49 protein-coding genes (2 of these 49 cut by a window edge) are annotated in these 57,318 nt (G+C 69.7%); 33 read left to right on the top strand and 16 right to left on the bottom strand.

The window, feature by feature from the left end; all coding sequences use genetic code 11:
- A protein-coding gene (locus tag ABZ833_RS02155; RefSeq protein ID WP_361041299.1) for an oxidoreductase crosses the window boundary here: on the bottom strand, positions 1-928 show its 5' portion. Its footprint begins 11 nt before the window's first position; only the first 928 of its 939 coding nucleotides appear in the window; it begins with the start codon at positions 926-928; its stop codon lies beyond the left edge, outside the window.
- A 105-nt stretch (positions 929-1,033) separates the two neighbouring features.
- Here ABZ833_RS02155 and ABZ833_RS02150 point away from each other — a divergent pair, with 105 nt between their 5' ends.
- Both ABZ833_RS02150 and ABZ833_RS02145 read left to right on the top strand, forming a co-directional pair.
- Positions 1,034-1,618 (top strand): TetR family transcriptional regulator, encoded by a 585-nt coding sequence (locus ABZ833_RS02150; RefSeq protein ID WP_249592672.1) that lies wholly within the window; start codon positions 1,034-1,036, stop codon positions 1,616-1,618.
- A 67-nt stretch (positions 1,619-1,685) separates the two neighbouring features.
- Positions 1,686-2,381 (top strand): ribonuclease H, encoded by a 696-nt coding sequence (locus tag ABZ833_RS02145; protein WP_361039801.1) that lies wholly within the window; start codon positions 1,686-1,688, stop codon positions 2,379-2,381.
- Positions 2,382-2,452: 71 nt separating this feature from the next.
- Here the strand turns inward: ABZ833_RS02145 and ABZ833_RS02140 are convergent, their stop codons facing one another.
- Together ABZ833_RS02140 and bla are read right to left on the bottom strand one after the other, a co-directional pair.
- Positions 2,453-4,081 carry a penicillin-binding transpeptidase domain-containing protein gene (locus tag ABZ833_RS02140; protein ID WP_361039799.1) on the bottom strand — a complete coding sequence of 543 codons (1,629 nt, stop codon included), beginning with the start codon at positions 4,079-4,081 and terminating at the stop codon, positions 2,453-2,455.
- Positions 4,082-4,229: 148 nt separating this feature from the next.
- On the bottom strand, positions 4,230-5,174 hold the full coding sequence (bla, locus tag ABZ833_RS02135) for a class A beta-lactamase (RefSeq protein ID WP_361039796.1): 945 nt from the start codon (positions 5,172-5,174) through the stop codon (positions 4,230-4,232).
- Positions 5,175-5,341: 167 nt separating this feature from the next.
- Between bla and ABZ833_RS02130 the strand changes: the two genes are divergently transcribed.
- From ABZ833_RS02130 to ABZ833_RS02120, 3 genes are all read left to right on the top strand, one after another.
- On the top strand, positions 5,342-6,241 hold the full coding sequence (locus ABZ833_RS02130) for a LysR family transcriptional regulator (RefSeq protein WP_361039793.1): 900 nt from the start codon (positions 5,342-5,344) through the stop codon (positions 6,239-6,241).
- Between the two features lie 98 nt (positions 6,242-6,339).
- Positions 6,340-7,242, top strand: coding sequence for a serine hydrolase (locus ABZ833_RS02125; RefSeq protein ID WP_361041297.1), 903 nt, complete (start codon positions 6,340-6,342; stop codon positions 7,240-7,242).
- Positions 7,243-7,405: 163 nt separating this feature from the next.
- Positions 7,406-8,191 (top strand): SAM-dependent methyltransferase, encoded by a 786-nt coding sequence (locus ABZ833_RS02120; protein WP_361039791.1) that lies wholly within the window; start codon positions 7,406-7,408, stop codon positions 8,189-8,191.
- A gap of 58 nt (positions 8,192-8,249) precedes the next feature.
- Here the strand turns inward: ABZ833_RS02120 and ABZ833_RS02115 are convergent, their stop codons facing one another.
- Positions 8,250-8,597, bottom strand: coding sequence for a hypothetical protein (locus ABZ833_RS02115; protein WP_361039788.1), 348 nt, complete (start codon positions 8,595-8,597; stop codon positions 8,250-8,252).
- Between the two features lie 216 nt (positions 8,598-8,813).
- On the opposite strand from ABZ833_RS02115, the gene ABZ833_RS02110 reads away from it, so the two are divergent.
- The 6 genes from ABZ833_RS02110 to ABZ833_RS02085 all read left to right on the top strand — a co-directional run bounded on the left by ABZ833_RS02110 (position 8,814) and on the right by ABZ833_RS02085 (position 17,367).
- A complete protein-coding gene (locus ABZ833_RS02110) occupies positions 8,814-9,824 on the top strand; it encodes a LacI family DNA-binding transcriptional regulator (protein ID WP_361039786.1) in 1,011 nt (336 codons plus the stop codon).
- A 233-nt stretch (positions 9,825-10,057) separates the two neighbouring features.
- Positions 10,058-11,560, top strand: coding sequence for an extracellular solute-binding protein (locus ABZ833_RS02105; protein WP_361039784.1), 1,503 nt, complete (start codon positions 10,058-10,060; stop codon positions 11,558-11,560).
- Positions 11,560-12,516, top strand: coding sequence for a sugar ABC transporter permease (locus ABZ833_RS02100; protein WP_361039781.1), 957 nt, complete (start codon positions 11,560-11,562; stop codon positions 12,514-12,516). The genes ABZ833_RS02105 and ABZ833_RS02100 overlap by 1 nt, the downstream gene beginning before the upstream one ends.
- Before the next feature lie 18 nt (positions 12,517-12,534).
- Positions 12,535-13,410 (top strand): carbohydrate ABC transporter permease, encoded by an 876-nt coding sequence (locus ABZ833_RS02095; RefSeq protein ID WP_361039779.1) that lies wholly within the window; start codon positions 12,535-12,537, stop codon positions 13,408-13,410.
- 79 nt (positions 13,411-13,489) lie between these two features.
- Positions 13,490-15,097 (top strand): glycoside hydrolase family 13 protein, encoded by a 1,608-nt coding sequence (locus ABZ833_RS02090; protein WP_361039777.1) that lies wholly within the window; start codon positions 13,490-13,492, stop codon positions 15,095-15,097.
- 122 nt (positions 15,098-15,219) lie between these two features.
- Complete coding sequence (locus tag ABZ833_RS02085; protein WP_361039775.1) at positions 15,220-17,367, top strand: discoidin domain-containing protein; 2,148 nt, start codon at positions 15,220-15,222, stop codon at positions 17,365-17,367.
- A 65-nt stretch (positions 17,368-17,432) separates the two neighbouring features.
- Here ABZ833_RS02085 and ABZ833_RS02080 read toward each other — a convergent pair whose 3' ends face one another.
- On the bottom strand, positions 17,433-19,658 hold the full coding sequence (locus ABZ833_RS02080) for an MMPL family transporter (RefSeq protein WP_361039772.1): 2,226 nt from the start codon (positions 19,656-19,658) through the stop codon (positions 17,433-17,435).
- A gap of 241 nt (positions 19,659-19,899) precedes the next feature.
- On the opposite strand from ABZ833_RS02080, the gene ABZ833_RS02075 reads away from it, so the two are divergent.
- Positions 19,900-20,631: a TetR/AcrR family transcriptional regulator gene (locus ABZ833_RS02075; RefSeq protein ID WP_361039770.1), complete on the top strand. Its 732-nt coding sequence runs from the start codon at positions 19,900-19,902 to the stop codon at positions 20,629-20,631.
- 31 nt (positions 20,632-20,662) lie between these two features.
- Here ABZ833_RS02075 and ABZ833_RS02070 read toward each other — a convergent pair whose 3' ends face one another.
- Complete coding sequence (locus ABZ833_RS02070) at positions 20,663-21,862, bottom strand: MFS transporter (protein WP_361039767.1); 1,200 nt, start codon at positions 21,860-21,862, stop codon at positions 20,663-20,665.
- 73 nt (positions 21,863-21,935) lie between these two features.
- Between ABZ833_RS02070 and ABZ833_RS02065 the strand changes: the two genes are divergently transcribed.
- From ABZ833_RS02065 to ABZ833_RS02040, 6 genes are all read left to right on the top strand, one after another.
- The gene (locus ABZ833_RS02065; protein ID WP_361039765.1) at positions 21,936-22,697 is read left to right on the top strand and encodes a DeoR/GlpR family DNA-binding transcription regulator; all 762 of its coding nucleotides are present in this window, start codon (positions 21,936-21,938) and stop codon (positions 22,695-22,697) included.
- A gap of 4 nt (positions 22,698-22,701) precedes the next feature.
- Positions 22,702-23,343: an HAD family phosphatase gene (locus tag ABZ833_RS02060; RefSeq protein WP_361039762.1), complete on the top strand. Its 642-nt coding sequence runs from the start codon at positions 22,702-22,704 to the stop codon at positions 23,341-23,343.
- Positions 23,344-23,679: 336 nt separating this feature from the next.
- Entirely contained in the window at positions 23,680-25,092 is a 1,413-nt protein-coding gene (locus ABZ833_RS02055; RefSeq protein ID WP_361039760.1) for a family 2B encapsulin nanocompartment shell protein, read from the top strand.
- 97 nt (positions 25,093-25,189) lie between these two features.
- Positions 25,190-26,449 carry a family 2 encapsulin nanocompartment cargo protein terpene cyclase gene (locus tag ABZ833_RS02050; protein WP_361039757.1) on the top strand — a complete coding sequence of 420 codons (1,260 nt, stop codon included), beginning with the start codon at positions 25,190-25,192 and terminating at the stop codon, positions 26,447-26,449.
- 14 nt (positions 26,450-26,463) lie between these two features.
- Complete coding sequence (locus ABZ833_RS02045; protein WP_361039754.1) at positions 26,464-27,348, top strand: geranyl diphosphate 2-C-methyltransferase; 885 nt, start codon at positions 26,464-26,466, stop codon at positions 27,346-27,348.
- Positions 27,349-27,502: 154 nt separating this feature from the next.
- Entirely contained in the window at positions 27,503-28,834 is a 1,332-nt protein-coding gene (locus ABZ833_RS02040) for a cytochrome P450 (protein ID WP_361039752.1), read from the top strand.
- On the opposite strand, the gene ABZ833_RS02035 is transcribed toward ABZ833_RS02040, so the two are convergent.
- Positions 28,822-29,211 carry a hypothetical protein gene (locus ABZ833_RS02035; RefSeq protein WP_361039749.1) on the bottom strand — a complete coding sequence of 130 codons (390 nt, stop codon included), beginning with the start codon at positions 29,209-29,211 and terminating at the stop codon, positions 28,822-28,824. The two genes, ABZ833_RS02040 and ABZ833_RS02035, sit on opposite strands and share 13 nt — an antisense overlap.
- A gap of 118 nt (positions 29,212-29,329) precedes the next feature.
- On the opposite strand from ABZ833_RS02035, the gene ABZ833_RS02030 reads away from it, so the two are divergent.
- Positions 29,330-30,220 (top strand): LysR family transcriptional regulator, encoded by an 891-nt coding sequence (locus ABZ833_RS02030; protein WP_361039746.1) that lies wholly within the window; start codon positions 29,330-29,332, stop codon positions 30,218-30,220.
- Here the strand turns inward: ABZ833_RS02030 and ABZ833_RS02025 are convergent.
- Positions 30,186-30,815 carry an alpha-ketoglutarate-dependent dioxygenase AlkB gene (locus ABZ833_RS02025; RefSeq protein ID WP_361039743.1) on the bottom strand — a complete coding sequence of 210 codons (630 nt, stop codon included), beginning with the start codon at positions 30,813-30,815 and terminating at the stop codon, positions 30,186-30,188. The two genes, ABZ833_RS02030 and ABZ833_RS02025, sit on opposite strands and share 35 nt — an antisense overlap.
- A gap of 145 nt (positions 30,816-30,960) precedes the next feature.
- Here ABZ833_RS02025 and ABZ833_RS02020 point away from each other — a divergent pair, with 145 nt between their 5' ends.
- Positions 30,961-32,151, top strand: a complete 1,191-nt coding sequence (locus tag ABZ833_RS02020) for an FAD-dependent oxidoreductase (RefSeq protein ID WP_361039740.1) — start codon at positions 30,961-30,963, stop codon at positions 32,149-32,151.
- A gap of 30 nt (positions 32,152-32,181) precedes the next feature.
- On the top strand, positions 32,182-33,120 hold the full coding sequence (locus ABZ833_RS02015; protein ID WP_361039737.1) for a sigma-70 family RNA polymerase sigma factor: 939 nt from the start codon (positions 32,182-32,184) through the stop codon (positions 33,118-33,120).
- 10 nt (positions 33,121-33,130) lie between these two features.
- Here the strand turns inward: ABZ833_RS02015 and ABZ833_RS02010 are convergent, their stop codons facing one another.
- Entirely contained in the window at positions 33,131-33,502 is a 372-nt protein-coding gene (locus tag ABZ833_RS02010; protein WP_361039734.1) for a MauE/DoxX family redox-associated membrane protein, read from the bottom strand.
- Between the two features lie 6 nt (positions 33,503-33,508).
- Between ABZ833_RS02010 and ABZ833_RS02005 the strand changes: the two genes are divergently transcribed.
- The 3 genes from ABZ833_RS02005 to ABZ833_RS01995 all read left to right on the top strand — a co-directional run bounded on the left by ABZ833_RS02005 (position 33,509) and on the right by ABZ833_RS01995 (position 38,845).
- On the top strand, positions 33,509-34,306 hold the full coding sequence (locus ABZ833_RS02005) for a helix-turn-helix domain-containing protein (protein ID WP_361039732.1): 798 nt from the start codon (positions 33,509-33,511) through the stop codon (positions 34,304-34,306).
- A 321-nt stretch (positions 34,307-34,627) separates the two neighbouring features.
- Positions 34,628-36,661 carry a DNA topoisomerase (ATP-hydrolyzing) subunit B gene (gene gyrB, locus ABZ833_RS02000; RefSeq protein WP_361039729.1) on the top strand — a complete coding sequence of 678 codons (2,034 nt, stop codon included), beginning with the start codon at positions 34,628-34,630 and terminating at the stop codon, positions 36,659-36,661.
- Between the two features lie 108 nt (positions 36,662-36,769).
- The gene (locus ABZ833_RS01995; RefSeq protein ID WP_361039727.1) at positions 36,770-38,845 is read left to right on the top strand and encodes a DNA topoisomerase IV subunit B; all 2,076 of its coding nucleotides are present in this window, start codon (positions 36,770-36,772) and stop codon (positions 38,843-38,845) included.
- A 617-nt stretch (positions 38,846-39,462) separates the two neighbouring features.
- On the opposite strand, the gene ABZ833_RS01990 is transcribed toward ABZ833_RS01995, so the two are convergent.
- Complete coding sequence (locus ABZ833_RS01990; protein ID WP_361039724.1) at positions 39,463-39,885, bottom strand: SRPBCC family protein; 423 nt, start codon at positions 39,883-39,885, stop codon at positions 39,463-39,465.
- A 147-nt stretch (positions 39,886-40,032) separates the two neighbouring features.
- Positions 40,033-40,785 (bottom strand): hypothetical protein, encoded by a 753-nt coding sequence (locus tag ABZ833_RS01985; protein ID WP_361039722.1) that lies wholly within the window; start codon positions 40,783-40,785, stop codon positions 40,033-40,035.
- 244 nt (positions 40,786-41,029) lie between these two features.
- On the opposite strand from ABZ833_RS01985, the gene ABZ833_RS01980 reads away from it, so the two are divergent.
- Positions 41,030-43,075 carry a SpoIIE family protein phosphatase gene (locus ABZ833_RS01980; RefSeq protein WP_361039719.1) on the top strand — a complete coding sequence of 682 codons (2,046 nt, stop codon included), beginning with the start codon at positions 41,030-41,032 and terminating at the stop codon, positions 43,073-43,075.
- 105 nt (positions 43,076-43,180) lie between these two features.
- On the opposite strand, the gene ABZ833_RS01975 is transcribed toward ABZ833_RS01980, so the two are convergent.
- The 3 genes from ABZ833_RS01975 to ABZ833_RS01965 all read right to left on the bottom strand — a co-directional run bounded on the left by ABZ833_RS01975 (position 43,181) and on the right by ABZ833_RS01965 (position 47,485).
- Positions 43,181-44,701: a catalase gene (locus ABZ833_RS01975; protein WP_249585557.1), complete on the bottom strand. Its 1,521-nt coding sequence runs from the start codon at positions 44,699-44,701 to the stop codon at positions 43,181-43,183.
- A 300-nt stretch (positions 44,702-45,001) separates the two neighbouring features.
- Positions 45,002-46,585, bottom strand: a complete 1,584-nt coding sequence (locus ABZ833_RS01970; RefSeq protein WP_361039715.1) for an FMN-binding glutamate synthase family protein — start codon at positions 46,583-46,585, stop codon at positions 45,002-45,004.
- Between the two features lie 72 nt (positions 46,586-46,657).
- Entirely contained in the window at positions 46,658-47,485 is an 828-nt protein-coding gene (locus ABZ833_RS01965) for an alpha/beta hydrolase (RefSeq protein WP_361039713.1), read from the bottom strand.
- A 90-nt stretch (positions 47,486-47,575) separates the two neighbouring features.
- Here ABZ833_RS01965 and ABZ833_RS01960 point away from each other — a divergent pair, with 90 nt between their 5' ends.
- From ABZ833_RS01960 to ABZ833_RS01935, 6 genes are all read left to right on the top strand, one after another.
- Positions 47,576-48,181, top strand: a complete 606-nt coding sequence (locus ABZ833_RS01960; RefSeq protein ID WP_361039710.1) for a sigma-70 family RNA polymerase sigma factor — start codon at positions 47,576-47,578, stop codon at positions 48,179-48,181.
- 157 nt (positions 48,182-48,338) lie between these two features.
- On the top strand, positions 48,339-48,836 hold the full coding sequence (locus ABZ833_RS01955; RefSeq protein WP_361039708.1) for a cupin domain-containing protein: 498 nt from the start codon (positions 48,339-48,341) through the stop codon (positions 48,834-48,836).
- Between the two features lie 556 nt (positions 48,837-49,392).
- The gene (locus ABZ833_RS01950) at positions 49,393-51,330 is read left to right on the top strand and encodes an RICIN domain-containing protein (protein ID WP_361039705.1); all 1,938 of its coding nucleotides are present in this window, start codon (positions 49,393-49,395) and stop codon (positions 51,328-51,330) included.
- A gap of 105 nt (positions 51,331-51,435) precedes the next feature.
- On the top strand, positions 51,436-51,894 hold the full coding sequence (locus tag ABZ833_RS01945) for an SRPBCC family protein (protein WP_361039702.1): 459 nt from the start codon (positions 51,436-51,438) through the stop codon (positions 51,892-51,894).
- 343 nt (positions 51,895-52,237) lie between these two features.
- A complete protein-coding gene (locus ABZ833_RS01940; RefSeq protein ID WP_361039699.1) occupies positions 52,238-53,443 on the top strand; it encodes an MFS transporter in 1,206 nt (401 codons plus the stop codon).
- A 192-nt stretch (positions 53,444-53,635) separates the two neighbouring features.
- On the top strand, positions 53,636-54,661 hold the full coding sequence (locus ABZ833_RS01935) for a hypothetical protein (RefSeq protein WP_361039696.1): 1,026 nt from the start codon (positions 53,636-53,638) through the stop codon (positions 54,659-54,661).
- A 335-nt stretch (positions 54,662-54,996) separates the two neighbouring features.
- Here the strand turns inward: ABZ833_RS01935 and ABZ833_RS01930 are convergent, their stop codons facing one another.
- Both ABZ833_RS01930 and ABZ833_RS01925 read right to left on the bottom strand, forming a co-directional pair.
- Entirely contained in the window at positions 54,997-55,431 is a 435-nt protein-coding gene (locus tag ABZ833_RS01930; RefSeq protein ID WP_361039693.1) for an SMI1/KNR4 family protein, read from the bottom strand.
- Positions 55,432-55,468: 37 nt separating this feature from the next.
- On the bottom strand, positions 55,469-55,846 hold the full coding sequence (locus ABZ833_RS01925) for a hypothetical protein (RefSeq protein ID WP_361039691.1): 378 nt from the start codon (positions 55,844-55,846) through the stop codon (positions 55,469-55,471).
- Positions 55,847-56,135: 289 nt separating this feature from the next.
- Here ABZ833_RS01925 and ABZ833_RS01920 point away from each other — a divergent pair, with 289 nt between their 5' ends.
- Both ABZ833_RS01920 and dgoD read left to right on the top strand, forming a co-directional pair.
- Positions 56,136-56,864: an SDR family NAD(P)-dependent oxidoreductase gene (locus ABZ833_RS01920; protein WP_361039689.1), complete on the top strand. Its 729-nt coding sequence runs from the start codon at positions 56,136-56,138 to the stop codon at positions 56,862-56,864.
- A gap of 75 nt (positions 56,865-56,939) precedes the next feature.
- Positions 56,940-57,318, top strand: the 5' end (the start) of a protein-coding gene (dgoD, locus tag ABZ833_RS01915; protein ID WP_361039687.1) for a galactonate dehydratase. Its footprint extends 767 nt past the window's final position; 379 of the gene's 1,146 nt are visible here — the first part of the coding sequence; it begins with the start codon at positions 56,940-56,942; the stop codon falls past the right edge of the window.

Here is a 57,318-nt window from a genome sequence, read left to right as displayed (position 1 = left end):
CGGGGAACGCGAACCGTACGTCGGTCGCGTGCTCCGACAGCTCCCACAGGCGGCGGCCCGTCTCTTCGTCCGCCGCCACGGGCGCCAGTTGTACGCGCGTCGGTGCGCCGCGCAGCTCGGCCAGGCCGCCGGGGCCGATGAACTGGCCGCTCTCCACCCCCGGTTCGGTCGCCGCGTACAGCTGGGGCAGTGCGCCGTCGGCCGGGCGCTGTGCGAACAGCGGGTTGCCGATGCGGCCGAGTGCCACCCGCCACAGGCCGATCGGTGTGTCCTTCTGGAGGTTGGTGGCGGTGTAGCCGGGGTGGGCGAGCACGCTGCGCACCGGGCTTGCCGACGCGGTCAGCCGGCGGTGTAGCTCCTGGCCGAAGACGGCGTTGGCGAGCTTCGACTGGTTGTAGTGGCCCATGGGCTTGTAGGCGCGCTCGCCGTGCAGGTCGTCGAAGCGGATGCGTCCCTGCCGGTGGTTGATCGAACTCACCGTCACCACACGGGAGTTGCTCCCGGCCACCAGCAGATCGAGCAGCAGGCCGGTGAGCGCGAAGTGGCCGAGGTGATTGCAGGCGAACTGCAGCTCGTGGCCCTGCGCACTGAGTGTGCGGGGCGGCGCCATCACGCCCGCGTTGTTGATGAGCACGTCGAGGCGTGAATGGTCGGCGTGCAGCTGATCGGCGAAGCCGCGTACCGAGTCGAGGTCGGCCAGGTCCAGGCGGCGTACCTCCAGGCTAGCGGCGGGGTGTTCGGCGGTGATCTCCGCGACTGCCCTGCGGCCCTTCTCCTCGTCGCGCACGGCGAGGATCACGTGCCCGCCCCGCCGGGCGAGCGCCCGTGTGGTCGCCAGGCCGAGGCCGCTGTTGGCTCCGGTGACGACGAACACCCGGTCGGTCTGGTCCGGTATCTGCTCGGCTGTCCAGCGCTGTTGCTGCGTCATGCGGCACATGTTGTCGCTCATGGCACTGAGTGTCAAGAGGATCCTGAGTGTCATGCAGGGCATGGCGTGTACCATGGCCCGGTGAGTTCCCGCCCCGAAGTGAGCATGGCCGAGCGCAAGAGGCAGCTCGTCTCGAACGAGTTGACCGAAGCGGCGCTGCAACTCCTTGCCCGAAAGGGGTTCGACGCGGTCACCATCGACGAGATCGTGACCAGCGCCGGGGTCTCCCGGCGGACGTTCTTCCGGTACTTCGCGTCCAAGGAGGACGTGGTCGTCCAGTTCCTGGCCGACATGGGTGTGGGCATCCACGCGGAGCTGGCGGCCCGACCCGCGAAGGAGCGGCCCTCCGTGGCGCTGCGGCACGCCGTATGGGTTCCGCTCGCCGCCTGTGGCGACCACTCCGAGCGGGTGCTTCCCGTGGTGCAGCTGATTCTGCGTACTCCGGCCCTGCGCGCACGCTTCCTGGAGCGCCAGGCGCAGTGGAGCGACGACCTCACGGGGGAGGTGGCGCGGCGTGCGGGGCGCGACGCGGGCGTGGACCTGTACCCACGCCTTGCCGCCGGGATGGCGCTGACCGCCTTCGACGCCGTGCTGCAGCGGTGGAGCGACAGCGACGGCACCGAGGATCCCGCCGATCTGATCGACCGGGCGTTCGCCGTCATCGCCCCCGCGCTCGACGGCGGAGCATAGGGCCCGGTGGGCCGGTGCCGGAGGGGCGGTGGCCTGCGTGCCGCCCGCGGGCTGGCATCATCGAGGGATGTCTGACTTGATCATCGCCGCCTGTGACGGAGCCGCGAAGAAGAACCCCGGACCCGCGGCCTGGGCCTGGGTCGTCGCCGATGCCGATGAGCGCCCGCAGCGCTGGGAGGCCGGTCCGCTGGGCCACGCCACGAACAACGTGGCGGAACTGACCGCGCTGGCCGAGCTGTTGGAGTCCACGGACCCCGCGGTGCCCCTTGAGGTCCGGATGGACAGCCAGTACGCGATGAACGCGGTCAACAAGTGGATCGCGTCCTGGAAGCGCAACGGATGGCTCACCGCGGCGAAGAAGCCGGTCGCCAACAAGGAGCTCGTCGTACGCATCGACGCGCTGCTGCAGGGCCGCACGGTGACCTTCCGGCACGTCGCCGCCCACCAGGTGGACGGCGACCACCTCAACGCGATCGCCGACGTCGCGGCCAGCGACGCCGCCACCTCGCAGGAGCCCGCAGGGACCGTCCACGGGGCGCTCACGATCCCGGAGCCGCGGCCCGAGCGCATGACGGCTTCACCCGCCGCCCGGCCGCGCAAGAGCGCCACCGCGCGTGCGGGCAAGGGGAGTTCAGGCAGTTCGGGCGCTGTCATCAAGGCCAAGTTCCCCGGCCGCTGCCACTGCCAGAAGCCCTACGCCGCCGGAGAGAAGATCGCGAAGAACGCGCACGGCTGGGGCCACGTGGAGTGCCGCGACTCCTGAGGTCCACGGGCCCACATGCCACGCGCGCTCACGAGCCACGGGTGCGGACAGCGAACAGGGCGGGCCCGCCGTCAGGAGGGATCGTCGGGCACGGCGCCCAGGAGGCTGCGGACCACGGGCCCCGCGGAGGCGCCGCCGGTGACGCCCTTCTCGACGACGCAGGCCACGGCGACGTTGCCGCGGTGTGCGACGAACCAGCCGTTGTTGGGGGCGTCGTCGGAGACCTCGGCGGTGCCGGTCTTCGCCCCCACGTCGCCGGGCAGGTCGGCAAGGACCGATGCCGTGCCGTCGGTGACCGTCGCGCGCATCAACTCGCGCAGCTGCTTGACGACTTCACGCGGCAGCGGGGTGGTCGTCGTCGTGTCCTTGCCGCTGGTGAGGGTGGGCTGGTGGAACGTGCCCGACACCGCTGTCGCGGTGACGGACGCCATGATCAGCGGGTTGGCCTGCACCCTGCCCTGCCCGATCATCGACGCGGCCTTCTCGGTCTGGTCGCGGGGGACCGGGACCGACCCGTCGTACGAGGGAATGCCGACCCTCCACTTCTGCCCGACCCCGAAGTACTTGCCTGCGACATCGCCCAGCTCCTGGTCGCCGACCTTGTCGCGCAGGCTGATGAACGCGGTGTTGCACGAGGCGGTGAAGTCCTTGCGGAAGGTGGCGCCCCGGTACTCGGAGGTCTCGACGTTCTGGAACCGCTTCCCGACGGTGAGGTACTGGGGGCAGTCCACGACATCGCCGGGGGCGACCGCGCCCTTGAGCAGCAGTGCGCTGGTGGTGACGATCTTCCAGGTGGAGCCGGGCGCGTAGGTGCCCGAGACGGCGCGATTGAACCCGGAGGAGGGGGAGTTGGCCACGGCCAGGATCTCCCCGTCGTCGATCCGCAGGGCGACGAGCGCGGCGTCCTTGCCGTCGGCCTCGGCGGCGAGCGCCTTCTCCGCGGCGGACTGCCAGGTGGCGTCGAGGGTGGTGGCCACGGGCCGGTCGGCGGGGCGGTCGGACTTCTTGCCGAAGGAGGCCTCCGTGCCCTTGACGTCACCGGTGGCCCGGTCGACGCGCTGGACCGCGCCGCGCGGACCGGCACCGCTGCCCCCGGCGATCTGCGGGAGGAGCGGGCCGAGGGACGGGTGCGTCTCGGCCGACAGGTCGCTGCCCTCGCGGTCCGTGATCGTGGGCCCCGCCGCGTCCTCCCGCTCCAGGCGGAACTTTTCCGTGCTGCTCAGCTTCGGGTGCACGAGGGACAGCGCCCAGTCCACCTTCCAGGCGCCGTCGTCCTGCTTGCGCAGGGGCAGGGCCGAGTCATAGGTCCAGGTGCCCAGCTCGGTCACGGGCATCTTGGCGGTGAAGGCAACGGTCACGGCACCGTCATCACCGACCGTGGTCGCCCCCGGGGTCAGCGTCGGCTTGCTGATGTCGAGCCCGGCGGTGAAGCTCTGCAGGACACGCTCCGCCTGCTCGGGGCTGGAGGTCAGCGCAGCGGCCCGGTCCATGCGGCCCGCTTCCCAGTCGGCCAGGAAGGCGCGCGCCTGCCTCGTCGCCTCCGGGTCCGGTATCTGGGGTCCGGGGTCGAAGGGGCCAAGCTCCGCGGCGTAGCCGATGCCGGCGGCGAGCGCGAGCGTCAGCCCCACCGCGACCACCACGCGGGGTCCCTTCCTCGCGGGTCTGTGGCCGGGTCCGGTGAGCGGTGCGACATCCGTCATCAAGGGCTCCTTGGAGTGGCTTCGCGCTGCGGGCCCGCCGCGCGCACGATTCGGTGCTCGGCCGCCGGGGCGCGCCCCGGCGGCGTACCGCCTGCTACGACGGCGAACGGAGTACTGCCTGCTACGACAGCCAGCGGCTTACCGCCTGCTACGACAGCGAGTCGACGACCACGGAGGCCGCCTCCGCGATCAGCTTGTCGTCGGGCTCGGCGTCCTTCTTGGAGCGGTTCGACAGGATCGACACGACGATGGGGGCACTGTCGGGCGGCCACACCACGGCGATGTCGTTGCGGGCGCCGTAGTAGGAGCCGGTTCCCGTCTTGTCCCCGACCACCCAGCTCTTGGGCACACCGGCCTTGATGGTGTGGTCCCCGGTGGTGTTGGTCCGCAGCCACTTGGTGAGCTGTGCGCGCTCGCCCTTGCGCAGCGCGTCCCCGAGCACGAACGCGCGCAGGTCCTTGGCCAGCGCCCGCGGCGTGCTGGTGTCCCGCTTCTCGCCGGGGACCCACGTGCTCAGATCGGGCTCGCGGCGATCCATCCGAGTCACGTCGTCGCCCAGCTCTTCGAGTACGGCGTCCAGGCCCTTGGGGCCGCCGAGCGTGTCGAAGAGCAGGTTGGCCGCGGTGTTGTCGCTGTAGCGGACGGCGGCGTCACACAGTTCGCCCACGGTCATTCCGGTCTCGACGTGCTTCTCCGTCACGGGGGAGTTGGCGACCAGATCGTCCTTGGAGTACGTGATCTTCCGGTCGAGGCCGCTCAGGGAGTACTTGCGCAGGACGGCTCCGGCTTCCAGGGCCTTGAACGTGGAGTTGTAGGCGAAGCGCTCACCGGCGTTGTAGGCCACCTCGCGCCCGGTGCCCGTGTCGACGGCGTAGACGCCGAGACGCGCGTCGAACTTGCGCTCAAGTGCCTTGAAATCACGGGCGAACGGCTTCGCCGCCGTCGCGGACCTCGCGGTTCCCGCGGGCTTCGTGGCCGCCTTGGAGGAAGACGACGCGGCCGAGGAGTCGCCGTCCGCGCAGGCCACGAGCGGGACGAGGCAGATCGTGGCGAACGCACCGAGAACGGCGCTACGGGCACGGGTGTACTGCATGGGCCAAACCTCCGGGCGCCCCAGAGGCAGGGCGCATAGGGGACGGGCGGCACGGCTCCGTCCCGGTACGTGGTCGTGAGTGCCAGAACCACCCTCGCGCTCGGGTGCGTATGCGGTCCAATACGCTCATGCGCGGTTCCATGCTGATCTGGCATAGGGTTCCGGGCGTGGATCTGGTGGGAGCGTGTCGCGCGTTCGTGAGCGTGAGCGAGTACGGAAGCTTCACCGACGGAGCCGCCGCGGCGCGGATGTCCCAGTCGGTGGCCAGCCGTCGCGTCGCCGCGCTCGAGGAACGGTTCGGTGAGCCACTGTTCGAGCGCACGTCGCGGCGCGCCGTCCTCACCCCCTTCGGGCGGGACATGCTGCCGACGGCCCGGCAGCTCGTGCAGGCGGCCGACGTGGTCCTCGACGAGGCGGAAGCCGTCAAGCGCAAGCCGTGGCGGCTCGCGGTGCCCGGCATCTGCTCCACGGTCGATCTCGCCCGCCTCGTCGCCGAGGCACGCGGCCACGGCGTCACGCTCGACCTGCGGGTCGCGGGTCCGACACAGCGCAGGGAGCTTCTCCACGCGCAACAGGTGCGCGCCGCCCTGCTCGCGGTGCCCGCGGACGAGGCGACGTGGTCCGTGCCGCTGGGGCTCGCCGGTGCCGGGGATCCCGGTGTGCGGCGCGTCTACCTCGAGACGCTGCGGGTCGGACGTGCCTCTCCCGGTCCTGCCCGCCGCGTCTGGATCCAGCCGGAGGACGACGTGCCGCACATCCGCGATCCGCTGACGCGCCTGCGCGACGCGGTGGGCCTGCGGCCCGCACAACTGGTCGCCGCTGCCGACCTCACGAGCGCCGCGGCCGAAGTCCTCTGCTCGGGCGACCTGTTGCTGTGCTCCCGCGCACAGGCCGACGAACTCGCCCTGACCTGGCGGCCCATCGGCGAGATCACGTTCGGCCGGGGGTTCGCCCTGGCCGCCGCGGCGGACGGCAATCCGCAGCACATCGAAGGGCGCCTCGGCGATGCCATGGCCCGCTGCCTGGGCGCGGATGCCCAGGCAGGGATCAGGGGAGGGGCGGCGTGATGATCGGCGGGGCGAACGGGGGACAGGGCAGCGGCATGGATGGTGACATGGGGGCAGGCATGAGCAGTGGCACGGGCAGCGGCATGGTGGTGGGCGGCGTGAACACCGAGGCGCTGCTGCGCGACATACGCCTGCAACTGCGCGACGGCGGCCTGCGCGGCTGCCTGCTCGTGCGGGACCTGCACACAGGAGACGAGCTGGGGATCGACGCGGACACGCACCTGCCCTCCGCCTCCCTGGTCAAGGTCCCGCTCGCGCTCGCGACGGTCGAACGGATCCGGCGCGGCGAGCTCGACGGAGCGACGCTGCTCGAGGTGCAGCCCGGACGGGTCACCACGCCGGGCCCCACCGGTCTGAGCCGATTCCGCCACCCCGCCCGGATCGCGATCGACGACCTGCTCTATCTGAGCACCTGTCTGAGCGACGGAACGGCCGCGGACGCGCTGTTCGGGCTCACCCCGCCCGCCCAGGTCACCGACATCCTCCACGAGTTCGGCATCCGCGGCATCGCCGTCCGGACCTGCGTGGGCGAGCTGTTCGACACCCCCGTGGAACGCTTCGACGCCGACCAGATCCATCTCGCCCACGCCCTGGCCATCGACGCAGGCACCAGCGGACGCGGACACCGGGTTCCGCAGCTGGACACCACCCGCGCCAACACCGGCAGCGCGCGCACCTACGCCGACCTGCTGCAGGCGCTGTGGACGCCGTCGAAGATCCACCCGGACGTGGCCGAGCGGCTGCGCGACCTCATGGCCCACAACGTGCTGCGGCACCGGCTCACCCCGGACTTCAGCTCCGACGCGAGCACCTGGTCCTCCAAGACCGGCACCCTGCTCAACCTGCGCCACGAGATCGGTGTCGTCGAGCACTCCGACGGCCAGTCCTTCGCGATCGCCGTCCTGACCGAGTCCCTCGTGCCCGCCGGCGCGCAGCCCGGAGCCGACGCCCTCATGGCGCAGGCCGCCCGCACCCTGCGCGACCACCTTCGGCAGCTGTAGGACCTGCCTGCCCGATGCTCTCCGTGTGACCGCGACGAACTGCCTCACCAGGCAGAACAGTTGACGTTCGGGCCTGTAGGGTCGGAAGATCCTTGTCGGCTGGGACGGGACGTACGTCGCCCGCCGCGCACTGAACCCGGTCGGACACGCAGGGGAGCCACGGATGACTGATGACGACACCAACGTCCAGATCGACACCAGCAAGCCGCACCCCGCGCGTGTCTACGACTGGCTTCTGGGCGGCAAGGACAACTACCTCGTCGATCAGGAGATGGGCGAGAAGCTGCCGCCCCAGGCTCGCGCGAACGCGGCACGGAACCGGGCGTTCATGAACCGCGCCGCAGCCTGGCTCGCTGACAACGGTGTCAGGCAGTTCCTCGACATCGGCACCGGCATCCCCACCGCGCCGAACCTCCACCAGATCGTCCAGGCGATCGCTCCCAGCTCCCGGATCGTGTACGCCGACAACGACCCCATCGTGCTGCGGCACGCCGAAGCGCTGCTGGTCAGCAGCCCGGAAGGCGCCACGGACTACGTCCAGGCGGATGTGCGCCGACCCGAGGCGATCCTCGACCACGCCCGCGAACTCCTGGACTTCGACCAGCCCATCGCGCTCTCCCTCATCGCCCTGATGCACTTCATCACCGACCAAGAGGACCCTTACGCCCTCACGCGCACCCTCGTGGACGCACTGCCCTCCGGCAGCTATCTTGTGCTGTCGCACGGCACCACCGACGAGCACCCCGAGCTCGCGGACTCCGTCACCGACACCTACAAGAAGGGCCAGGTGCCGTTGAGGATGCGGCGCCGCGCAGAGGTCGAGCGCTTCTTCGAGGGGCTGGAACTGGTCGAGCCGGGCCTGGTGACGGCGACGCACTGGTACAAGGAATCGCCCGCACCCAAGGCCGAGTTGAGCGGCTTCTACGTCGCGGTGGCGAAGATCCCCTGAGGTGTGACGCGGGCACCTGCCCAGGCCGAGGGCCTGGGCAGGGCGCCACTGCGCCGGATCAGGAGAACAGGACCGACCGGAGCTTCAACCGCTCGCTCGCGCCGCCCGTGTAGGGGCGCAGCGTGAAGTCGTCGCCGGTGCAGTCGGCGTTCGTGAAGACGATCGCGTAGGAGTCGGTGCGGTTCTTGGGGGAGTGGGCCGGCGGCTGGCTGTACTCCTCGGCCGCCTCGGCAAGCGTGATGCACTCCCCGCTGGCCGGGTCGTGCAGCGTGACCTGCTCCTCCTCCCCGCTGCTGTCGATGTACGTGTACCTGAAGTCGCCCTCGGCCGCGTACGCGGAGCCGGGCACGGTCAGGATCAGCACAGCGGCACCGGCCGCGGCGGCCAGTGAGTGACGAAGACGCATGGATCGTTTTCCTTTGTTGGGTACGGCACGTGAACGCATCCCGCATTCCCGTCCTGACCAGCAGGGATACCTGAACCGACGGAGTTCCGCCGCCGAAACGATCCGCCCTCACCCGTTCGGTCCCCGGTAGGCCGGTCCGCCGGTCACATGTGACGATCCCGAACGGATTCAGCAAGCACGCAAACAGAACGCAAGAATTGCACTATTCTTGCGTGCATGACGCGACGACTTGCTCAGGTGGCGCGGAAGGTCGGGGTCAGTGAGGCCACGGTCAGCCGCGTGCTCAACAACAAGCCGGGGGTCTCCGACGCGACCCGGCAGTCCGTGCTCTCGGCCCTGGACGTCCTGGGGTACGAGCGGCCCACCCAGCTGCGCGGCGAGCGGGCCCGGCTCGTGGGCCTGGTGCTGCCCGAGCTGCAGAACCCGATCTTCCCGGCGTTCGCGGAGGTGATCGGCGGAGCGCTCGCCCAGCAGGGGCTGACCCCCGTGCTGTGCACCCAGACCAAGGGCGGTGTCTCCGAGGCGGACTACGTCGAGTTGCTGCTGCAACAGCAGGTGTCCGGCGTCGTCTTCGCCGGTGGCCTCTATGCGCAGGCGGATGCCCCGCACGACCACTACAAGCGGCTCGCGGCGCGCAAGATCCCGGTGGTCCTCGTGAACGCGGCCATCGAGCGCCTCGGTTTCCCGGCGGTCTCCTGTGACGACGCGGTCGCCGTCGAGCAGGCCTGGCGGCATCTCTCCTCCCTCGGCCACCGCCGCATCGGCCTGGTGCTCGGGCCCGCCGATCACATGCCCTCGCAGCGCAAGCTCGCCGCTGCCCGCGCGGTCGCCGAGCAGGCCGGCGGCGTGCTGCCGGAGGAGCATGTCGCGCGGGGGATGTTCTCGATCGAGGGCGGCCAGGCCGCCGCCGCGGCGCTGCTAGATGCCGGGGTCACCGGCATCGTCTGCGCGAGCGACCCCCTCGCGCTCGGCGCGGTGCGCGCCGCGCGCCGCCGGGGGCTCGGGGTCCCGCGCGACGTCTCGGTGGTCGGCTATGACGACTCGGCGTTCATGACGTGCACCGAACCGCCCCTGACCACGGTGCGTCAGCCGATCGAGGCCATGGGGCGCGCCGCGGTCGAGCTCCTCGCGCTGCAGATCGCCGGGAGTGCGGTGCCCACGGAGGAGCTGCTCTTCGAACCGGAGCTGGTGGTACGCGGCTCGACGGGGCAGCCCCCGCAGGCGTAGGAACGGGGCAGCCCCCGCAGGCGTAGGAGCAGAGGAGTCCGTTTCGTGGGGCCGCGGGGAGTCGTCGCGATCCCCCTGTCAATTTCTTTCAATCATCGCGCGAGATATTGCGCGGATCTGTCGGCGGTGCTTGAGTAAGCGCCGCCACACAGTCCGCGCAGCTGTGGGCTTCCTGCTCCTGCCATGCCGTCCCTGCCCCATGGGCAGGCGGCGCTGTCCAAAGGGGTCCACCGATGAGCAGCTCCGGAATGCCGTATCTCCGACGTATCCGCCGCCGCACCACCAGCCGTGCGGCAGGCGGTACCACCAGCCGTGCGGCAGCCCGCACGACGATCCCCACCCACCGCGCCCGTACGGCCACGGTCGCCGTCGCCTCCGCGCTCGCCCTCACCGCCCTCGCGGCCTGCGGCACCAGCAGCAGCGACGACGGCGACTCCGGCGGGGACAAGGGCGCCGACGCGGCCAACGCCGCCGCCCCCCTCGACCCGAAGACCAAGGTCACGCTCACCATCGACTGCATGCCGCCCGCCGCCGAGAAGGGCGAGCTCAAGCAGTGGAAGGAGGACGTGAAGGCGTTCAACGAGAAGTACCCGAACGTCACGATCCAGGGGAAGCAGACCGACCCCTGCCTGGAGCCTCCCCGCTTCACGGCGATGCTGAAGGCCAAGTCCCAACCGGACGTCTTCTACACCTACTTCACCGATCTGCAGCAGGTCATGGACAACGACGGAGCGCAGGACATCAGCGCCTACGTCAACGACAAGTCCGTCCCGGCGCTCAAGGACATGGACCCGAACGTCCTCGACGTCATGAAGAAGGACGGCAAGCTCTACGGCCTGCCCTACAGCAACTACACGATGGGCCTGCTCATCAACCGCAAGCTCTTCGAGAAGGCCGGTCTCGACCCCAACTCGCCCCCGACCACCTGGGCGGAGGTCCGCACGGCCGCCAAGAAGATCACCGCACTCGGCGACGGCGTCTCGGGCTTCGGCGAGTACAGCGCCGGCAACAACGGCGGCTGGCACTTCACCGCCACCACCTACGGCCTCGGCGGCGACATCGTGAGCGAGGACGGCACCAGGGCCGCCTTCAACAACGACACCGGCAAACAGATCGTCGACAACCTCAAGGCCATGCGCTGGGACGACAACAGCATGGGCAAGACCCAGCTCCTGAAGTGGGGCGACCTGCAGAAGCAGATGGCCGCCGACAAGCTGGGCATGTTCCTCGCGGCGCCCGACGACATCACGTACATGGTGCAGAACCTCGGCGCGAAGTACGACGACTTCGGGATGGGACCGATCCCCGGCCAGAAGGCCACCCTCTTCGGCGGCAACGACTACATGATCAAGAAGGGCTCCTCGCCCGACCAGATCAAGGCCGCGGTCGCCTGGATCAACTTCAAGTTCCTCAGTGTCGGCAAGGGCCAGTTCGACTGGGCCCGCACCAAGGCGGACGGACTGCCCGTGGGCCTGCCGCAGCCGAACTTCTGGACCGGTGACAGCAAGACCACGGACGACAAGGACCGCAAGGCCAGCGCGACCATGCCCGTCGAGAACTTCCAGGCCTTCACCGACAAGCCGGTCACGGGCAAGGCCGAGCCCCCCAAGGCCCAAGAGGTCTACAAGGTCCTCGACACGCTGATGTCGGCCGTCCTCACGAACAAGGACGCCGACGCGGACAAGCTCCTGAAGACCGCCGAACAACAGGTCAACCAGGTTCTGGCCAACCAGTGATGTCGGCACCCACCCTCTCCGAGAACAAGGCCCGGCCGTCCCCGCAGACGGACGGCCGGGCCGCCCGCCCCGAACGCGGCGCGTTCGTCCAGGCGTTGAAGCGCAATCTCACCGCCCACGCCTTCCTCATCGGCGCCCTGCTCTGCTTCTCGCTCTTCTCCTGGTATCCGATGGTCAGGGAGTTCATCCTGGCCTTCCAGAAGACGGAGAACGGCGAGACGGTCTGGGCGGGCTGGTCCAACCTCACCTACATCTTCAACGACCCGGCCTTCTGGCAGGCGTGGCGCAACACCCTGCTGTTCACCGGCCTCGCACTGCTCCTCGGCTTCGCCGTGCCCTTCGCGATCGCCCTCGTCCTCAATGAATTCCGGCACGGCCGGGGCTACTTGAGGCTGCTCGTCTACCTCCCGGTGATGTTGCCGCCGGTGGCCTCGGTGCTGCTCTTCAAGTACTTCTACGACCCCGGCTACGGCCTGTTCAACCGCATCCTGGAATCCATCGGCCTGCCGGGACAGGCATGGCTGCAGGACACCGACACCGCCATGGTCTCCGTGGTCATCGCCGCCACCTGGATGAACATGGGCGGCGCGACCCTGATCTACCTGGCCGCGCTGCAGTCCATCCCCGGCGAGCTGTACGAGGCGGCAGAGCTGGACGGCGCGGGTGTCCTGCGCAGGATCTGGCACGTCACCATCCCGCAGACCCGGCTGATCCTCTCGCTGATGCTGCTCATGCAGATCATCGCCACCATGCAGGTGTTCGTGGAGCCGTTCCTGCTCACCGGCGGCGCGGGCCCCGAGGGGGCGACCCTGACCGTCGTCCACCTCATCTACCAGTACGCGTTCACCTTCAACAACTACGGCAGCGCGGCGGCGCTCGGCCTGGTCCTGCTCGTCCTGCTCGCCGGATTCTCGGCGGCGTACGCACGACTGAGCCGCGCGGGCAGCGAAGACTAGCCGGGGGAGAGCACGGACATGAGCACACGCACCCTGATCTCCCCGGCCCAACTGGCCCGGCCCCGCGGCAAGATCCTGTACTGGACCGCCTTCACCGTGGTGACCGTCGTCTTCACCCTGGTCTTCATCGGCCCGCTGTACTGGATGGTCACCAGCGGCCTCAAGTCCCCGCAGGAGTTCGCCCAGACACCGCCCACCCTGGTCCCCGACGCCGTCCATCCGCAGAACTACGCGGACGCCTGGGGCGTGATGGACCTGGCCCGGCTCCTGTTCAACACCCTGTACTACGCGTTCGGCGCCCTCGCCTTCCAGCTCGTCCTCGACGTGGCCGCCGCCTACTCGCTCTCCAAGCTGCGGCCCGTGTTCGGCAAGGCGATCCTCGGGATGATGCTGCTCACCCTGATGATCCCGGCCACCGTCCTGGTCGTACCGCAGTACCTGACCGTCCTCGACGTGCCGATCGTGGAGCGCAACCTCATCAACTCGCCCTGGGCGATCTGGCTTCCGTCGGTCACCAACGCCTTCAACATCTTCCTGCTCAAGCGGTTCTTCGACTCGATCCCGCGCGAGCTCCTGGATGCCGCCTCCATCGACGGCGCCTCCTCCCTGCGCACCCTGCGCTCCGTGGTCCTGCCCCTGTCCCGGCCGATCCTCGGCGTGGTGTCGATCTTCGCGGTCGTGGCGGTCTGGAAGGACTTCCTCTGGCCGATGCTCACCCTGCCCGACCCCGGCAAGCAGACCGTCAACGTCGGCATCTACTCCCTGGCCGCCAGCGTCTCCGAGAACTGGCTCCTGGCCGCCCTCGCCATCGCCTCGCTGCCGACCCTGATCGTCTTCCTGATCTTCCAGCGCAACATCATGAGCGGCCTGACCGCCGGCAGCCTCAAGGGCTGACCCCCGGGCCCACCCCGCGCACCCCGCCACCGCCCTGCGCCGCGGCGACGGGGTCCCACCTGCCCGAAAGGAACCTCACGTGGCAGTCCCCTCCCCGACCGAAGCCTCCTGGTGGCGCTCGGCCGCCATCTATCAGGTGTACGTACGCAGCTTCTCGGACGGCGACGGCGACGGCACCGGCGACCTCGCGGGCGTCCGGGCCAAGCTGCCCTACCTCGCCGAACTCGGCGTCGACGCCCTGTGGTTCAGCCCCTGGTACCTCTCACCCATGGTCGACGGCGGCTACGACGTCACCGACTACCGCGTCATCGACCCCGCGTTCGGCACCGTCGCCGAGGCCGAGAAGCTGATCGCCGAAGCCCGTGCGCTCGGCATCCGCACCATCGTCGACATCGTCCCCAACCACGTCTCCGACCAGCACGCCTGGTTCAAGGCCGCCCTGGCCGCGGGCCCCGGCGCCCCCGAACGCGAGCTCTTCCACTTCCGCCCCGGCCGCGGCGCACACGGCGAACTCCCGCCCAACGACTGGCCGTCCCAGTTCTCCGCGACCGCGTCGACCTGGACCCGCGTCGAGGACGGCGAGTGGTACCTCCACCTCTTCGCACCCGAGCAGCCCGACCTCAACTGGGCGCACCCCGCGGTCCGTCAGGAGCACGAGGACGTCCTGCGGTTCTGGTTCGAGAGGGGCGTGGCCGGAGTACGGATCGACTCCGCCGCCCTGCCCGCCAAGGATCCCGCCCTGCCCGACTTCACCGAGGGAGTCGACCCGCACCCCTTCATCGACCGCGACGAACTCCACGACATCTACCGCTCCTGGCGGGCCGTCGCCGACGAGTACGCGGGCGTCTTCGTCGGCGAGGTCTGGCTCCCGGACGCCGAGCGCTTCGCCCGCTATCTGCGCCCCGACGAAATGCACACCGCCTTCAACTTCTCCTTCCTGTCCTGCCCTTGGGATCCGGCGAAGCTGCGTACGTCCATCGAGGCCACCCTCGCCGAGCACGCCCCGGTCGGCGCCCCCGCCACCTGGGTCCTGTGCAACCACGACGTGACCCGCACGGTCACCCGCTACGGCCGCGACGACACCGGCTTCGACTTCACCACCAAGGCCTTCGGTACCCCCACCGACCTGGAACTCGGCACCCGCCGTGCCCGCGCCGCCGCCCTGCTCACCCTCGCCCTGCCCGGCGCGGTCTACATCTACCAGGGCGACGAACTGGGCCTGCCCGAGGCCGACATCCCCCTGGACCGCATCCAGGACCCCATGCACTTCCGCTCCGGCGGCACCGATCCGGGCCGCGACGGCTGCCGGGTGCCCCTGCCCTGGACGGCCGCGGAACCGCACGCGGGCTTCGGGTCGATGACAGCGCCCTGGCTGCCGCAGCCGGAGGGCTGGCCCTCGTACGCTGCCGACCTCCAGGCCACGGACCCCGGTTCCATGCTCACGCTCTACCGCGCCGCCCTGCGCCTGCGCCGCATCGAACCGGGCTTCGGCGACGGCCCGTTGACCTGGCTGCCGAGCGCCGACGGCGTCCTGGCCTTCGTACGCGAACCGGGCCTGGCCTGCGTCGTCAACCTCGCCCCCGGGCCCTGCGAACTCCCCGCCCACACGCGCCTCCTGCTGGCCAGCGGCCCCCTGGACGAGGCGGGCCGGCTCCCGCAGGACACGGCGGTCTGGCTGCGCGTCTGACTGTCACCCGAGACCGAGCACTGACCTCCCCACTCACAAGGAAGGTGCACCACCCCATGGACAGACCTGACAGGAGCACTACAAGGAGTACGACAAGACCCGGCCGCGCGTGGTGTGCCGCCGTGGCCACCGCGGGCCTCGTCGGCACCCTCGTCACCGGCGTCGCGAGCACCAGCGCGCACGCCGCCGATGCGGCCGCGGGCGCCACACTGCCCTTCACCTCCGTCGAGGCGGAGAGTGCCACCACGAACGGCACCAAGATCGGACCCGACTACACGCAGGGCACGATCGCCTCCGAGGCGTCGGGCCGCCAGGCGGTACGCCTCGCGGCGGGCCAGAGCGTCGAGTTCACGCTCACCAAGGCCGCGAACGCGCTCAACGTCGCCTACAACGTCCCCGACGGCCAGTCGGGTTCGATGGCCGTGTACGTCAACGGCCAGAAGATCTCCAGGACGCTGGCCGTCACGTCGAAGTACAGCTACGTCGACACCTCCTGGATCGCGGGCTCCAAGACCCACCACCTCTTCGACAACGCACGGCTGCAGCTCGGCCAGAACCTGCAGTCCGGCGACAAGGTGAAACTGGAGGCCTCGTCCACGCAAGTCACCGTCGACGTCGCCGACTTCGAGCAGGTCGCGGGCGCCGCGGCCAAGCCCTCCGGCGCGCTCTCGGTCACCGACAAGGGCGCCGACCCCACCGGCCAGGGCGACTCGACCCAGGCCTTCCGCGAGACCATCGCGGCGGCCAAGGGCGGCACGGTGTGGATTCCGCCGGGCGAGTACAAGCTCACCCAGTCGCTCAACAACGTGGACGACGTCACCATCCGTGGCGCGGGCAACTGGTATTCGGTGGTGCGCAGTTCACGCTTCATCGACCAGTCGAGCGCACCCACAGGGAAGGTGGGCCTGCACGACTTCGCGGTGCTCGGCGAGGTCACCGAGCGGGTCGACAACAACCCGGACAACTTCGTCAACGGATCGCTCGGCCCGAACTCCACCGTCTCCGGCATGTGGCTGCAGCACCTCAAGGTCGGCCTCTGGCTGACGGGCAACAACGACAACCTGGTCGTGGAGAAGAGCCGCTTCCTCGACATGACGGCCGACGGCCTCAACCTCAACGGCACGGCCAAGGGTGTCCAGGTACGCAACAACTTCCTGCGCAACACCGGCGACGACGCCCTGGCGATGTGGTCACTGAACACCACCAACAGCGACTCGACCTTCGCGGGCAACACCATCTCGCAGCCCAACCTGGCCAACGGCATCGCCATCTACGGCGGCCGGGACATCACCGTCAAGGACAACCTGATCCTCGACACCAACGCCCTGGGCAGCGGCATCGCCATCTCCAACCAGAAGTTCCTTGACCCGTTCTTCCCGCTGGCCGGCACCATCACCGTCTCCGGCAACACCCTCGTCCGGACCGGGGCCATGAACCCCAACTGGCAGCACCCGATGGGCGCGTTGCGCGTGGACGCGTACGACAGTGCCATCGAGGCCACGGTGAACATCACCGACACGACGATCACCGACAGTCCCTGGAGCGCGTACGAATTCGTGTCGGGCGGCGGCACCGGCAAGGCGGTCAAGAACGTCACCGTCGACCGCACGACCATCGACAAGGCGGGCACGGTCGTCGTCCAGGCCGAGACGCCCGGCGCGGTGAAGATGTCGAACGTCAAGGCCACCGGCGTCGGCGCGGCAGGCGTCTACAACTGCCCCTACCCGACCGGCTCCGGCACCTTCACCCTCACCGACGGCGGCGGCAACTCCGGCTGGGACAGCACCTGGGACGACTGCTCGACCTGGCCGCAGCCCGGCGGCGGCAACCCCGACCCCGACCCGGACCGCAACCTCGCCAAGAGCCGCCCGGCCACCGCGACCGGCTCCGCCGACGTCTACACCCCGGCCAAGGCGGTCGACGGCGACGCGGGAACGTACTGGGAGTCCACCAACAACGCCTTCCCGCAGTCCATCACCGTCGACCTCGGCAAGGCCGAGGCGGTGCGCAGGGTCGTCCTGAAGCTGCCGCCGCCCGCGGCCTGGGAGGCCAGGACCCAGACCCTGTCGGTCCAGGGCAGCACCGACGGAACCGCCTACAGCACGCTCGCCGAGTCGAAGGGCTACCGCTTCGACCCGGCGAGCGGCAACAAGGTCACCGTCACGCTGCCCGCCTCCGCCCCGAGCGTCCGCCACCTGCGGCTGCGCGTCACGGCCAACACGGGCTGGCCCGCGGCACAGTTCAGCGAAGTGGAGGCCTACCTCTCCTGACAGCCCGCGCGCCCCGCTCGCTCACGGCAGGTGCCGGGCGGGCGGGGCGCGCGTCTCTCATGGCGTCAGACGTGCGCCGAGTCCTTGGCGTACGGCGACTCGGCCGAGGGCCCCGGCGCCGGGCCGCCTTCGCTGAGGCCGAACCGCCCGTGGACCTTGCGCAGGAACCCGGGCGCGTACCAGGCCGAGCGGCCGAGCAGGCGCATCGCGGCGGGTACGAGGATCCCGCGCACGGCGACCGCGTCGATGAGGATGGCGAGACCGCTGCCCAGGCCGAACATCTGCATGAAACTGAGCTTGGCCGTCCCGAAGGCGAAGAAGCTCACCGCGAGCAGGCAGGCCGCCGCGGTGACGATGCGGCCGGTGTGACCGAGCCCGTTGGTCACGGCGGACTCGTTGTCCTCGCCCAGGTCGTGGAGTTCCTTGATGCGGCTGGTGACGAACACCTCGTAGTCCATCGAGAGGCCGAAGGCGATGCAGAACATCAGCACCGTCATGGACACCTCCATGGGCTGCGCCGTGAAGCCGAGCAGGGAGGAGAGGTTGCCGTCCTGGAAGATCCAGGTCATGACGCCGAGGGTCGCTCCCAGACTGATCATGTTGAGGAGCAGCGCACGCAGCGGCTGGACGATGCTGCCGGTGAACAGGAAGAGCAGGAGGAAGGTGGTGAGGGCGACCAGGGCCACGGCGATCGGGAGCCGGCTGCCGATGGAGTCCTTGGAGTCGACCAGTTCGGCGTCGACTCCGCCCACCAGGGGGTGTGCCCCGGCGGGCGGGGAGACCGCCCGGACCTCCGCGACCAGGCTCTGGGCCGCGTCCGACTTCGGAGCCAAGGTGCTCACCACGGTGATCTGCTGCGCGTCGGGGCGGCCGAGGGCCTTGTTGCCGGGGGCGCCCGCCTCGGACCGTCCTTCGGCGTAGGTGCCCTGGCTGGTCTCGACGCGGACGACGTGCTTGAGCCCGGACAGTTCGGCCGCGTACGTCTCCAGTGGCGCCTTGCTCAGGGGTTTGTCGATGGCGACGTGGAGGGCCGCGTCGTCGTTGCCGTTGAACTTCTCCTGAAGGACCGACGAGACCTGGCGGCTCTCGGCGTCCTGTGGCAGGACGCGATCGTCCGGCGTGCCGAAGGTGATGCCGAGGAGCGGGCTCGCCGCGAGGAGCAGGACCGCGAGCACGGGCAGTGCGGTGAGCGCGGGGCGCCGCATGACGGTACCGGCGAGGCGGCCCCACAGGGGCGCCCGGGACGCGGGGCGCTCGCGCTTCGCCCACGGCAGGCGTCCGCTGTTGACCCGGTGCCCCAGGACGACGAAGAGCGCCGGCATGATGAACAGGGTGCTGATGGCGGCGATGGCGACGACGCCGACCCCGGCATAGCCGAACGAGCGCAGGAAGTACTGCGGGAACACCAGCAGCGCCGCGAGTGCGGCCGCCACGGTCGCGGCGGAGAACGCGACCGTACGGCCCGCTGTGCTCACCGTCCGGCGGACGGCGTCCTCCACGCTCGCGCCGGTGGCGAGCTGCTCCCGGAAGCGGCTGACCATGAGCAGGGCGTAGTCGATGCCGAGCCCGAGCCCCAGGGCCGTCGTCAGGTTGATCGCGAAGACGGACACGTCGGTGACACTGCCGAGGACGAAGAGCTCCGCGAACGTGCCCGCGATGGCGACGAGCCCGATCGCCAGCGGCAGCAGGGCCGCCACCAGGCTGCCGAAGACGAGCAGGAGCAGCACGAGGGTGAGTGGCACGGCGATGGCCTCGGCAAGGACGAGGTCCTTGCCCGACTGCGTGCCCATCTCGCTGGTCACGGCGGCGGCGCCGCCTGCCTCGACGTTGAGCGCGCCCTTGTACGGGCCGGTGTAGGTGTCGATGACGCCCTTGGCGTTCTCGTCCCGCTCCAGGTCTTCGCCCCGCACATGGGCGAGCACCATGGCCTCGCGGCCGTCCTTGGAACGGAGGTCGGGACTTGCCGTGTCCCAGTACGAGACCACGTTCTCGAGGTGCTTCTCCTTCCTGAGGTCGGCCACCAGGGCCTTGGCGCCCTGTCGAGCGGCCGGGTCGTCGATGCGGCCCTCGGAGGCACGGACCAGCAGGACGAGGTTGGTCTCCCCGCCGAACTTCTCGTCGATGACTTCGCCGGCCCGGGTGGACTGGGAGGCGGGGTCGTCGTAGCCGCCTCCCAGCAACTTGCCGAAGGCGCCGGCGCCCAGGGCGCCCATGAGGGCCATGGCCACGACGGCGACGACGAGTATCAGCCGGGACCGGCGAATGGCCAGTTCGGCTATGCGTTCAAACACGCACGCTCTCCTTTGGTGTCCGTACGGCGAAAACGACGCGAAGCGGCCGGAGTGGAGTGGTGAAGGGCCGGCGTGGTGCTCGGCGGGGCGTCTTTCGCTCCGTCAGAACAGGTGCGGTGTCGCACTCTTCGTCGCCGCTGACGACGTTAGTGAGGCGGCGGCAAATTTGGCAGTGTTAGATTTTCCGCACACCCTGAAGCTTCCGGGTGGCCCACCGGGGCGACCGCCGTACGGTCGCCGCATGCCCGCAGAGGAGCACGCCATGGCCCCGACGACCACCCTGCGTCAGCGACGCCGGGCCGCCGCCACCCAGGAGATCCTGGACGCCGCCGAGCGCCACATCACCGAACACGGCCCCGCGGCCCTGTCGTTGAGAGCGATAGCCCGCAGCCTCCAGATGACCGTGCAGGCGCTCTACCACTACTTCCCGAGCCGGGACGCCCTGGTCACCGCGGTCGTCACCAAGGCGTACGACGACCTCACCGATGCCGTGCAGGCCGCCGTCGACAGCGCGGCGGACGACTCGGACCTGCCGGGTCTGGTGGTCGCCGCCGAGGGCTACCGCCGGTGGGCCATCGCCCACCCCGAGCACTTCCAGCTGCTCTACGGGACGCCGCTCAGGGACTACGCGGCACCCGCCGAGGGGTCGACCACGCAGGCGTCGCGCAGGATGAGCGCGATCTTCGAGCGTGAGCTGTTCGACGGGTTCACCGCGGAGCAACTCGCCGCGGCCGAGGCCCCCGTGCTCTCGCCGTCACTGCGGGCGTACCTGGAACAGCTTCCGCATTTCGGTCATGGACATCTGCCGGCCCCCGCGACCGCACTCATCCTGAGCGCGTGGGGACACCTCCACGGCCTCGTGGTCCTGGAGGTGTTCGGCCACACCTCTTTCCTCGGCGAACACCAGGCCGAGATCTTCCGCATGGCGATGCGGAACCTGGTGGAGGACATGCACCGCCGGATCCCCTCGTGAGTGCCCGCGTGAGGTCCTCTGCGTTGAGTTCCTACGTGGTGGCCTCGCTGCCGCGGTTCTCGGCGGGGGCGGCGGCGGTGGGCCGGGTGCGCAGGATCCCGGCGGTACAGGCGGCCAGGACGCAGAACGCCACGGGCAGGAAGAACGTGAGGTTGAGCGGCACGGCGTGCGTGAGCGGCCCGATGACGGCGGGCCCGGCGAGCATGCCGAGGTAGCCGAGGCCCGCGACACGGGAGACATTGGCTCCGGCGGCGTCCTGATCGGCGTGGCCCGCGGCGCTGAAGAGCTGCGGGATGCAGCCGGAGAGCCCGATCCCGAACACCGTCCAGCCGAGCAGGGCCAGCGGTATCCACGGGGACAGCGCGGCCACCGTCATGCCCACGGCGGCCACCGAAGCGCCGTGGCGGAGTACGGCCACCGGGCCGTAGCGCGCGGACACTCGGTCGGCGAGCAGCCGGCCCACGGTCATCGCCGTGGCGAAGGCGCCGTAGGCGAGGGCGGCGGTGGCTGCGGGCGCGTCCAGGGTGTCCCGCAGGTGGAGCACGCTCCAGTCGTTGGCGACGCCTTCGCAGAGCATGAGCATCAGGGCGAGCGCGGCCAGCATCCAGATGCGCCGGGGTGTCCTGCGCCGGGTCAACGCCTCGGTGGTGGAGGCCTGTTCGGTGGGGTCGGCCTCCGGGCGCAGCAGCGCGGGCGCGGCCAGCGCGGCGACGGCGAGGCCGAAGAGCGCCACGGCGCCGAGGGTCAGCGACGGGCTCAGCTCCCAGCTGAGGGTGCGGGCGCCGACCAGCGCGGCGAGAACGCCGCCGATGGAGAACGTGGCGTGGAAGGCGGACATGACGGGGCGTTCGTAGCCGCGCTCGACCTGGATGGCGTGGGCGTTCATGCTGACGTCCAGGCAGCCGTTGCCGAGGCCCAGCACCAGCAGTGCGGCCCCCAGCGCCCAGGCGCTCGTGGCGAGCCCCGGCAGGACCACCGCCGCACTGCACAGGGCCGCGCTGAGCGGTACGACGGTGCGGGCGCCGAAGCGGTCGGTGAGCGGCCCGACGAGCTGCATCCCGGCGAAGGCCCCCGCGCCGAGCAGCAGCAGGAGCCAGCCGAGCACGGCATGGCTGATGCCGGCGCGGTGTTCGACGGCCGGGATGTGGACGATCCACATCCCCATGAGGAAGCCGTTGAGAGTGAAGTAGACGAAGGTGGCCAGTCGGCCCGAGCGCAGCGATCTTTCCATGTCATCGAACATAACGAACATGAAAGCTGTTCGGAAGATTGCGTTTCGCACATAAATCATGTTCAATGTCGGCATGGCGAGCAGCACAGACCGACTGAGGCAGATCAGCGATGCCGTACGCGAGGCCGGCCGGATGGGCGTCACGGAGCTCGCGGAACTGACCGGCGCTTCGGAGATGACCATCCGCCGCGACCTGGAGGCACTGGCGGACCAGGGTGCCCTGGAGCGCTACCGCGGCGGCGCGAGAAGCCTGCTGCTGCGCGGCGAGGAACCTCCCTTCGCGCTCCGGGCGCAGGACGGCCTCGATGCCAAGCGGCGCATCGCCGCCGAGGTCGCGGGCCTGATCGCGGACGGCGAGTCCGTCGTCATCGACAGTGGCACCACCTGCCTGGAAGTGGCCCGCGCCTTTGAGCAGCGCCGCCTGACCGTGATGCCACTGTCCCTCCACGCGGTGAACGCGCTCACCGGGGCACCGCAACTGACCCTCCTGGTCCCGGGCGGGCGGCCCCGGCCCGGAGAGCTGGCGCTGACCGGACCGCTGACCGAGGCGTCCCTGGCCGCCCTGCGCTTCGACACCGCGGTCATCGGCTGCTGCGGCCTGAACGCGACACACGGCCTGACCGCGTACGACCTGGACGACGCCGCGGTCAAACGCGCCGCGATCGCGTCGGCCCGCCGCGTCATCGCCGTCGCGGACGCCCCCAAACTCTCCCGCACGGCCCTCGCCTTCGTCGCCCCGGCCGCGGCCCTGCACGCCGTCGTCACCGACGAGGCCGCCGCGCAGGACGAGACCGACGCGCTGTCCGCCGCAGGCGTCACCGTACGAAAGGTGTGAACCCGTGACCGACTCACCCCACTTGCCCCGCTCACCCCACCCGCCCTTCTCGCCTGACGTCGTGCTCTTCGATCTGTTCGGGGTCATCGCACGCCACCAGTCCACCGAGGGCAAGGACCGCCTCGTCCGCACGGCCGAGGTCCCCGCCGCGGCGTTCTGGGACGCCTACTGGGCATGCAGACAGCCGTACGACCAGGGCGAGTTGACCGGCCCCGCCTACTGGCGCCAGGTGGCGGACTCCCTCGCCGTCCGCTTCGACGAGCATCGGATCGCCCGGCTCATCGAGGCCGACATCGCCGGCTGGAGCGCCGTGGACGAGACGATGGTCGCCCTGGTCGAGGAGCTCGCGGCGTCCGGCCGCCGTATCGCGCTCCTGTCCAACATCCCCGAGGAACTTGCCACTTACTACGAGGAACACCACCCCTGGCTCAAGCACTTCCCCGTCCGCGCCTTCTCCTGCCGCATCGGCCACGCGAAGCCGGACCTCGGGGCGTACGAGTGGTGCCTGAACGCCCTGCGCACCGCGCCGGACCGCGTCCTGTTCGTCGACGACCGCGACGAGAACATCCGCGCCGCCGAGACGGCCGGAATACGCGGCCACCTCTTCACCACGCCCGAGAGGCTGAGGGAAGCCCTCATCCCGTAACAGCGGCTCATCGAGCAAATCCATTCAGAAGCACGCCAGTTGGAACACCGCCTTCGGAACCGAAGGCGGTGTTCTCTCGTGCCCGTGTGTCCGTGCATGCCCTCTCGGCCAGGTGGCCGGAACGTCGCCGGTCGCCGGGATAAACCCTGTACGAACCAAGATCACTGTTTCGTGTGCTGCCCACGGTCTTGTCGGGTGAGCCAGGCGCAACGGCCGTTAAATGGTCACCGGATCAAGACGAGTTCCGTGACATTACGCCTCTACTTCTCTACTTCCGCTTTCGCCGGTTGGCGCGCCTACGCCGATTACCTCCCTCGTGAAGGAGAGCTCGCCCCGATGACCGTTGAGACCAGCCCGGAAGCACTGGTGGAACCGCCCCGGCGGTCCAGCCTGAGCACCGCGGCTGCCCGCAATCTCGCCCATACGACCAAGTCCGCCCCGCAGATGCAGGAGATCACCTCCCGCTGGCTGCTGCGGATGCTCCCCTGGGTGGAGACCAAGGGCGGCGCCTACCGTGTGAACCGCCGACTGAGCTACACCGTCGGCGACGGACGCATCGAATTCGTCCAGGACGGCGTCGACGTCCGGGTGATCCCCCGGGAACTCGGCGAACTGGCCCTGCTGCGCGGCTTCGAGGACGTGGAGGTGCTGACCGCGATCGCCGGCCGGTGCGTCCAGCGCGATTTCCGTGCCGGTGAGGTGCTGGTCGAGCGCGGTGCCCCCGCCGAGGCGCTCCACCTGATCGCCCACGGCCGGATCAGCCAGCACTCCGTGGGGAAGTACGGCGACGAGGTCGGCGGCGCGGTCCTCGCCGACGGCGACCGGTTCGGGGAGAACTCCCTTCAGGACGCCGACGCCAGGTGGGACTCCACCGCGAAGGCCGAGACCGCGGGCACCCTGCTCACCCTGTCCCGCGCCGACTTCGCCGCCGTGCTGTCCACGGCACCGAGCCTGCAGACCCACCTCCACGAACTCAGCCGGCTCCCGAAGCCGCGCCAGAACAAGCACGGCGAGGCCGAGATCGCGATGTCGGCCGGACATGTCGGCGAAGCCGCACTGCCCGGTGCCTTCGTCGACTACGAACTCAAGCCGCGCGAGTACGAACTCTCCGCCGCACAGACCATTCTGCGGGTCCACACGAGGGTCACCGACCTCTACAACGGGCCGATGAACCAGACCGAGGAGCAGCTCAGGCTCACCATCGAGGCGCTGCGCGAGCGCCAGGAGCACGAGCTGATCAACAACCGGGAGTTCGGCCTGCTCCACAACGCCGACTTCAAGCAGCGGATCCAGCCCCACTCGGGCCCGCCCATCCCGGACGACCTCGACGAGCTGCTCTGCCGCCGCCGCGGCACGAAGCTCTTCCTCGCCCACCCCAGGACGATCGCGGCGATCGGGCGTGAGTTCAACGCCCGCGGGATCTACCCCGATCACGTCGACCTCGGCGGACAGCAGGTACCGGCCTGGCGCGGGGTCCCGATCCTGCCCTGCAACAAGATTCCCATCACCAAGGAGCAGACCAGCTCGATCCTCGCCATGCGCATCGGCGAGGACAACCAAGGCGTCATCGGTCTGCATCAGACTGGACTGCCGGACGAGTACGAGCCCGGCCTGTCGGTGCGCTTCATGGGCATCGGCGAGCAGGCGATCACCTCGTACCTGGTCAGCACCTACTACTCCGCAGCCATCCTGGTGCCCAACGCCCTCGGCGTGCTGGAGAACGTGCAGATCGCCCGCAGGCGCGCCTAGAGGATTCGTCGTACGGCCACGACAGCCCGGAACCCCCCGGGCCGGGCAAGTGTGCCCGGATCCGGGAGAGGCCACCCACCCCACCAAGGAGCCACGGATGCCCGATCCCGGGTTCTCCCCTCCGCAGTCGAGCCCGCCTGCCGCTGCGGCCCTCTTCGGGGACCAGGTCCCCGCCTCCACCCACGCCGACGGCACCCTGCCCGCCCTGCCCTCGGCCCCCCTTCCCGACCTGGAGCGGATCCTGCGCGGCCCCAGCGGCCTCGGCACCGCGAGCTTGCACCTGGCCCGGCGCGAGGAGCCGCCGGGGTTGTCGGAGCTGTCGGGGTTGTCGGAGCCGCCGGACCCGTCGGAGTCCGCGGCAACCGAGGCGCCGGCGGAGGCCCTTCACATCCCGGGCCTCTACTACCACCCGGTGCCGGAGCCCGACCCCGCACGGGTGGAGGAGGTCAGCCGCCGGGTCAAGGACTGGGCGGTGGACGAGGTCGAGCTGTTCCCCGACGAGTGGGAGGGCCAGTTCGACGGCTTCTCCGTCGGGCGCTACATGGTCGCCTGCCATCCCGACGCCCCGACCATCGACCACCTGATGGTCGCCACACGCCTCATGGTCGCCGAGAACGCGGTCGACGACTGCTATTGCGAGGACCACGGAGGCTCGCCGATCGGCCTCGGGGGACGCCTCCTTCTGGCGCACACCGCCCTCGACCACCTGCACGTGACGAAGGAGTACCAGCCGCAGTGGGCGCAGTCGCTGCACGCGGACGCCCCGCGGCGCGCCTACCGCTCCGCCATGGACTACTTCGTCCAGCAGTCCACCGCCTCACAGGCCGACCGCTACCGCCACGACATGGCCCGACTGCACCTGGGGTACCTCGCGGAGGCCGCCTGGGCCCAGACGGACCACACGCCCGAGGTGTGGGAGTACCTGGCGATGCGGCAGTTCAACAACTTCCGGCCCTGCCCCACCATCACCGACACCGTCGGCGGCTACGAACTGCCGGCGGACCTGCATGCGCAACCGGCCATGCAGCGGGTCCTCGCGCTCGCCGGGAACGCGAGCACCATCGTCAACGACCTGTACTCGTACACCAAAGAACTCGCCAGCCCCGGACGGCACTTGAACCTGCCCGTGGTGATCGCCGAGCGCGAGGACGTCTCCGAGCGGGACGCCTATCTGAAGGCGGTCGAGGTCCACAACGACCTCATGCGCGACTTCGAGGCCGAAGCCGCCGAGCTGGCCGCCTCCTGCCCCGTCCCGAGCGTGCAGCGCTTCCTGCGGGGCGTGGCCGTGTGGGTCGACGGCAACCACCACTGGCACCAGACCAACACCTACCGATACAGCCTGCCCGATTTCTGGTAAGGACGGAATCACCTGTGACCAGCACTGAGTTCACCACTGTCGACAGCGCCGCCGCGTTCGTCCCCGCCCCGGCGACGCCCTACCAGGGCGACATCGCGCGCTACTGGAACAACGAGGCGCGGCCCGTGAATCTGCGCCTCGGCGACGTCGACGGGCTCTACCACCACCATTACGGCATCGGCGACGTCGACCACGCCGCTCTGGGGGATGCCGACGACAGCGAGCACGAGAAGAAGCTGATCACCGAGCTGCACCGTCTGGAGTCGGCGCAGGCCGAGGTTCTGCTCGACCACCTCGGTTCCATCGGTCCCGACGACACGCTCGTGGACGCCGGCTGCGGCCGGGGCGGTTCGATGGTCATGGCTCACCAGCGGTTCGGATGCAAGGTCGAGGGCATGACTCTGTCGGCCAAGCAGGCCGACTTCGCCAACCAGCGGGCCGATGAGCTGCGCATCCAGGACCACGTCCGTGCCCGGGTGTGCAACATGCTCGACATGCCCTTCGAGACGGGCCAGGCCGCGGGCTCGTGGAACAACGAGTCGAGCATGTACGTCGACCTGCACGACCTCTTCTCCGAGCACTCCCGGGTCCTCGAGGTCGGCGGCCGCTATGTGACCATCACCGGCTGCTGGAACCCGCGCTACGGCCAGCCCTCGAAGTGGGTCTCCCAGATCAACGCGCACTTCGAGTGCAACATCCACTCCCGCAGGGAGTATCTGCGCGCCATGGCCGACAACCGTCTGGTGCCGCAGGCCATCGTCGACCTGACACCGGCGACCCTGCCCTACTGGGAGCTGCGGGCCACGTCGTCCCTGGTCACCGGCATCGAGGAGGCGTTCATCAACTCCTATAAGGACGGCTCCTTCCAGTACGTCCTGATCGCGGCCGACCGCGTCTGACCGACGCCGACCGCAGGGGCCGGACCGTCGCCGCGCGGTCCGGCCCCTCCGCGCGCGGCGACGCGGGCTGTCGCGTATCGCTCCACCTCCCCTACAGTGCGTGACGCCTCCACCCGTCCGTGCCGACGTACAGCCGCCGAACAGGAGCAGCCCCGTGGCCACCCATGCCCGCCCCGGCTCCCTCCCGTCGCCTCCCGGGCGCCGGGTGCCGGAGCTCGATCCCGCCGCCGTCGGACAGTGGCAGGCCGGGGGAGGGGAACTCATCGAGCTCTTCGCCCAGGCGCGCGAACAGCTCGGCGGCATCGCCGCCTTCCGGCTCGGCCCGCGGCCGACCGTCCTGGTCACCGCCCCCGAGGCCGTGCAGCACGTGCTCGCGCTGCATCCCGACCGGTACGTGAAGCGTTCGCACCGCGCACGGATGCTGATCGGCGACGGAGTCCTGGCCGCGACGGGCGATGCGTGGCAGCGGCAACGACGGCTGCTGCAGTCCCAGTTCACCGGCCGGGGCATGCGCCGCTACGAGCAGCGGATCACCGGGGCCGCCCGGACCACGGCGGCGCGCTGGGCCGGGTACGCCGCCACCGGGCAGGTCTTCGACATCGGCGACGAGATGCGCCGCTTCGCCTTGGACACCATCTGGCGCTCCCTGACGGGACATGCGCTCGACCCCGCATCGGAGCGCGAACTGGCCGCCGTGGCCGCCGTGGTGGCCGCGCTGCCGAGCCTGCCGGCCGACGGCGGCGCAGCCCAAGGGGCGGTCGCCGCCGACCTGGCCAGAATCGACGCGGTGGCGAGCCTGGCCATCGCCGCCGCACGCGACGGCGAGGCCGGACCGGACGGTCCAGGTCTGCTGCACGTCCTGCTCGATGCGGCCGAGGCGCGCCCCGAGTACACGGACCGGCTGATCCGCGACGAGCTGGTCACCCTTCTCGTCGCCGGACACGAGACCACCGCGACAACCCTGACCTGGCTCTGTCTCCTGCTGGACCGGAACCCGAAGGCGCGGGATCAGGCTCTGGCCGCGGGCCCCGACGGTTCGCCCGAGCGGCGACAGGCCGTCCAGGCGCTCGTCCACGAGACGCTGCGGTTCTACCCGTCGGCCTGGATACTGCCGCGCTGCGCGGCACAGGACGACATTCTCGTGGGGTACGAGATCGAGGAGGGCACCGATGTCCTGGTCTGCCCCTACCTCACGCACCGGGACCCCCAACTCTGGGAAGAACCGGGCCAATTCGACCCGACGCGCTTCACCGCACCCGGTCGGCGCCCCACCCACCCGGGTAGCTACTACCCGTTCGGCATCGGCCCCCGGGCCTGCCTGGGCGTGCAGTTCGCCCTCCGGGAGTCGACCGCCCTCCTGGAGCACCTGCTGCCGGCCCACACCCCGCACTTCCACTCCACCCCGGCGAAGGCCGCCTACAGCATCACGGTCCGCCCGGACGGCCCGACACCCGCGGTGCTGAGTGACGAGGGTCAGCCCGCCTGACGGTAGTAGTCGAACTGGGTCACCCCGTGGTAGCCGTAGCTCTCGGCAGGCAGTTCGTGCAGTGCGACGCCGGACCGGGCGAGCGGGCCGAGGAGGTCGGTCAGGAGCTGATCGGCCCCGGCGATGAACGCGGCCTTCTCCGGGGCGCTGTTCGTGCCCAGGGTGATGCTGACCTCGACGTGCGCGTCGAGGCAGCCGGTCAGGGGCTCGGCGTCGACGAAGTAGCGGGCGGCCGGGATCACGTCGATGTGGACGATGGTGCGCGCGCTGGACTTGCCGAGGGCCGAGACCGCGAGGCCGGTGAGCCCCTCGGCGAGGGCGCGCTGCACGTCGGTGGGCAGGTCGGCGTCGGTGACGGTGACGCGGATGTACGGCATGGCTCTCCTCGGTACGTGCTCGGTGGGCGCCGGCCGGAGTCGGCGGCACGGAGCAAGCCTGGCCGACCTGCAACGATGGATCCAACGCACCAACGTCATAGCCATATGAGGCCGCCGCATGACCGTGAACCTTCCTCAGCTGAGGGCTTTCCTCGCCGTCGTCGAAGCCGGCGGCTTCAGCGCGGCCGCCGTCGAGCTGGGCATGAGCCAATCCGCGGTCTCGCACGCCGTGGCCTCCCTCGAACGCGAGCTGAAGGCGCCGCTACTGGTGCGCGCCACGCCGGTACGGACCACGGCGCTGGGGGAGGGGATCCTGCCGCACGCCCGCACCGCACTGTCGGCGGCCCGGTCCGTGGAAGAGATCGCGGCCGAAGCCGCCGGGACGATGACGGGCACCGTACGTCTTGCCTGCACACCGACGGTCTGCCAGGGGCTGATCCCGGAACTGCTCCGGCACTGGAACGAGGCCCGACCACAGGTGACGGTGCGGGTCTTCGAGGGCGACAGCACCGAGATCGCGGCCTGGCTGGCGGACGGTGTGGCGGATGCCGCCATCGTGATCGACCCGCCGCCCGGCCATGCGATCCATCTGACGGAGGACCGGTACCGGGCCGTGCTGCCCCGGGACCACCCCTTGGCGGACGAACCGCTCGTCGACATCGGGGACTTGGAGGACGACCAGTTCCTGATATCGCCCAACAACTGTGAAGCCCGCATCCGCGCGATTCACTCCCAGGCAGGGCTGCCCTTCGCCCCCGCTCACCGAGTGCGGGACCTGGCGACGCTGATCAGCATGGTGCAGGCAGGTGTCGGCGTGACGGTCCTGTCCGAGGTCTCCCGCTCCCTGCTCCCGCCCGACCTGGTCCTGCTGCCGCTGAAGCCGGAGATGTCCCGCACCCTCGCACTGACCGGCCCTCCCGCGGGCCCCTGGCACCCGGCGGTCCGCACACTGGCGGAGTCGGCCGCCGTCTGCCTCACTGCACGCCGTGCGGGCGGAACTGAATGCTGATGCGCCCTCCGGCCGCCCGGGTCGACTTGGGGATGGCGTGCTCCCAGGTGCGCTGGCAGGAGCCGCCCATGACGATCAGGTCGCCGTGCCCGAGCGGGCGCCGGACGGTCTCGCCGCCGTGGCGCGGGCGGAGCAGCAGGTCGCGGGGTGCCCCGACCGAGAGGATGGCGACCATCGTGTCCTCGCGGGCGCCCCGGCCGATGCGGTCGCCGTGCCAGGCCACGCTGTCGCGTCCGTCGCGGTAGTGGCACAGGCCGGCCGTCGTGAACGCCTCGCCCAGCTCGGTGGCGTAGTACGCGGAGAGTGCCTGGCGGGCCTCGTCGAGGATGGCGTGGGGGAGTGGTTCGCCGGCGCGGTAGAAGGCGAGCAGTCGCGGTACGTCCACGACTCTTTCGTACATCTGCCGGCGCTCGGCCTTCCACGGGACGTCCGCGGCCAGCCGCTCGAACAGGACATCGGCGCCACCGAGCCAGCCCGGCAGGAGGTCGATCCATGCCCCGTCGCCGAGGACCGTCCTGCGGATTCCGCCGAGAGAGCCCAGGCGCACGTCGTCGCTCTGATCGAAGAGTGATCCCTGGAGCTGGTGCGTCGCCATGCGTCCACTGTACCCAATGATTCGAACGTATGAACTAATGCGCGCGCCTCGCGTCAGTCCGGTGACCCGCGTCACATCCGGCTCCTGTCAGCAATCGGGCCGCCATCTCGTTCAGAGGGCACGCGAACGAGACAGGAGCAACGCCATGAAGCACCGCATCGTCGTACTCGGCGCCGGATACGCCGGGGCCTTCGCCGCCGGAAACCTGGCGCGCCGGCTCTCCCCCGCCGACACCGAGATCACCGTCGTCAACGCCGTGCCCGACTTCGTCGAGCGGATGCGGCTCCACCAGCTCGCGATCGGCCAGGACCTCGGATTCCGCAAGCTCGCCGACATCTTCGAGGGCACCGGGGTGCGACTGCGCCTGGCGCGCGTCACCGGCGTCGACCCCGAGCGCAGGACCGTCGCCGTGACCGGCGAGGACGGCGAAGGGGAGCTCGCGTACGACACGCTTCTCTACACGCTCGGCAGCTCCGTGGCCCACCACGGCGTCCCCGGCGTGACCGAGCACGCCTTCGATGTGACCGGCCGGCCCTCGGCGCTGCGGCTGCGCGAACGCATGGCCGGTCTGGGCGAGGGCGGCACCGTCCTCGTCGTCGGTGAGGGCCTTACCGGCATCGAGACCGCCACCGAGTTCGCCGAGTCCCGGCCCGACCTCTCGGTCGCCCTCGCCGCCCGCGGCGAACTGGGCGCCTGGCTCTCCCCGAAGGCCCGCCGCCACCTGCGCCAGGCCTTCGACCGGCTCGGCATCACCGTCCACGAGCACACCGGCATCGAAGCCGTCGAGCCGACCCGGGCGATCACCGCCGACGGCACGTCGATCCCGGCCGAAGTGACCGTGTGGACGGCCGGGTTCGCCGTGCACCCCATCGCGGCCGCCAGCGGTCTGGAGGTCGCCGAGACCGGCCAGATCGTCGTCGACCGCACCATGCGCTCGGTCTCGCACCCGGACGTCTACGCCGCCGGTGACAGCGTCCGCGCGATCGGCGAGAACGGCCGCCCGCTGCCGATGTCCTGTGCCTCGGCGGGCTTCACCAACATGCAGGCGACCGCCGCGATCATCGCGCGCCTCACGGGCGGCGAGGTCCCGACCGTCGCCTTGAAGTACGTCGGCAACCACATCAGCCTCGGGCGGCGGGACGCGATCTTCCAGATGGTGGACGGGGAGGCCCGGTCGAAGTCCTGGTACCTGGGCGGCTGGGCCGCCACACGGTTCAAGGCGGGCATCCTCAAGGGGTCCGTCCTGAGCATCGCCCACCCGACCTTCGGCATGCCGAAGCGCAGGCGCCGCCTGGCCACCGTGCCCGACCGGCCCGTTGTGAGGGTCGCCGCATAGTTTGTTCGAGGGTGTTCTAAGTTGTTCCGCATGGACAGTGCCGCCGTCGACCGGTTCGAGGCCAGCCGCGGCCGGCTGGCCTCGCTGGCGTACCGTCTGCTCGGCTCGGCCGCCGACGCCGAGGACGCCGTGCAGGACGCGTTCCTGCGCTGGCAGGCCGCGGACCGCGAGCGGATCGAGGTGCCGGAAGCGTGGCTGACCAAGGTCGTCACCCATCTCTGCCTCGACCGGCTCCGCTCGGCGCAGGTGCGCCACGAGCGAGCGGCCGGCGCCTGGTTGCCCGAGCCGCTCCTCGACGGCGACCCGATGCTCGGACCTGCCGACACCTTCGAGCAGCGCGAATCGGTGTCCTTGGCCGTACTGACCCTCTTGGAACGCCTCTCGCCGGTCGAGCGGGCCGTCTACGTCCTGCGTGAGGCCTTCTCGTACGGCCATGCCGAGATCGCCGGGATCCTCGACATCACCGAGTCCGCGAGCCAGCAGCATGCCCACCGGGCCCGCATCCGGGTCGCCGCCGAGCGCCGGCGCGGCGGCGAGACCGACCCCGCGTCCGCGCGCCGGGTCGTCGAGGAGTTCCTCGCCGCCGCCGTGTCGGGGCAGACCGAACGGCTCGTGGAGCTGCTCACCGACGACGTGACGGCGGTCTCGGACGGCGCCGGCCTGGCCAAGCGGCTCTTGCGGTACAAGACGCGCGAGCGGGTCGCCTCCTACGTACGGGCAGGCTTCAGGCCCACTCCGGCGAAGAGGCGCCTTGCCGGTGGCTCGCCCGCGCTCCATGTCGGGGTGGTCAACGGCTCCCCGGCCGTCCTCGCCGTGATCGACGGCCGGGTCGTGGGCGCCGTGGCGTTCGAGGTCAGTGACGGCAAGGTCGCGTTCCTGAGCGGCATCGCCGCCGCGAACCGGCTCGTGCGCGTCAACGAGGTCTGGAGACAGCACGAACCGGACGTGCCGGTCATCAAGGCATGGTGACCAGGGGCCGTCACGCCGCGGACCTGGCCACGGCGACCGCCCAGGCGATGTAGAGGACGTTCACCACAACCCGAGCCACCGCACCGACCGGCCGCTCCAGCAGCCGGGGCCGGTCCTGCCGCGCGCGTCGCAGCGCGTCCGCGTGGGACACCTGATAGCAGCTGATCAGGACGGCGGCGGCCCAGCCCCCGGCCTGTCTGGTGCAGGGAACCAGCACCAGCACACCCACCACGACCTCCGCCGCCCCGCTGACGGCCACGAGGAGCCGCTCCCGGCGGAGCCATGCGGGTACCAGCGAGCGGAAGTAGCCGGGGGCCAGGAAGTGCGTGACCCCTGTGACGGCCAGGAAGACGGCCAATCCGACGGCGGCGATAGCGTGCATGGCACGATGATCCGTTCCCCTCGTGCCTGGGCACTTGAACAAAACGATCGCCGCATCGTCTTCGCCTCCGGCGTCGAGGCGACGATGTTCGCCGAGTCGCGGCCGTTCCGCGTCGCCCGACACCGGCTGCCCGTGTGGAAAGCCGTGCTGCCGATCGGCGGCCACGCCGAACTCCTGCAGCCGGCGGGGCCCATGGTGGCGGCCCCCGGGCTGATCGTGCCGCCCCAGCTGGCTCACACCTGCGGGGCGACCTCCCCGTACGTCGCTCTGTTCATCGACTCGTGGCTGCTGCCGCCCTGCCCGGGGCCGGTCCGGCTCGACGCAGGTGAGGTCCGCCGCCTGCTCGCCGCGCTCGGCACCACCGATTCCGACGACCCGGGCGGCTGCGTGGACCTGGCCGCCGGATACGCCGAGGTGCGGGATCGCGCCGGGTACCCGGCCCCGCTCGATCCGAGAGTCGCCCACGCCATCGACCTGTGCACAGTGCGCGATCCGGACCTGCCCATCACCTCCGTCGCCGACGAGGTCGGCCTTTCGGCCCCGCGGCTGCGCGCCCTGGTCCGGCAGGACGTGGGCATCGCGCTGGCCCGCTTGCGCCGATGGGCCCGGCTCCGCACCGCGATCGCCGACCTGCCGGATTCCACGACAGCCCTGGCCGCAGCCGCCGCGGGCTTCGCCGACCAGGCCCATCTCACCCGTACCGCGCGGGACTTCCTCGGGCGTACGCCTGCCTCTCTGCGACGCGGATGCCTTTCATCAGGCAGCTCGAACCAGCCCGAATCGGCGCCTGCGCACGGGCGGTGAAGTTCCCCGTCTCCGGACGGCGTTTTCGCCCGCACGAACGCCCCTGAAAGCCCCTCTGGCGCCCTAGCGGCTCGGTGGCGGTAGGGGGAGTAATCGACACCCTCGTTCTCGCGTCTCAATGCCATTCAGAGGTCTTCCTGCCCTGGTGGGTGATGGCGCGACCGGTAGTCTGGTGACTGTTCCGGTCCGGAGTGCTGAGGCCGGTTCCCGCCTGTGTGGGAGGGCTTTGCCTGCCCGCGGGGCGATCTCTCCGTCAGTGATCTGGCGTTTCCGGCTGCCTTGCCGGGGGCGCTGTTCGTCGTGCCCGAAGAAGGAGCATCCGTGACCGAAGCTGGTACCTCCACCGCTACGCCTGCCCAGTCCGGCGCCGGTGGCGGGCCGTCCTACGACGCGAACGCCATCACCGTCCTGGACGGTCTTGACGCGGTCCGCAAGCGGCCGGGCATGTACATCGGCTCCACGGGGGAGAGGGGGCTGCACCACCTGGTGCAGGAGATCGTCGACAACTCGGTGGACGAGGCCCTGGCCGGGGTGGCGGACCGGATCGACGTGACGATCCTCGCGGACGGCGGGGTGCGGGTCGTCGACAACGGCCGTGGCATTCCGGTGGGCATGCACCCGGTGGAGAAGAAGCCCGCGGTGGAGCTGGTCCTCACCGTCCTGCACGCGGGCGGCAAGTTCGGCGGCGGTGGCTACGCCGTCTCCGGCGGACTGCACGGCGTGGGCCTGTCGGTGGTGAACGCCCTGTCCACGCGGTTGTCCGTGGAGATCCGGACCGAAGGCCACCGCTGGACCCAGGAGTACAAGGCCGGTGTGCCGATCGCTGCGCTGTCCCGCCACGAGGCCACTGAGCGAACGGGTACGTCGATCACCTTCTGGGCCGACGGGTCCATCTTCGAGACCACCCAGTACGCGTTCGAGACGCTGGCCCGCCGCTTTCAGGAGATGGCGTTCCTCAACAGGGGGCTGACCCTCACCCTCACCGACGAGCGCTCTGCGGCGCGGGCCACCGCGACCGCGGACAAGGCGGGCTCGGACACAGTCGAGGAGCAGCGGGCCAAGACGGTGGCCTACCGCTACGAAGGCGGGATCAGCGACTTCGTCAGGCATCTCAATGCCCGCAAGGGCGAACCGGTCCACCCCACCGTCATCGATTTCGCCGCCGAGGACGGTGAGCGTCTGCTGTCGGTGGAGGTGGCGATGCAGTGGAACAGCCAGTTCTCCGACAGCGTCTACTCCTACGCCAACACCATCCACACCCACGAGGGCGGCACCCACGAAGAAGGCTTTCGCGCCGCGCTGACGACCATCGTCAACCGGTACGCCCGCGACAGGAAGCTGCTGCGGGACAAGGACGACAACCTCGCCGGTGAGGACATCCGCGAGGGCCTGACGGCGATCATCTCGGTCAAGCTGGGCGAGCCCCAGTTCGAGGGCCAGACCAAGGCCAAGCTCGGCAACACCGAGGTGCGCACGTACGTGCAGAAGATCGTGCACGAGCAGCTGTCGGACTGGGTCGACCGCAACCCGAACGAGGCCGCGGACATCGTCCGCAAGGGCGTTCAGGCGGCAACGGCCCGGGCGGCGGCCCGCAAGGCCCGGGACTTGACCCGCCGCAAGGGCCTGCTGGAATCAACGGCTCTGCCGGGCAAGTTGTCCGACTGCCAGTCCAACGACCCGAGCAGGTCCGAGATCTTCATCGTCGAGGGCGACTCCGCCGGCGGCTCGGCCAAGTCCGGGCGCAATCCCGAGTTCCAGGCCATCCTGCCGATCCGGGGCAAGATCCTGAACGTCGAGAAGGCGCGCATCGACAAGATCCTGCACAACCAGGAGATCCAGGCGTTGATCTCGGCCTTCGGCACGGGCGTGCACGAGGACTTCGACATCGAGAAGCTCCGCTATCACAAGATCATTCTGATGGCGGACGCCGACGTCGACGGCCAGCACATCAACACCCTGCTCCTGACGTTCCTGTTCCGCTTCATGCGGCCGCTGATCGAGCACGGCCACGTCTATCTCTCGCGACCGCCCCTCTACAAGGTCAAGTGGAGCCGGGATCACGCCGAGTACGCCTTCTCCGACCGGGAACGCGACGCCCTCGTCGAGCAGAGCCGTCAGGAGGGACGGCGTATCAAGGACGACTCCATCCAGCGCTTCAAGGGCCTGGGCGAGATGAACGCCGAGGAACTGCGCATCACCACGATGGACGTCGATCACCGTGTCCTGGGGCAAGTGAGCCTGGACGATGCCGCGGTCGCCGACGACCTCTTCTCCGTTCTCATGGGCGAGGATGTCGAGGCACGCCGCTCCTTCATCCAACGCAACGCCAAGGACGTCCGTTTCCTCGACATCTGAGATACGTGAGATGCCCGAGACATCCGACCCCAACTGCCGCCGCATCGGAGGAAAACCCGCGTGAGTGCATCCCCGCTCCCTCCACTCGCAACCGCCCTGGCCGGGTCCATGACGGGTGGATCCGACTACACCGCACGCCACTTGATGGTTCTGGAAGGCCTGGAGGCGGTCCGCAAGCGTCCGGGCATGTACGTCGGATCGACGGACAGCCGTGGCCTGCTGCACTGTCTCTGGGAGATCATCGACAACTCCGTCGATGAGGCCCTGGGCGGCTACTGCGACCACATCGAAGTCATCCTCCACGACGACGCCTCCGTGGAGGTCCGGGACAACGGCCGAGGCATCCCCGTCGACACCGAACCCCGTTCAGGACTCTCAGGTGTTGAGGTCGCCTACACCAAACTCCACGCGGGCGGGAAGTTCGGCGGGGGCTCGTACGTGGCCTCCGGCGGCCTGCACGGCGTGGGCGCTTCCGTGGTCAACGCCCTGGCCCACCGTCTGGACGTGGAAGTAGACCGGCACGGTCACACCCATGCCGTCAGCTTCCGCCGCGGCACCCCCGGCATCTACAACGGCAGTGGCCCCACGGCGGACTTCACCCCCGCCAGTGGCCTGCGCAAGACCGCGAGGACACCCAAGACGCGTACCGGCACGCGTGTGCGCTATTGGGCGGATCGCCAGATTTTCCTCAAGGACGCCAAGCTCAGTTTGGAGACGTTGCATCAGCGTGCCCGGCAGACGGCGTTTTTGGTGCCGGGTCTGACGATTGTGGTGCGTGATGAGTACGGGCTGGGGGAGGGCGGTACCAAGGGTGAGGAGTCCTTCCGTTTCGACGGTGGGATCAGTGAGTTCTGTGAGTATCTGGCGCAGGACAAGGCGGTGTGTGATGTGCTGCGGCTGTCCGGGCAGGGCAGTTTCAAGGAGACCGTGCCGGTCCTGGATGATCATGGGCAGATGACGCCCACCGAGGTCACCCGTGATCTCGTCGTGGATGTCGCGATGCGCTGGGGCACGGGCTATGACACGACGCTGCGGTCGTTTGTGAACATCATTGCCACGCCCAAGGGCGGCACGCATGTGTCGGGTTTCGAGCGGTCGCTGACGAAGACGATGAATGAGGTGCTGCGCAGCCAGAAGGTGCTGCGGGTGGCCGAGGACGACATCGTCAAGGATGACGCCCTGGAGGGGCTGACGGCGGTGGTCACGGTGCGTCTGGCCGAGCCGCAGTTCGAGGGGCAGACCAAGGAGGTGCTGGGCACCTCGGCGGCCAACCGCATTGTCGCCCATGTGATCGCCAGGGAGCTCAAGGCGTTTTTGACGTCGGCCAAGCGTGATGCGAAGGCGCAGGCGCGGGCGGTGATGGACAAGGCGGTGGCGGCGGCCCGGACGCGGATCGCGGCGCGTCAGCACAAGGATGCCCAGCGGCGCAAGACGGCGCTGGAGTCCTCCTCGCTGCCGGCGAAGCTGGCGGATTGCCGCAGTGATGATGTGGAGCGCAGCGAGCTGTTCATCGTGGAGGGTGATTCGGCGCTGGGCACGGCCAAGCTGGCACGGAACTCGGAGTTCCAGGCGTTGTTGCCGATCCGGGGGAAGATCCTGAACGTTCAGAAGGCGTCCGTGACGGACATGCTGAAGAACGCCGAGTGCGGGGCGATCATCCAGGTCATAGGGGCGGGGTCGGGGCGGACCTTCGACATCGACGCGGCCCGCTACGGGAAGATCATTCTTCTGGTGGATGCCGATGTGGACGGTGCGCACATCCGGATTTTGCTGTTGACGCTCTTCCAGCGTTATATGCGTCCGATGGTGGAGGCGGGCCGGGTGTTCGCGGCGGTGCCGCCGTTGCACCGGATCGAGCTGGTGCAGCCGAAGAAGGGTCAGGACAAGTACGTCTACACGTACTCGGACAATGAGCTGCGCGAGACGTTGCTGGAGTATCAGCGCAAGGGGATCCGGTTCAAGGATTCCATCCAGCGTTACAAGGGTCTGGGTGAGATGGACGCGGACCAGCTCGCGGAGACGACGATGGATCCGCGTTATCGCACGCTGCGGCGGGTCAACATCGGTGACCTGGACGCCGCCGAGCAGGTCTTCGATCTCCTGATGGGCAACGACGTGGCACCCCGCAAGGAATTCATCACCAGCTCCGCCGCCACACTCGACCGCTCACGCATCGACCTGTAGCCGCTGGCGATGGCTCCCAAGATGTGACTGATCAGCATTCAGGCGATGATGCTCACGAGCACGTTCCTTTCCCCCGTGCGCATGTCGGTGCTTGATCTGCCGTCCGGCACTGGGGCGACTGTCCAGCCGAGGGCGGCTCACGCGGGACCAGGGTCATCAGCCGCAGGGAAAACGTCACTCGTTTGGCGGCCTGCCGGGTGAAGACCGCGGTCCACGCCGCGGATGTGAAGAGAGCGTTGCAGGCTCTCCATCTCTTCGGTGCCGTGGGCATGCCAGGCAGGGGCAGGCGAAAAGAGAAGCCGCGAGGAGGACGCTGCCGATGCTAGTTGTCGCTCTTTTGCTCTTGCCGGTCATGGGGCTCCTGATGGTCGCCATGGACCGCATCGAGGACCTGATGAACGGGGAAGCGTGGCCGAGAACCGATCGGCGCGTACGTCACCTTCGCCTCATCCACGGGAGCGGACACGCGGGACGCCATCGAGATCCAGTCGCCGAGCAGCACCACAGTGACGCGGCCTGACGCGGCCTGACGTCCGAGGAAACGGCGCCGCGCCCACTTCCGCGGACGCGGGCGCGGCGCCGTTTCCTCGTGTGTCAGGGGTCCCCGACTCCGGGGGCTATCGGGCCGTCTTCTCGGCGAGCTTCTGGAACTCACCCAGGTCGTAGTTGGCCAGGGTGGAGTCGAGGTTCGTGAGGGCGCCGAGGTGTTCCACGAAGCCCTTGGGGTCGTACTCGATCTGGAGTGTCACCCGGCTCGTGGTGTCGCTGAGGCGATGGAAGGTCACCACGCCGGCGTGATCCATCCCCTCGACGGTGTGCCAGGCGATCCGGTTCTCGGGCACCACTTCGGTGAGTTCGGCGACGAAGTTCTTCTCCGCGCCGGGCAGCTCCAGCTGCCATGCGAAGCGGCGCTCGTCCATCGGCTCGACCAGGCGTACGTGGCTGAGGAAGGCGGGCCAGCGCGTCACGTCGCTCCACAGCGCCCAGGCGACGGACACCGGCGCCTTGATGTCGACGGACTCGAGCAGGGACGCGGACATACGCACCTCTTTCTGGACGGGTCTTTTCTTTCTGGACGGGTCTTTCCGGACGGGGGAGCGGCCGCGGATCTCCGGGCCGGTGGAGCATGGGACTCCGGTACCCCTTCGGGGGCGGCCCATGCGAGACGTCACGTCGTCGCGCGGGCGTCAGGCCTTCTCGCCGGATGCGGCGAGCTTCTGCAGGTCCACGGTCTCGCCGGGCGCGGGCTCCTCAGGGCTCACGGACTTGCCGTAGTCGCTGAAGGTGGCGGTGTTGGGCTCCTTGCCGCCGGTCGACGTCGTGCGCAGGATGTACGGCTTGCCCTCGGTGGCCACGTACAGCGTGAGGGTCTCGCCGCCGGAGGTCTTCTTCGTCAGCCGGATCGCCTCGGAGCCGTCGACGGACGTTGTCGAGCCCTTCTTCATGCCCTTGCGTTCCGACTTGTCCTTGTCCATGGCAGCCGTGAGCGCCTTCTTGTCGCACACGTTCTTCGCCGTGGCGTCGTCCGCGGGTGCCTTCACCCACTTGTCCGCAACCTTCGGCACGATCTTGTCGCCGCCGGGCTGACCCTTGAGGGCGGCCTCCCAGTACTTCTCGTCGCCCCGCAGATAGAACGTGCCCTTCGTGTTCCGCACGTCCGCGGACGCACCCGCCGTCTCGATGGTGCCGTCACAGTTCTTGCTCTGGTCCACCGACAGGTCGATGGTCATCGAGGAACCCGCGGATTGCTGCACGGTCCCCTTCATGTGCATCGAGTCGGCCTGCTGGGTGGCCTTGACCGCGTCGGCGGCGATCTGATCGGCGCTCTTGCCCGCGAACGGCCCGTCCTTGTCGCCCGAGTCGTCGCCACCGCACCCGGCCAGCGCCACCAAGGCCGCTCCGGCCACGGCGGCCGCCAGAGTTCTGCTGCCCCTCAGCACGTCTGCTCCCTCCTGGGGGCGCGTCCGCGCCCTCCGGTCGTGCCGCGGCCGTCGGGGCCGCGAAACACCCGGTTACCCCGCTGCCCCGACAGATCACCGGAAGGGTGATGTCCACTTTCCGCGCGGTTGAGCCTGGGGTGTCGGCAGGTGGCGGGCGTGCGGCCGGGGCGACGCCCGAGGACATGACGGCCGCGCGCCTGGGGCGGCTGGCGCTTATGGTGACCGAGGGCATACGGAGACAGCCATGACGTCAGCCAAGAAGTCACACATCGACCTGGAACAGTGCCTGCTCCTGACCGGTATGGGCAGCTTCGACTGGGACCTGGACAGCGGTGAGCTCAGTCTCGACGCCAGTGCCCTGGCGGTACTCGACCTACGTCCCGATGAGTTCCACGGCCTGGTCACCTCTCTGCAGAGACGGGTGCCACCAGAGGAGGCCGTACGCATCAGCTTCGCCGTCACCGAGGCGGTCACCACGGGCGTCGACGCCTATGGCGTCTACTTCCGTGTCCGCCACCGTGACGGCACGCGGCACCTCAGTCACGCCCGCGGGTACATCCTGCGCGACGACGAGGGCCATGCCGTGCGTGCCGTCGGCATCGTGCGGACGGCCTCGAACGACGGGACGGAGCTCGCGGCCACGGACCCCAGGGAGGAGCGCCGTCAAGGCATCGCCCTGATGGTGCAGGGCACCACGGAAGCCCTCTCCCGGGCCGTCACGGTCGACGACGTGGTGGCCGTGCTGTCCGGCGCGAGCGGCCTCGACCGGTTCGCCGCCGACGGCCTGGTGCTCGGCCTGGTCGAGGGGGAGAACCTGAAGCTGATCGCCCTGGTGGGCCAGACGATGCAGGCCCTCGACGAACTCAAGCTGCACAAGGTCGACGAATCGCTGCCGCTGGCCGAGGCCGTCCTGACCCGCCAGCCCCGCTTCGTGGGCTCACTGCCCGACCTCGGGCGGCGCTTCTCCCGCCTGGGGCCCTACATCAAGGAGATGGAGCTCGACTCGGCGGCGTTCCTGCCCCTGGTCGCCCAGGACCGCGCCATCGGCGGGCTCGCGCTCTTCTACCGCGGCCGGAAGGACTTCAGCGACGCGGACCGCAACCTCTGCATCGGTCTCTCCGGCATCGTCGCCCAGTCGCTGCAGCGCGCCATGCTGTTCGACGAGGAACGTGACCTCGCCAGGAGTCTGCAGGCCACGATGTTGCCGCGCGGGGTCCCCGACGTCCCGGACTCCGAGGTCGCCGTGCGCTATCACGCCGCCTGGGGCGGTCGTGACGTCGGAGGGGACTTCTACGACGTCATCACTCTGCCCCGCGGGCGGATCGGCGTGGTCGTGGGCGACGTACAAGGACACGACACCCACGCCGCGGCCATCATGGGGCAGCTGCGCATCGCCCTGCGGGCCTTCGCCGGCGAGGGGCACCCGCCCGCGACGGTGGTCTCGCGCGCCTCACGCTTCCTGGCCGAGCTGGACACCGAGCGGTTCGCCACCTGCACCTATGCCCAGTTCGACCCCACCACCGGCATCGTGCGCGCCGTGCGGGCCGGACATCTGCCGCCCCTCGTGCGGCACGTGGACGGCCGCGTGGGCGTGCCACGGGTCCGTGGCGGGCTGCCGCTGGGCATTGCCACCGACTTCGACATGGAGGACTACCCCGAGGTGCGGCTCGACCTCGTGCCGGGCGAGACCCTGGTGCTGTGCACGGACGGCCTCGTGGAGGACGCCGGTCTCGACCTCGACACCGGGATCCAGAACCTCGCCGAGGTGTTGTCCGCAGGCCCTGAGTCGGCCGAGGACCTGGCGGACCATCTCTCGCGCGCGCTGTGGAAGAGATGGGGCAGCAGTGACGACGTGGCACTCCTGGTCCTGCGCAGGCTCCCCGACCCCGGCACGCTCCAGGAGCCGCGCATCCACCGGTACGTCCACCAGGCCGACCCCGAAGGACTCGCCGACGCACGCGCGGCGCTGCGCGAGCACCTCGCTTCGTGGGGCCTTGGCGCGGTCGCCGACGACGTCGAGGTGGCGGCGGGCGAACTCCTCGTCAACGCCCTGGTCCACACCGACGGGGGCGCCATCCTGACGCTGGAGGTGCTCACCGGCCCGCCTCGCCACGTCCGCCTGTGGGTGAAGGACCGCTCGAGCACCCGGCCCCGCAAGAGGTCCCCGGTGGAGACCGCCACCTCCGGCCGAGGGCTGCTCCTGGTGGAGGCGGTCGCGTCGCGCTGGGGAATCGAGCCGCGCGGCGAGGGCAAGGCCGTCTGGTGCGACTTCGCGGCGCCGGAGGCGTGACCGGCCCGGCTCGGATGGTCTTCCCATGGCTCTGCCTACGCGTCTGCCGCCGCCCTCTCAGGCAGCGGCAGACGCCTACGGATCAGTCGTGCGAGTGCGTGCGGGTCAGGCCTTGTCCTGCATGCTGCTGCGGGCCGGGTTGGCCTGTTCCCCGGCCTTGGGGTCCTTCTCGTCCGCCTTGGCGCGCACTCCCTGCGCGATGCGCTCACCGATGGACTTGTCGATGTTCGACCAGTACTCGAAGGCCCTGGCGAGCACGGGCTCGCTCACGCCGTTGAGCAGGTGTCCGACGACGTTGTCCACCAGACGGTCGCGCGCGGCATCGTCGAGGACCTCGCGCACCATGGTGCCCGGCTGACCCCAGTCGTCGTCCTCGGCGTGGTCGACGTAGGCGGCGCGGGTGATGTCACCGTCCGCGTACCAGCTCGGCGGGGCGTAGCGGCTGGTGTCGGCTGCCGGGCCGCCCTTGGAGTTGGGTGCGTAGACCGGGTCCTCCGTCTTGCGGTAGGCCATGGCCCCGTCCTTGGAGTACGTCCGCAGGGGCGCGACGGGAGCGTTGACGGGCAGCTGCTGGTAGTTGCCGCCGATGCGGTGGCGGTGTGCGTCGGCGTAGGAGAACAGCCTCGCCAGGAGCATGCGGTCGGGGCTCGGACCGATGCCCGGGACCAGATTGTTCGGCTGGAAGGCCGCCTGCTCGATCTCGGCGTGGTTGTCCGTGGGGTTGCGGTCCAGGGTCATCCTGCCGACCTCGATCAACGGGTAGTCGGCATGCGGCCACACCTTGGTCAGGTCGAACGGGTTGAAGCGGTAGGTCGCCGCGTCGTCGTACGGCATGACCTGCACGTGCAGGGTCCAGCTGGGGTACTCGCCGTCCCGGATGTGCTCGAAGAGATCCCGGGTGTGATAGTCCGTGTCGGCCGCGGCCATCTGGTCGGCCTCGTGCTGGGTGAAGTGTTCGACGCCTTGGTCGGTCTTGAAGTGGTACTTGACCCAGAACCGCTCGCCCTGCGCGTTGATCCACATGTAGGTGTGCGAGGTGTAGCCGTTCATGTGGCGCCAGGTGCGCGGGATGCCTCGGTCGCCCATCAGCCACGTGACCTGGTGGGCTGACTCGGGGGAGAGGGTCCAGAAGTCCCACTGCATGTCGTGGTCGCGGAGGTTGTTGTCCGCCCGGCGTTTCTGGGACCGGATGAAGTGCTGGAACTTCATCGGGTCCTTCACGAAGAAGACCGGGGTGTTGTTCCCGACCATGTCGTAGTTGCCCTCGGTGGTGTAGAACTTCACCGCGAATCCGCGCGGGTCGCGCCAGGTGTCCGGGCTTCCGCGCTCACCGGCGACGGTGGAGAACCGCGTCACCAGGTCGGTCCGGGTGCCCGGCTGGAAGAGGGCGGCCTTCGTGTAGGCGCTCACGTCCGCGGTGACCTCGAAGTGGCCGAAGGCGCCGCTGCCCTTGGCGTGCGGCTGCCGCTCAGGAATCCGCTCCCGGTTGAACTGCGCCATCTGTTCGATCAGATAGGAGTCCTGCAGGAGGATCGGCCCACCGGCGCCGACCGTGAGCGAGTGCTCATCGCTCTCGACCGGAACGCCGGCGTCCGTGGTGGTCGCCTTACCTGTGACGTCGCTCATGGGTGACGAGTGCCTTTCGGTGGGTGGTGTTCTCTACGCCGCGAAGGTCCGGGTCGGCAGCTGCGAAGGGCCGTGTGCGGGCGGTCTGCTCGTGGCTCGTGGCTGGTCGCTGGGCGGATCCGACAGTGCGTCGGCATCGTGTCCATCTTGCGGCTTATGTGCCGGTGTGGCCATTTGTTCACGTGCTTCCGGACGCGGAGGTTCGCGGGACCCTGACCGAGTGCCCGACTTGGCGCCGCCAATACGTGGAGAGCCTTCCGGTTCGCTCGGTTCCGCTTGCGCAGCGCGAGAAGGGACGCGTCAGGTGGCGAAGGTGTCCGGCTGCGCTGCCTGCCAGTCGGCGGCCCAGCTCTCGGGCGGCGCCGTGAGCAGTTCGCCGGGGGACAGCCAGTCGTACAGCTCGGCGTACGACCTGAAGCGGCCCTGGTCCTCGCGGCGCCGCAGCAGATGCGGACCCAGATCCGCGGCGTCGCGCACGCCCATCGCGGCCATGATCTGCAGCGCGCTGTGGACCGTGGCCTGCTGGTAGCGCGTGACGCGTGCGGCCTTGTCCACGACGTCGAGGGCGCGGGCGCGGTGCGGGTCCTGGGTGGTGACGCCGGTCGGGCAGCGGTTGGTGTGACAGCGCTGGGCCTGGATGCAGCCGACGGCGAACATCATCGCGCGGGCCGCGTTGGTGTAGTCGGCGCCCATGACGAGGCGCTTGACGATGTCGGAGCCCGTCGCCACCTTGCCGCTGGCCCCGATGCGGATCCGGCTCCGCAGGCCCGTGCCCGTCAGGGCGCTGTGCACGGTGAAGAGGCCCTCGGTGAGCGGCATGCCGAGGTTGTCGGCGAATTCGAGCGGCGCCGCGCCCGTGCCGCCCTCCGCGCCGTCCACCACGATGAAGTCCGGCGTGATCTCCGCTTCGGTCATGGCTTTGCACACGGCGAGGAACTGTGTCCTGGATCCGGGGCACAGCTTGAATCCCACCGGCTTGCCGTTCGTCAGTTCCCGCATCCGGGCGAGGAAGCGGACGAGCTCGCGAGGCGTGGAGAAGACACGGTGGTACGGCGGCGAGACGACCGTCTCGCCTTCGGGCACGCCGCGTACCGAGGCGATCTCGGCGTTGACCTTGCTGCCGGGGAGGACACCTCCGATTCCCGGTTTCGCGCCCTGTGACAGCTTGAGCGACACACAGCGCACGGAGGGATGGGCGGCCTTGTCGGCGAACTGCCGCGGGTCGAAGTCTCCGTCACGGGTGCGGCAGCCGAAGTAGCCGGTACCGATCTCCCAGACGAGGTCGCCGCCGGGTCGCAGGTGGTAGCTGGACAGGCCGCCCTCGCCGGTGTCGTGTGCGAACCCGCCGCGTGCCGCGCCCGTGTTCAGGGCCAGGACGGCGTTGGAGGAGAGCGAGCCGAAACTCATCGCCGAGACGTTGAGAAGGGCCATGTCGTACGGCTGGGTGCAGTCGGGCCCGCCGACCCGGACGCGGGGCGGCTCGTCGGGCACGCTCGACGGGGCCATGGACGGCACCAGGAACTCGTAGCCGCGCGCGTCCATGTCGCGCTCGGTGCCGAACGGTTCCTCGGCGTCGACACCCTTGGCCCGTTCGTAGACGATGCTGCGGGTGTCGCGGTCGTAGGGCCTGCCGTCGTAGTTGCGCTCCACGAAGTACTGCTGCAGCTCCGGGCGCAGCGTTTCCATGAGGAAGCGCAGGTGGCCGAGCACGGGATAGTTCCGCAGCACGGAGTGCCGACTCTGGACGAGGTCGTACAGCCCGGTCAGCGCCACGGCCACGAAAGGAGCTGCGGCGAGCCACCACCACGGGGATGCCAGGACGGCGAGCAGCACACCGCCGACCGCGCAGGCCGCCAGCAGACCTACCGTTGCGAAACGCGTCATGATCCCCGTCTGACCCGAATTCGGCCCGTCACACGCGTCCACCACACGCGCCCACGCCGAGGTCGGGATGAACTACGCGAGGAACGCGGCGGTGGTCGTCCGGAACTGTTCTGCGTCGTCGAGCCAGGGATAGTGACCCGCTGCCTGCTGCACCACGGGAGTCGCGTCGCGGAACAGTGCCGCGAACTCGGCCACCGGCCGAGGGGGGCTGTTCACGTCGAACTCCCCGGTGAGCAGCAGGACGGGCATCTCGCAGCGGGCGAGCTGTGCACGCGTGGTCTCCACGTCGAAGGCGCCCTCCGCCGCGAAACCGGCGACGGCTTCCTCATTGCCAGGCCGACCGGCCGCATGGTGCTGCCGTGCGGCGGTGTCCCAGCGGCCGTAGAAGAAGGGGCTGATGGCCTCCCAGTCCGTGCCGGTGCCTTCGGTGATCGCCTCCAGGGCGGCGAACGCAGACGGGAACCACGGTTCGTTCCGGCGCAGTTGAGCGATCTCACGCCGCATGTCACCGCTGATCGCCACCCCGACGGCTCGGGTTCCCGGACTGATGAGGGCGAGCTTGCCGAGGCGCTGCGGGTACCGGGCCGCGTACTGCGTCGCGACGTTGGCGCCGCCGGAGTGGCCGAGCAGATCCATCCGGGGGAGTCCGAGGTGGTCGCGCAGGGCCTCGACGTCCTCGACGAGGCGGTCGCACCGGTAGGAGGAGGGGTCTTCGGGAACCGCGGACCGCCCGGTGCCGCGGCTGTCCAGGACGATCAGCTGCCGGTGCGCGGCCAGGCCGCCGAGATCGCCCAGGTAGCGGGAGTCCGCGGGGCCGCCCGGGATGCAGACCACGGGGTCACCGTCTCCCCGCAGGTGATAGGCGAGTCGGGTTCCGTCAGGCGCGGAGTAGGTGGGCATGCGCCAATCGTGACACTCATAACTGGGTTATACAACCCCGTTATAGAACCTGGTTATGACGCCGGAGGGGCGGGGCGGTATAACCGAGCCATGGCAGCTGAAGAGGACACTCACCAGAACGCCGGGGCGCTGACCGAGGGGCAGGCCGAGCGGATGCTCGCCGGCATGAACGAGGTCATCCGCGCGGGCGAGGAGATGCGGAAGCTGCGCGCGGAAATGATCCAGCTGTTCGCCGGCTTCGGCTGGACGCAGGACAAGATCGCCGAGCTCGCGGACATGAGCCAGCCCGCCGTGTCCAAGCAGATGGCGAAGTCCAGGACGGACGAGCGCCTGCTGCCGCCGATGGATCTCCACCTCGATCAGCGAGACCTCCCCTGGCTGGAGGGGCGTCTGTGGGGCCTGGCCGAGGAGGTCTCCGAGACCTTGGACGACGGTGCGCACTGCAGTCGTTACGTGCATGCCTTCGTCCGGGGAAGGAAGCGCTTCACGCCAAAGAACGTCGACGAACTGCGGCGCCTCCTCGAAGAGGACCTGAGGCAGCATCAGGCACAACTGCCGGGCGGCCACCGGCACGCGTACGACGAGATCAGCCGTCGTCTCGACCTCCCCGAGAACATCACCACCACCGGCTCGGCTTCCGTGCGTCGCGCTCTCGCCCGTGAGATCCAGCGGGATCGGCTGAGGGGCGATGCCTGAACAGTGGCCGCGGAACGATCTGGTGGGGCAGGGTCGCAGCCGAAAAATTGACCCCGCATTTTGGCAGTGAATTGCACTCTGCGGCAGGTCTTTCGGCTTCGTAGAGTGGTGATCACAACGACAGCGGGTCCGCTGTCGAACCGAAGGGGACACCGCCATGAGCAGCAAGAACGCCGACTTCGCCGCCCTCCTCACCCGCGCCGCGGAGGCCGAGACCTCCGCCGACCCGAGCAGTGTGATGACGCTGCTGGCCGACACGGACGGGCCGGACGGCGGGTTCACCGCGTACCGCTCCACGTTCGCCGAGGGGGCCGTCGGGGCTCCCGCGCACTTCCACACCAAGGCGACGGAGCTCTTCTTCGTGATCGGCGGCTCCCTCCAGGTCTTGGTGGACGACGAGATCACCGTCCTGAACGCCGGCGACTTCCTCGCCGTGCCTCCGCACACCCCGCACGCCTTCGCCGCGGCACCGGGGTGCGAGGCGGACGTCCTGTTCATCTTCACGCCCGGCATGGCCCGCTTCGACTACCTGCGCCTGCTGGGCAGCGTCATGCGCGGCGAGAGTGACCCGAAGAAGATCGCGGAGTCCTCGGAGCGCTACGACAACCACTACGTGGACAGCCCCGTCTGGCGGAACGCACTCGCCGCCTCGTGAAGTGCGTGAGGTAGGTGAAGCTCGTGAGGGGGAGGGGTGGGCGTTCGCTGATGGGTGGGCGGGGAAGAACGCGCTTGCGTAAGGGAGTTGGCGCGGACGCGAGCGCAAGTGGGCGTTCCGTGCATGCGGTTGACGGCCTCTCGGGAGGGTGACCGCCGCGACATTCTTCGAAAGCGGGTGCGAGTACTGCCGGTAACGTCGGCCGTCCTCTCTCGACTTGAATGGATGTCGCTCGAACTTCTTGTTTCCCGTGAGTCGCCTGTGTCAAGGTGAGCGTCCTCGCGCCGAGGCAATGGTCAGGCCCGCTTTTCCTGTTCGCGATTTCGTGCCGGTCGTCGACCCAAAAGGTCGTCAGTTGGCCGTATTCGACCAGTATCGCGGTTCAGTCTCGTGGTTCGTTCATCTAATTCCGCCTTGGCGAGTCCCAGGTATGCACCAATCAGTCGCCCGCATTTCGATGGGTGCGATATCCCGTGTGCCGTCCTTCGGTTTGGAAGGAAAAGGTTCTGTGCAACCGCCCCACCCCCCACGCCCGTCCCACCCCCCTCGTCCCGGCGTGAGCCACGCAGAATCCGACATGAGCCTCGCCGCCCGACTGCGAGGCCGGACAGAGGAAGAGTCGGACCAGCCCGTCGCCCTCCTGCTCGCGCGGCACTGGCAGCCGGCGCACGACTACTCGGCCATCTGCCTCGCCACTTGGGCGAGTTCGGCCTCGATGGTCGCCACGGCATCCTTCCATCAGGTGCTCGGGCACATGGCGCGTGGCGAGCCGGGCGGTGCCCTGCGCCCCCTTCTCCTGGTGACCGTCAGGGAGACGGTCAGGGGATGGTGCGCCGACGAGCGCATATCCGCTCTCATGCCGGAACTCCGCAAACCGACCGGCGGTCGCGGCATGCGGGCGGCCACCTCCATGACGCCCACGAAGCGGCAACTCGCCGCGCGTTCCTTCTGGGCTCTTCCTGGAGTTGCCCAGTGCCTGCTGTGGCACACCGCGGTCGAGGCCGAGCACATATCCATACCCGCTGGTTTGTCGGGCTTGAGCGCCGACCTCGCGGTCGACGCCCTTGAGCAGGCGCGTGAACAATTCCGGGCAGGCATCGTCCGCGCCCACCGGGAACTTGCACCGACCAAGGAATGCCCCCTCTACAACCGACTCCTCGACGTCACGATTCGCCGCGGTGGCGCCTTACTTCCGGATGTTCAACACCATCTGTCGGAGTGCGGCCACTGCCGTGACGTTTCCGACCAACTCAGCCTTGTCGAGAGCGGGTTGGACACTCTTCTCGCCGAAGCGGTACTCGGCTGGGGCGCCCGCCGCTACCTGGAGTCGAGGCCGGGGCGCGGGCGCCCGGCGACGCGTGGCGGAGCAGCCACCGGACGTGGCGGCAAACACTCGGGCAGCGGCGGACGCCATCGCCCTCCGCCACGCGTCCCCCTGCCGGGCGGTGCGCTCGGGCCCGCGCGGACATACTCCAAGGCGCTGCGCACCGGAGCGGTCCTGGGGTCCGCCGCGCTGCTCACGACGGTGCTCGTTGCCATCCTCTCGTCGGGTGACGGCGGCAGCGGCGGGTCCGTGCCCCCGACCGACATGGCCGGAAGCCGTGAAACCCACCCGAGCGCGGATCCCGAGGAGCCGCCCGCAGGTTCACCCCCTCCCACGTCCGCGGGCTATCCCGACCGGTCCGACCAGGGCAGACTCCGCAACGTCGAGGCGGACCTCTGCCTCGACATCCGGGGCGGCAAAGTCAGGCCCGGTGCCGAGACGAAGCTGGCCGAGTGCTCGGACGAGGCGGATCAGCAGTGGTCGTACGCGAAGAACGGCCTGCTGAGCAGCGTCGCCCGTCCCGAGCTCTGCCTGGACTCCCACGCGAACGACGGAGTGATCACCCTCGGCAGATGTGTGGCGCCTTCGGACGCGCATGCCGATGAGGTGCGCTACGACCTGACCGTGCTGGGGGAGTTGCTGCCCCGGTGGCACGAAGGTCTTGCGGTCACGCCTGCCTCCTCGCGCAAGGGCGCGGATGTCGTGGTCAAGGTCCGTGACGGCTCCGCCGACCAGCGATGGATGCTCGACCCCTCGACGGCATCCCCGGACACCCGCTCGATCGACGGGAAAGGCGGCCCCTCGGCGAAGGCCGGCCCTGACACACCGCATGCGGACGGCGGCGTCTGCGCCGGCTCGACCTGCGAGCCGGCGTTACCCGGAGAGCAGAGGCCGGGGCCGAGAGGTGACGGGAAGAAGGGCGACGGGGCGAAGGGAAACGGGTCGAAGGGAAACGGTCGACGGCCCTCACCGGACTCGACCGGGCACGGCGATGTCCACAAGCGGTATGCCGAGGTCGGCTGCTGCGACGGATCCGAGCCGGTCCCGCGCGACCGTCCGGGTGATCGCCTCCGTTCTCCCGCAGGACGAGCAGGAGATCTGGACGGAGTGCGTGAGATGCCTGCCGCCGAGCCGGGACGCGGACGGGGCGGTGTCGGCCTGGCCCCGTAAGGAGGAGAAGCGGCAGCGGATGGGCCACCACCTCGCCCAGGTCAGCCGCCAACCCGCGACGCAGCCGGTGATTGCTCGACCGGGCGCTCGTGCGAGCATCCCGGCATGAAGTGTTTCGAGACCGTCACGCACATCGCCGCGTCTCCGGCGACCGTCTTCGACCTGTCGCTGGACGTGGATCTGCACACCGCGTCCATGGCCCGCTCCGGGGAGCGGATCGTCGGCGGCATCCGGGCCGGACGTATGGCGCTCGGTGACACCGTGACCTGGGAGGCTCGGCACTTCGGCATGCGGTGGCGGATGACCTCGCGCATCAGCGCGTACGAGCGGCCAGGAAGGTTCGTGGACGAGCAGGTGGCCGGGCCGTTCAAGCGGTGGCACCACACGCACTACTTCGCGCCGGACGGGCGCGGGGGCACGGTGATGCGTGACGTGGTCGAATTCGCGGCGCCGTTCGGCCTGTTGGGAGCGGGCGTGGAGGCGGTCGCCCTTGGCCGGTACATGCGGAAGCTCATCGAGGCGCGCAACGTGCATGTGACGACCTGCGCCGAGACGTCGGCCTAGGCCGGTCTGTCGCCCGCCGGTCGCGGTCCGCGCCCTCGCTCCGGTCCGCTCCGCTCCCCTCCCGTTCCGGCCCCGTACGGTCCGGCGCCCCTGCGTCCAACCTACGAGGGCAACACCAGACCGCCTGGACGCGCCCCATCCGCTGAGCCTACGCTCGGTCTGCTGTCACACCCGAGACCACTTGAGATCGAGAGACCTCTGCTCGGTGATGGAGCCGGCGTGGGGTGCGCGTCCCTGCTCCACGCCAACACTGGACGGTTCCAGGCGATGACCACGGGTCGGCACATCAGGGCGCCGACGACCCCGTGTGGTCCGCCCCGCCGGGCAGCGAAAGGGACGCGCCGTGTCTTCGGCGACCTACCGCGCCCTGCTCCGCACCCCCGGTGCCGCAGCCTTCTTCCTCACCGCCACCGCAGGCCGCATCGGCATCGCCATGACCAGCCTCGGCATCATCTGGCTGGTACACGGCCAGACCGGCTCCTACGCCGTGGCAGGACTGGTGACCGGCGGCTTCGCCGTCGCCGAGGCATTGGTCGGGCCGCAACTCGCCCGGCTGATCGACCGCTTCGGCCAGACCCGGGTGCTGCCACCGGCCCTCATCGCGCACACCGCCGCCGTGGCTTCGCTGCTGGCCCTCGTCGAAATCGGCAGCCCGCACTGGCTGATGACGGCAGCAGGAGCGCTGGTGGGCGCCACGATCCCGCAGCTCGGCGCGCTGTCGGCCGCCCGTTGGTCGGCGCTGCTGCGGGGGGAGCGGGCCGCGGCGCTGCCCACCGCCTTCGCCCTGGAATCACTCAGCAACGGGCTCTGCTACCTCGCCGGACCGGCCCTGGTCACCACGGTCGGGGCGAGCAGCGACCCGGCACACGGCATGGTGCTGGCCACGGCTCTGGTGGTGGGCGGCGGACTTGCCTTCGCCGCGCAGCGCAGCACGGCGCCTGCGACAGCGGACACCGCCGAGCGCAAGCGCTCAGGCCGTTCGCTGCTGCGGTGGGGTTTCGCCGCGCAGGTCGGCGTCAACCTGACCCTGGGCCTGTACTTCGGCGCCATGCAGGTCTCGGTGACGGCCTTCGCGGTGGAGCACGGCGCGGCGGACACGGCCGGGCCGCTCTACGCGGTGTCGAACTGCGCGAGCCTGCTGGCCGGCTGGCTCTACGGACTGCGCCGTTGGCGCGCCGCGCCGCAGGTGCAACTGGCTCTGGCAGCCGCCGTGTTGGCACTCAGCTGCCTTCCGCTGCTCGTTGCCGACTCGCTTCCCGGCCTGGGGCTCGCGCTCGCTGTCACCGGCCTGGCCATCCCCCCGATCCTGGTGCTGTCCTCGGTGCTCACTGCGGCATCTGTGCACCGGGCCGCTCTCACCCAGGCGTTCACCTGGCTCAACTCGGCGAGCGCCGCGGGTGCGGCCGGTGCGGCGGCGATGTCCGGGCGCGCGGTCGACGCATACGGCGCTCATGGAGGCTTCGCGATCGCTGCGGCGGCCACCTGCGTGATGGCGGTACTGACCGTGTCCCACGCGCGCGCTGCGTGGGGCCGCCGCGCGTACGTTTAGCCCCTCAGGTCAACCGTCATGGGCATCGCCCAGCCAGAGCGGTGATCTCGTCGTCGACCCAGATGAACGGGCGTCCGGCCGTCTTTTCCAACTGCTCTGTGAGTGTTCGTGTCCCTCGTTCGGGTGCTCACGGCGAGCGTCCCGTGCCGACCACGAGGGCCGTTGTCAGAGGCGATTGGCAAGATTGCGGCCATGAATGTCACTCCTGTCACTCCGCCGCGGCCGATCGACGTCGCTGCTGTCTTCCCCCAACTGGCTCCGCTGGCCCGCACGGCGACCCGCCTGCACCCCCGCCCTGGGGCGCCGACATGGCACGACAGCTCGATCGGCGGGCCACTGCTGTGGCCCGCCGAGGAGCCGTGGCCGCACTGCGAGGAACCGCATGTGGTGGATGGCATCAACCCAGCCCGGTCCCCGGCGGATCTGCGGCTGGAACGACGGATCTTTGCCGCCTCGAACGGCCGGGACTTGACTCCGGAGGAACGGGAGACTCTCGAGCGGATCCGGCCCCCTCGGGCGTATCCGGTGAGGCGGGCGGTCCAGGCATACGACGGCCCCATGGCGATGCTGCCCGTCGCGCAGCTGTACGTACGGGATGTGCCCGATCTGAGCCCGCCGGAGGGCAAGGACCTGCTGCAGGTTTTGTGGTGCCCCTTCGATCATCCGATCATGCCCAGGACCCTGCTCTTGTGGCGTTCGGCAGCCGCCGTCACCGACATCCTCGACACGCCCCCCGAGCCGCCCGCAGTGCAGTTCGACGGCTATCTACCGGAACCGTGCGTGCTCGAACCGGAGCAGATCACCGAGTACCCCGACCATCTGGAGCTGAGCGAAGAACTGCGGGAGCAGCTCAAGCAATGGAGTGTGCCGCAGGCAGCAGAGGAAGACATGGACCCGGACACGTACTACGACTGTGTGCTGTCCAACGCACCCGGCTGGAAGGTCGGCGGCTGGCCCGCCTGGAACTCCACCGACCCCAGCTCGCAGCCCTGCTCCGAGTGCGCCACCGGCATGGAGGTCCTGATGACCGTCGCCACGTTCGAGGAAGGGGACGACGTCGGGAACAGCTGGTCTCCGCACCCCCACCCAGGTGCTGGACCGTACCCCGGCCACCGCGGCTACAACGCGACCGGGGTCCAGATAGGCAGCGGTTACCGGCAGCACCTGTTCGTCTGCCCGGCGGAGCCCGAGCATCCGCACATCGAGTTGATGACGTAGCCCGTCCGCAGTGTGCAGCCGGGGCGTCACGGCGCGGGCATGCCGTGACGCCGGGTGGCCGCGAGGCTCAGGGTGCCTACCTGCGGCCCGACATCCGAGAAGGAACCAGGCCGGTAAAGCCGCCAAATGCGCGAGGGCCCGGGTCTCCCCATGCAGCAACCCCGCCCCGTCCTCCTCAGCTGAGGATTCGACACGTCCTGCCAACTGACCCACTCCGCAAAGGCTGTTGGGAGGCGGGCTCCGCCGTAGGGCAGGAGCGTTCCATCGACGTCCAGGAAGAGCAGCGGGCGCTCGGCGCGATCATCCATGGCGGAACGCTGTCGGCGCTTCAACCGCTACTGGTACCAGTCGTCTCCGTCCCCTGCGAGTGACCGACGGAGGTAGTCCTCCAGGTCCCGGGCGGCCCAGCGGCGGCTGTCGTTCTCGTGTTCCCATACGAAGATGTCGGCTCGCGGAGGCCTCCGGACGAGAGCGAACTGATCGCCGCCTCCGTTGTCACCGAAGAAGAGGAGCGCGTCGAACGGCATGTACAGGTCGGCGAAGGAGCTGTCGGACCAGAAGAGAAGATTCTCCTCGACGATCCGCTCCAGGGGCCAGACCGTATCCACGCCGTGGTGCCCCACGATGCCGTCGGTCTCGCGCAACAGGCTCACAAGCCCGGACGGCAGAGAACACCCCAGCCGTCGCTCGGCGGTGGCCACACCCGCCGAGTCGACCGCCGCGCTGAACCCGGCCCCGGAAAATGCCCCGCCTGCGACCTCTCTCCACATGCGAGCAGCCTAGACAGCCCGAGCGGCATGCTGAGACTCACCTGGAGGTCTCCGCCGACGGCGGACCGAACGCTCGGAGCACATAGCCGTCGAGGAGTTCCCCGAACTCCTGGGGTGAACCGGGCTCCGGCGCCTCGCTCACGACGTCCTCGTCGAGACTCGCCAGGAAGTCCACGTCAGCCCAGCCGCCCCGGAACAGGACCACCAGGAGCTCAGCATCCGCGGGCCCGGCGATGCTGATGCCGACGGAGTCGGGATCCTCCACCCGTGAACGGTCCTGCTCCAGCCGCCACGGCCAATCCGCAGCCGCGTCACGCCAGGTGAGCGGCCCGGCCACGAGGCCGGCGGTCGTCCACTGCCGCCGACGTGCGCTGATCTGGGCGGCCGCCAGGTCGAGATCGATGCGTCGTTCCATCAGTTGATCGTCGACCACATGGCACGGCACGTCCGCCAGCTATCGCTCGGTGAGCCGGGGCTGGAGGGGGTGTTGGCGGCAGGGTGTCGCGTGGTGGTTAATGGCGTGGGTGGGGAATGCCCGCTGCCGTGTGTGCCGGTGCGAAGGGCTGGAGTTGCCTGTGAGTGCTGAGTCGTCAGGTCCGTCAGGTCCGTCAGGTCCGTCAGGTCCGTCAGGGCCGTCGGGGTCGCCAGGTTCGTCGGGGGCGCCGGGGGCATCAGGTTCGTCTCGGCGTTTCGTCGGTCGTTGTGTGGTGGTCAGTGGGGGAGCCCAGGGGATCGGTGCGGCGACGGCCCGGCGGGTCGCGGCCGAAGGGGCCGGGGTGGTGATCGCTGACGTCGATGTCGCGGAGGGCGAGCGCACCGCACACGCCATCCGCAAGGACGGCGGGCGTGCGGTCTTCGAGCCGTGCGACGTGGCCGAGGAAGAGTCGTGGGCGCGGGCGGTGGCGGTCGCCCGCGCCCGCTTCGGCCCGGTGACCGGCCTGCTCAGCAACGCCTACACCGTGCGCGGCGGCGCGGCCGACGTCATCGAACCGGAGGACTGGAACCGGCAGTTGTCGGTCATGCTGACCGGCGCCTTCCTCGGCGTACGGGCCTGCCTCGACGACCTGCGCGCGACGCGGGGCGCGGTGGTACTGGTCTCGTCCGTGCACGCTGTCATGGGGCTGCCCGGACGTCCCGCCTACGCGGCGGCGAAGGCGGGCTTGACCGGTCTGGCCCGCCAGCTCGCGGTGGAGTACGCACCCGTCGTACGGGTCAACGCCCTTCTGCCGGGCCCCATCCTGACCCGGGCCTGGGACACGATCGGCGAGGAGGACCGGGCGCGCAGCATCGAGCAGACGCCCGCGGGCCGCCTCGGCCGCCCGGACGAGGTCGCGGCGAGCGCCGCGTTCCTGCTGAGCGACGAGGCGTCCTTCGTCACCGGAGCCAGTCTCGTGGTGGACGGCGGCTGGAGCGTGTACAAGACGTCCGCCTGAGCGAACCCGCCGCCCCGCCGCCCAGCGCCCCGCCGCCGTCGGTCATCTGCCGTGCTGCTCAAGGAGGTTCACCTGATGAAGATCACCCGTATCGAGACGTTCTCGGTGCCGCCCCGCTGGCTGCTGTGCCGCGTGGAGACCGACGAGGGAGTGGTCGGCTGGGGCGAGCCGGTGGTCGAGGGGCGCGCGGCCACGGTCCGTACGGCCGTCGGAGAGCTGGCCGAACTCCTCATCGGCAAGGACCCGTCGGGCATCGAGGACCACTGGCAGGTGATGACGAAGGGTTCCTTCTACCGGGGCGGCCCGGTCCTCTCCAGCGCGGTGGCCGGGCTCGACCAGGCGCTGTGGGACATCGCGGGAAAGCGGCTGGGTGTGCCGGTACACGTGCTGCTCGGCGGCCCGGTCCGCGAACGGGTGCGTGCCTACAGCTGGGTGGGCGGTGACAGCCCCGCCC

This window comes from Streptomyces sp. NPDC047525, assembly GCF_040643025.1.
GTDB lineage: Bacteria > Actinomycetota > Actinomycetes > Streptomycetales > Streptomycetaceae > Streptomyces > Streptomyces durmitorensis.
The sequence above is the reverse complement of the archived record's forward strand: the minus strand, read 5'-3'. Positions and strand labels throughout refer to the sequence as shown.

Bases quoted from the DNA above. Each gene is read 5' to 3' on its own strand.
- ABZ833_RS02105 (WP_361039784.1), top strand. From the start codon at position 10,058: ATGAGCAGCTCCGGAATGCCGTATCTCCGACGTATCCGCCGCCGCACC.
- ABZ833_RS01945 (WP_361039702.1), top strand. From the start codon at position 51,436: ATGAAGTGTTTCGAGACCGTCACGCACATCGCCGCGTCTCCGGCGACC.
- ABZ833_RS02150 (WP_249592672.1), top strand. From the start codon at position 1,034: ATGGCCGAGCGCAAGAGGCAGCTCGTCTCGAACGAGTTGACCGAAGCG.
- ABZ833_RS01980 (WP_361039719.1), top strand. From the start codon at position 41,030: ATGACGTCAGCCAAGAAGTCACACATCGACCTGGAACAGTGCCTGCTC.
- ABZ833_RS01970 (WP_361039715.1), bottom strand. From the start codon at position 46,585: ATGACGCGTTTCGCAACGGTAGGTCTGCTGGCGGCCTGCGCGGTCGGC.
- ABZ833_RS01935 (WP_361039696.1), top strand. From the start codon at position 53,636: ATGAATGTCACTCCTGTCACTCCGCCGCGGCCGATCGACGTCGCTGCT.
- ABZ833_RS01955 (WP_361039708.1), top strand. From the start codon at position 48,339: ATGAGCAGCAAGAACGCCGACTTCGCCGCCCTCCTCACCCGCGCCGCG.
- ABZ833_RS02025 (WP_361039743.1), bottom strand. From the start codon at position 30,815: ATGGCGACGCACCAGCTCCAGGGATCACTCTTCGATCAGAGCGACGAC.
- ABZ833_RS01995 (WP_361039727.1), top strand. From the start codon at position 36,770: ATGACGGGTGGATCCGACTACACCGCACGCCACTTGATGGTTCTGGAA.
- ABZ833_RS02055 (WP_361039760.1), top strand. From the start codon at position 23,680: ATGACCGTTGAGACCAGCCCGGAAGCACTGGTGGAACCGCCCCGGCGG.
- ABZ833_RS02115 (WP_361039788.1), bottom strand. From the start codon at position 8,597: ATGCGTCTTCGTCACTCACTGGCCGCCGCGGCCGGTGCCGCTGTGCTG.
- ABZ833_RS01990 (WP_361039724.1), bottom strand. From the start codon at position 39,885: ATGTCCGCGTCCCTGCTCGAGTCCGTCGACATCAAGGCGCCGGTGTCC.
- ABZ833_RS02010 (WP_361039734.1), bottom strand. From the start codon at position 33,502: ATGCACGCTATCGCCGCCGTCGGATTGGCCGTCTTCCTGGCCGTCACA.
- ABZ833_RS02100 (WP_361039781.1), top strand. From the start codon at position 11,560: ATGTCGGCACCCACCCTCTCCGAGAACAAGGCCCGGCCGTCCCCGCAG.
- ABZ833_RS01960 (WP_361039710.1), top strand. From the start codon at position 47,576: ATGGCAGCTGAAGAGGACACTCACCAGAACGCCGGGGCGCTGACCGAG.
- ABZ833_RS02050 (WP_361039757.1), top strand. From the start codon at position 25,190: ATGCCCGATCCCGGGTTCTCCCCTCCGCAGTCGAGCCCGCCTGCCGCT.
- ABZ833_RS02020 (WP_361039740.1), top strand. From the start codon at position 30,961: ATGAAGCACCGCATCGTCGTACTCGGCGCCGGATACGCCGGGGCCTTC.
- ABZ833_RS02140 (WP_361039799.1), bottom strand. From the start codon at position 4,081: ATGACGGATGTCGCACCGCTCACCGGACCCGGCCACAGACCCGCGAGG.
- ABZ833_RS02110 (WP_361039786.1), top strand. From the start codon at position 8,814: ATGACGCGACGACTTGCTCAGGTGGCGCGGAAGGTCGGGGTCAGTGAG.
- ABZ833_RS01965 (WP_361039713.1), bottom strand. From the start codon at position 47,485: ATGCCCACCTACTCCGCGCCTGACGGAACCCGACTCGCCTATCACCTG.
- ABZ833_RS02065 (WP_361039765.1), top strand. From the start codon at position 21,936: ATGGCGAGCAGCACAGACCGACTGAGGCAGATCAGCGATGCCGTACGC.
- bla (WP_361039796.1), bottom strand. From the start codon at position 5,174: ATGCAGTACACCCGTGCCCGTAGCGCCGTTCTCGGTGCGTTCGCCACG.
- ABZ833_RS02075 (WP_361039770.1), top strand. From the start codon at position 19,900: ATGCCCGCAGAGGAGCACGCCATGGCCCCGACGACCACCCTGCGTCAG.
- ABZ833_RS01930 (WP_361039693.1), bottom strand. From the start codon at position 55,431: ATGTGGAGAGAGGTCGCAGGCGGGGCATTTTCCGGGGCCGGGTTCAGC.
- ABZ833_RS02070 (WP_361039767.1), bottom strand. From the start codon at position 21,862: ATGGAAAGATCGCTGCGCTCGGGCCGACTGGCCACCTTCGTCTACTTC.
- ABZ833_RS02005 (WP_361039732.1), top strand. From the start codon at position 33,509: ATGATCCGTTCCCCTCGTGCCTGGGCACTTGAACAAAACGATCGCCGC.
- ABZ833_RS02145 (WP_361039801.1), top strand. From the start codon at position 1,686: ATGTCTGACTTGATCATCGCCGCCTGTGACGGAGCCGCGAAGAAGAAC.
- ABZ833_RS02035 (WP_361039749.1), bottom strand. From the start codon at position 29,211: ATGCCGTACATCCGCGTCACCGTCACCGACGCCGACCTGCCCACCGAC.
- ABZ833_RS01975 (WP_249585557.1), bottom strand. From the start codon at position 44,701: ATGAGCGACGTCACAGGTAAGGCGACCACCACGGACGCCGGCGTTCCG.
- ABZ833_RS01925 (WP_361039691.1), bottom strand. From the start codon at position 55,846: ATGGAACGACGCATCGATCTCGACCTGGCGGCCGCCCAGATCAGCGCA.
- ABZ833_RS02120 (WP_361039791.1), top strand. From the start codon at position 7,406: ATGACTGATGACGACACCAACGTCCAGATCGACACCAGCAAGCCGCAC.
- ABZ833_RS02095 (WP_361039779.1), top strand. From the start codon at position 12,535: ATGAGCACACGCACCCTGATCTCCCCGGCCCAACTGGCCCGGCCCCGC.
- ABZ833_RS02030 (WP_361039746.1), top strand. From the start codon at position 29,330: ATGACCGTGAACCTTCCTCAGCTGAGGGCTTTCCTCGCCGTCGTCGAA.
- ABZ833_RS02015 (WP_361039737.1), top strand. From the start codon at position 32,182: ATGGACAGTGCCGCCGTCGACCGGTTCGAGGCCAGCCGCGGCCGGCTG.